Source organism: Humitalea rosea, from assembly GCF_003253705.1.
Taxonomy (GTDB): Bacteria; Pseudomonadota; Alphaproteobacteria; order Acetobacterales; family Acetobacteraceae; genus Humitalea; species Humitalea rosea.
Genome location: NZ_QKYU01000019.1, coordinates 1 through 55,629, shown reverse-complemented (window position 1 = coordinate 55,629; position 55,629 = coordinate 1). Strand labels below are relative to the sequence as shown.

General features: G+C 70.6%; 52 protein-coding genes (1 of these 52 only partly in view). 26 read left to right on the top strand and 26 right to left on the bottom strand.

All coding sequences use genetic code 11. From position 1 onward, the window contains the following. Nucleotides 1-392 carry the 3' portion of a RidA family protein gene (locus C8P66_RS24135; protein ID WP_111399342.1) on the top strand. Its footprint begins 4 nt before the window's first position, so the window shows 392 of its 396 coding nt (coding positions 5-396); the start codon falls outside the window, past its left edge; its stop codon occupies nt 390-392. Nucleotides 393-404: 12 nt separating this feature from the next. On the opposite strand, the gene C8P66_RS16295 is transcribed toward C8P66_RS24135, so the two are convergent. Then, nucleotides 405-599, bottom strand: coding sequence for a hypothetical protein (locus C8P66_RS16295; RefSeq protein ID WP_111399341.1), 195 nt, complete (start codon nt 597-599; stop codon nt 405-407). 75 nt (nt 600-674) lie between these two features. Further along, the gene (locus tag C8P66_RS16290) at nt 675-1,523 is read right to left on the bottom strand and encodes an MBL fold metallo-hydrolase (RefSeq protein ID WP_111399340.1); all 849 of its coding nucleotides are present in this window, start codon (nt 1,521-1,523) and stop codon (nt 675-677) included. Between the two features lie 133 nt (nt 1,524-1,656). Between C8P66_RS16290 and C8P66_RS16285 the strand changes: the two genes are divergently transcribed. The 5 genes from C8P66_RS16285 to C8P66_RS16265 all read left to right on the top strand — a co-directional run bounded on the left by C8P66_RS16285 (nt 1,657) and on the right by C8P66_RS16265 (nt 6,790). Further along, the gene (locus C8P66_RS16285; protein ID WP_111399339.1) at nt 1,657-2,868 is read left to right on the top strand and encodes an NADP-dependent isocitrate dehydrogenase; all 1,212 of its coding nucleotides are present in this window, start codon (nt 1,657-1,659) and stop codon (nt 2,866-2,868) included. A gap of 41 nt (nt 2,869-2,909) precedes the next feature. Further along, nucleotides 2,910-3,587 carry a DUF599 domain-containing protein gene (locus C8P66_RS16280; protein ID WP_111399338.1) on the top strand — a complete coding sequence of 226 codons (678 nt, stop codon included), beginning with the start codon at nt 2,910-2,912 and terminating at the stop codon, nt 3,585-3,587. Nucleotides 3,588-3,629: 42 nt separating this feature from the next. Continuing rightward, nucleotides 3,630-4,580 (top strand): D-2-hydroxyacid dehydrogenase family protein, encoded by a 951-nt coding sequence (locus C8P66_RS16275; protein ID WP_111399337.1) that lies wholly within the window; start codon nt 3,630-3,632, stop codon nt 4,578-4,580. A gap of 28 nt (nt 4,581-4,608) precedes the next feature. Further along, nucleotides 4,609-6,312 (top strand): allophanate hydrolase, encoded by a 1,704-nt coding sequence (gene atzF, locus C8P66_RS16270; RefSeq protein WP_111399336.1) that lies wholly within the window; start codon nt 4,609-4,611, stop codon nt 6,310-6,312. A 121-nt stretch (nt 6,313-6,433) separates the two neighbouring features. Beyond that, nucleotides 6,434-6,790, top strand: a complete 357-nt coding sequence (locus tag C8P66_RS16265) for a DoxX family protein (RefSeq protein WP_245903602.1) — start codon at nt 6,434-6,436, stop codon at nt 6,788-6,790. A 41-nt stretch (nt 6,791-6,831) separates the two neighbouring features. Here C8P66_RS16265 and C8P66_RS16260 read toward each other — a convergent pair whose 3' ends face one another. Continuing rightward, nucleotides 6,832-8,031 (bottom strand): Zn-dependent hydrolase, encoded by a 1,200-nt coding sequence (locus C8P66_RS16260; RefSeq protein WP_111399334.1) that lies wholly within the window; start codon nt 8,029-8,031, stop codon nt 6,832-6,834. 133 nt (nt 8,032-8,164) lie between these two features. Here C8P66_RS16260 and C8P66_RS16255 point away from each other — a divergent pair, with 133 nt between their 5' ends. Then, complete coding sequence (locus C8P66_RS16255) at nt 8,165-8,590, top strand: RidA family protein (RefSeq protein WP_146422907.1); 426 nt, start codon at nt 8,165-8,167, stop codon at nt 8,588-8,590. 42 nt (nt 8,591-8,632) lie between these two features. On the opposite strand, the gene C8P66_RS16250 is transcribed toward C8P66_RS16255, so the two are convergent. From C8P66_RS16250 to C8P66_RS16225, 6 genes are all read right to left on the bottom strand, one after another. Next, entirely contained in the window at nt 8,633-9,802 is a 1,170-nt protein-coding gene (locus C8P66_RS16250) for a hypothetical protein (RefSeq protein WP_146422904.1), read from the bottom strand. Nucleotides 9,803-9,948: 146 nt separating this feature from the next. Further along, a complete protein-coding gene (locus C8P66_RS16245; protein ID WP_111399331.1) occupies nt 9,949-10,722 on the bottom strand; it encodes an SDR family NAD(P)-dependent oxidoreductase in 774 nt (257 codons plus the stop codon). Then, nucleotides 10,719-11,681 carry a 3-hydroxyacyl-CoA dehydrogenase family protein gene (locus C8P66_RS16240; RefSeq protein WP_111399330.1) on the bottom strand — a complete coding sequence of 321 codons (963 nt, stop codon included), beginning with the start codon at nt 11,679-11,681 and terminating at the stop codon, nt 10,719-10,721. The genes C8P66_RS16245 and C8P66_RS16240 overlap by 4 nt, the downstream gene beginning before the upstream one ends. A gap of 42 nt (nt 11,682-11,723) precedes the next feature. After that, nucleotides 11,724-13,373: a hydantoinase B/oxoprolinase family protein gene (locus tag C8P66_RS16235; protein WP_111399329.1), complete on the bottom strand. Its 1,650-nt coding sequence runs from the start codon at nt 13,371-13,373 to the stop codon at nt 11,724-11,726. After that, nucleotides 13,370-15,409, bottom strand: a complete 2,040-nt coding sequence (locus tag C8P66_RS16230) for a hydantoinase/oxoprolinase family protein (RefSeq protein WP_111399387.1) — start codon at nt 15,407-15,409, stop codon at nt 13,370-13,372. The genes C8P66_RS16235 and C8P66_RS16230 overlap by 4 nt, the downstream gene beginning before the upstream one ends. Nucleotides 15,410-15,596: 187 nt before the next feature. Beyond that, entirely contained in the window at nt 15,597-16,598 is a 1,002-nt protein-coding gene (locus tag C8P66_RS16225; RefSeq protein ID WP_211314171.1) for a hypothetical protein, read from the bottom strand. A gap of 58 nt (nt 16,599-16,656) precedes the next feature. Here C8P66_RS16225 and queA point away from each other — a divergent pair, with 58 nt between their 5' ends. The 6 genes from queA to C8P66_RS16195 are packed head-to-tail and all read left to right on the top strand — an operon-like array spanning nt 16,657 to nt 21,573. Then, nucleotides 16,657-17,730, top strand: a complete 1,074-nt coding sequence (gene queA / locus C8P66_RS16220; protein WP_111399328.1) for a tRNA preQ1(34) S-adenosylmethionine ribosyltransferase-isomerase QueA — start codon at nt 16,657-16,659, stop codon at nt 17,728-17,730. Beyond that, on the top strand, nt 17,727-18,848 hold the full coding sequence (gene tgt / locus C8P66_RS16215) for a tRNA guanosine(34) transglycosylase Tgt (RefSeq protein ID WP_111399386.1): 1,122 nt from the start codon (nt 17,727-17,729) through the stop codon (nt 18,846-18,848). Before queA ends, tgt begins: the two co-directional genes overlap by 4 nt. Continuing rightward, nucleotides 18,845-19,312: a preQ(1) synthase gene (gene queF, locus C8P66_RS16210; RefSeq protein WP_111399327.1), complete on the top strand. Its 468-nt coding sequence runs from the start codon at nt 18,845-18,847 to the stop codon at nt 19,310-19,312. The genes tgt and queF overlap by 4 nt, the downstream gene beginning before the upstream one ends. Then, complete coding sequence (gene queG / locus C8P66_RS16205) at nt 19,299-20,351, top strand: tRNA epoxyqueuosine(34) reductase QueG (RefSeq protein WP_245903600.1); 1,053 nt, start codon at nt 19,299-19,301, stop codon at nt 20,349-20,351. Before queF ends, queG begins: the two co-directional genes overlap by 14 nt. After that, entirely contained in the window at nt 20,348-21,031 is a 684-nt protein-coding gene (gene queC, locus C8P66_RS16200; RefSeq protein WP_111399325.1) for a 7-cyano-7-deazaguanine synthase QueC, read from the top strand. The genes queG and queC overlap by 4 nt, the downstream gene beginning before the upstream one ends. Beyond that, entirely contained in the window at nt 21,028-21,573 is a 546-nt protein-coding gene (locus tag C8P66_RS16195; RefSeq protein WP_111399324.1) for a VUT family protein, read from the top strand. The genes queC and C8P66_RS16195 overlap by 4 nt, the downstream gene beginning before the upstream one ends. A gap of 7 nt (nt 21,574-21,580) precedes the next feature. On the opposite strand, the gene C8P66_RS23910 is transcribed toward C8P66_RS16195, so the two are convergent. From C8P66_RS23910 to C8P66_RS16175, 4 genes are all read right to left on the bottom strand, one after another. Further along, nucleotides 21,581-22,015 carry an EF-hand domain-containing protein gene (locus C8P66_RS23910; RefSeq protein WP_158537277.1) on the bottom strand — a complete coding sequence of 145 codons (435 nt, stop codon included), beginning with the start codon at nt 22,013-22,015 and terminating at the stop codon, nt 21,581-21,583. A gap of 75 nt (nt 22,016-22,090) precedes the next feature. Further along, nucleotides 22,091-22,984, bottom strand: coding sequence for an alpha/beta hydrolase (locus C8P66_RS16185; protein WP_111399323.1), 894 nt, complete (start codon nt 22,982-22,984; stop codon nt 22,091-22,093). Beyond that, complete coding sequence (locus tag C8P66_RS16180) at nt 22,939-23,910, bottom strand: Bug family tripartite tricarboxylate transporter substrate binding protein (RefSeq protein WP_245903598.1); 972 nt, start codon at nt 23,908-23,910, stop codon at nt 22,939-22,941. The genes C8P66_RS16185 and C8P66_RS16180 overlap by 46 nt, the downstream gene beginning before the upstream one ends. 65 nt (nt 23,911-23,975) lie before the next feature. After that, a complete protein-coding gene (locus C8P66_RS16175; RefSeq protein ID WP_158537276.1) occupies nt 23,976-25,142 on the bottom strand; it encodes a cupin domain-containing protein in 1,167 nt (388 codons plus the stop codon). Between the two features lie 143 nt (nt 25,143-25,285). On the opposite strand from C8P66_RS16175, the gene C8P66_RS16170 reads away from it, so the two are divergent. The 6 genes from C8P66_RS16170 (at nt 25,286) to C8P66_RS16145 (ending at nt 30,025) form a co-directional block, all read left to right on the top strand. Next, nucleotides 25,286-26,119: an FAS1-like dehydratase domain-containing protein gene (locus C8P66_RS16170; protein ID WP_111399321.1), complete on the top strand. Its 834-nt coding sequence runs from the start codon at nt 25,286-25,288 to the stop codon at nt 26,117-26,119. Further along, nucleotides 26,116-27,318 carry a CaiB/BaiF CoA transferase family protein gene (locus C8P66_RS16165; RefSeq protein WP_111399320.1) on the top strand — a complete coding sequence of 401 codons (1,203 nt, stop codon included), beginning with the start codon at nt 26,116-26,118 and terminating at the stop codon, nt 27,316-27,318. Before C8P66_RS16170 ends, C8P66_RS16165 begins: the two co-directional genes overlap by 4 nt. A 49-nt stretch (nt 27,319-27,367) precedes the next feature. Further along, nucleotides 27,368-27,742, top strand: coding sequence for a hypothetical protein (locus C8P66_RS16160; protein WP_158537275.1), 375 nt, complete (start codon nt 27,368-27,370; stop codon nt 27,740-27,742). Between the two features lie 42 nt (nt 27,743-27,784). Continuing rightward, a complete protein-coding gene (locus C8P66_RS16155) occupies nt 27,785-28,246 on the top strand; it encodes a copper chaperone PCu(A)C (RefSeq protein WP_111399318.1) in 462 nt (153 codons plus the stop codon). A 136-nt stretch (nt 28,247-28,382) separates the two neighbouring features. After that, entirely contained in the window at nt 28,383-29,129 is a 747-nt protein-coding gene (radC, locus tag C8P66_RS16150) for a RadC family protein (protein WP_111399317.1), read from the top strand. An 86-nt stretch (nt 29,130-29,215) separates the two neighbouring features. After that, complete coding sequence (locus tag C8P66_RS16145; RefSeq protein ID WP_111399316.1) at nt 29,216-30,025, top strand: S1C family serine protease; 810 nt, start codon at nt 29,216-29,218, stop codon at nt 30,023-30,025. A 3-nt stretch (nt 30,026-30,028) separates the two neighbouring features. Here the strand turns inward: C8P66_RS16145 and ltnD are convergent, their stop codons facing one another. Further along, the gene (ltnD, locus tag C8P66_RS16140; RefSeq protein WP_111399315.1) at nt 30,029-30,925 is read right to left on the bottom strand and encodes an L-threonate dehydrogenase; all 897 of its coding nucleotides are present in this window, start codon (nt 30,923-30,925) and stop codon (nt 30,029-30,031) included. Between the two features lie 196 nt (nt 30,926-31,121). Between ltnD and C8P66_RS16135 the strand changes: the two genes are divergently transcribed. Further along, nucleotides 31,122-32,804: a methyl-accepting chemotaxis protein gene (locus C8P66_RS16135; RefSeq protein ID WP_111399314.1), complete on the top strand. Its 1,683-nt coding sequence runs from the start codon at nt 31,122-31,124 to the stop codon at nt 32,802-32,804. Nucleotides 32,805-32,806: 2 nt separating this feature from the next. Here C8P66_RS16135 and C8P66_RS23905 read toward each other — a convergent pair whose 3' ends face one another. The 3 genes from C8P66_RS23905 to C8P66_RS16120 are packed head-to-tail and all read right to left on the bottom strand — an operon-like array spanning nt 32,807 to nt 35,744. Next, the gene (locus tag C8P66_RS23905) at nt 32,807-33,787 is read right to left on the bottom strand and encodes a peptidoglycan-binding domain-containing protein (protein WP_211314170.1); all 981 of its coding nucleotides are present in this window, start codon (nt 33,785-33,787) and stop codon (nt 32,807-32,809) included. Then, a complete protein-coding gene (locus tag C8P66_RS16125) occupies nt 33,784-34,365 on the bottom strand; it encodes a hypothetical protein (protein ID WP_146422902.1) in 582 nt (193 codons plus the stop codon). Before C8P66_RS16125 ends, C8P66_RS23905 begins: the two co-directional genes overlap by 4 nt. Continuing rightward, entirely contained in the window at nt 34,362-35,744 is a 1,383-nt protein-coding gene (locus C8P66_RS16120; RefSeq protein ID WP_111399312.1) for a hypothetical protein, read from the bottom strand. The genes C8P66_RS16125 and C8P66_RS16120 overlap by 4 nt, the downstream gene beginning before the upstream one ends. Nucleotides 35,745-35,991: 247 nt before the next feature. Between C8P66_RS16120 and putA the strand changes: the two genes are divergently transcribed. Then, on the top strand, nt 35,992-39,537 hold the full coding sequence (gene putA, locus C8P66_RS16115; protein WP_245903596.1) for a bifunctional proline dehydrogenase/L-glutamate gamma-semialdehyde dehydrogenase PutA: 3,546 nt from the start codon (nt 35,992-35,994) through the stop codon (nt 39,535-39,537). Nucleotides 39,538-39,542: 5 nt separating this feature from the next. On the opposite strand, the gene C8P66_RS16110 is transcribed toward putA, so the two are convergent. From C8P66_RS16110 to C8P66_RS16085, 6 genes are read right to left on the bottom strand one after another with little or no spacing between them, the layout of a single operon-like run. Continuing rightward, on the bottom strand, nt 39,543-40,322 hold the full coding sequence (locus tag C8P66_RS16110; RefSeq protein ID WP_111399310.1) for an SDR family NAD(P)-dependent oxidoreductase: 780 nt from the start codon (nt 40,320-40,322) through the stop codon (nt 39,543-39,545). Continuing rightward, on the bottom strand, nt 40,319-41,185 hold the full coding sequence (locus C8P66_RS16105) for an alpha/beta fold hydrolase (protein ID WP_111399309.1): 867 nt from the start codon (nt 41,183-41,185) through the stop codon (nt 40,319-40,321). The genes C8P66_RS16110 and C8P66_RS16105 overlap by 4 nt, the downstream gene beginning before the upstream one ends. Next, entirely contained in the window at nt 41,182-41,553 is a 372-nt protein-coding gene (locus C8P66_RS16100; RefSeq protein ID WP_111399308.1) for a hypothetical protein, read from the bottom strand. Before C8P66_RS16100 ends, C8P66_RS16105 begins: the two co-directional genes overlap by 4 nt. Next, the gene (locus tag C8P66_RS16095; protein ID WP_111399307.1) at nt 41,550-42,794 is read right to left on the bottom strand and encodes an ABC transporter substrate-binding protein; all 1,245 of its coding nucleotides are present in this window, start codon (nt 42,792-42,794) and stop codon (nt 41,550-41,552) included. Before C8P66_RS16095 ends, C8P66_RS16100 begins: the two co-directional genes overlap by 4 nt. Before the next feature lie 44 nt (nt 42,795-42,838). Continuing rightward, nucleotides 42,839-44,941: an acetate--CoA ligase family protein gene (locus C8P66_RS16090; protein WP_111399306.1), complete on the bottom strand. Its 2,103-nt coding sequence runs from the start codon at nt 44,939-44,941 to the stop codon at nt 42,839-42,841. Then, nucleotides 44,941-46,116: an acyl-CoA dehydrogenase family protein gene (locus tag C8P66_RS16085; RefSeq protein ID WP_111399305.1), complete on the bottom strand. Its 1,176-nt coding sequence runs from the start codon at nt 46,114-46,116 to the stop codon at nt 44,941-44,943. Before C8P66_RS16085 ends, C8P66_RS16090 begins: the two co-directional genes overlap by 1 nt. Before the next feature lie 283 nt (nt 46,117-46,399). On the opposite strand from C8P66_RS16085, the gene C8P66_RS16080 reads away from it, so the two are divergent. Both C8P66_RS16080 and C8P66_RS16075 read left to right on the top strand, forming a co-directional pair. After that, entirely contained in the window at nt 46,400-47,395 is a 996-nt protein-coding gene (locus C8P66_RS16080; RefSeq protein WP_111399304.1) for a Bug family tripartite tricarboxylate transporter substrate binding protein, read from the top strand. Between the two features lie 6 nt (nt 47,396-47,401). Next, the gene (locus tag C8P66_RS16075; protein WP_245903594.1) at nt 47,402-48,766 is read left to right on the top strand and encodes an MmgE/PrpD family protein; all 1,365 of its coding nucleotides are present in this window, start codon (nt 47,402-47,404) and stop codon (nt 48,764-48,766) included. Here the strand turns inward: C8P66_RS16075 and C8P66_RS16070 are convergent. Next, complete coding sequence (locus C8P66_RS16070; protein WP_111399303.1) at nt 48,763-49,647, bottom strand: LysR substrate-binding domain-containing protein; 885 nt, start codon at nt 49,645-49,647, stop codon at nt 48,763-48,765. The two genes, C8P66_RS16075 and C8P66_RS16070, sit on opposite strands and share 4 nt — an antisense overlap. Before the next feature lie 112 nt (nt 49,648-49,759). Here C8P66_RS16070 and C8P66_RS16065 point away from each other — a divergent pair, with 112 nt between their 5' ends. After that, the gene (locus tag C8P66_RS16065; RefSeq protein WP_211314169.1) at nt 49,760-50,938 is read left to right on the top strand and encodes an amidohydrolase; all 1,179 of its coding nucleotides are present in this window, start codon (nt 49,760-49,762) and stop codon (nt 50,936-50,938) included. Nucleotides 50,939-51,005: 67 nt separating this feature from the next. Here C8P66_RS16065 and C8P66_RS16060 read toward each other — a convergent pair whose 3' ends face one another. Further along, nucleotides 51,006-51,734 carry an aspartate/glutamate racemase family protein gene (locus tag C8P66_RS16060; protein WP_158537273.1) on the bottom strand — a complete coding sequence of 243 codons (729 nt, stop codon included), beginning with the start codon at nt 51,732-51,734 and terminating at the stop codon, nt 51,006-51,008. A 130-nt stretch (nt 51,735-51,864) separates the two neighbouring features. On the opposite strand from C8P66_RS16060, the gene C8P66_RS16055 reads away from it, so the two are divergent. Both C8P66_RS16055 and C8P66_RS16050 read left to right on the top strand, forming a co-directional pair. Continuing rightward, nucleotides 51,865-52,890 carry a questin oxidase family protein gene (locus tag C8P66_RS16055; RefSeq protein ID WP_111399300.1) on the top strand — a complete coding sequence of 342 codons (1,026 nt, stop codon included), beginning with the start codon at nt 51,865-51,867 and terminating at the stop codon, nt 52,888-52,890. Between the two features lie 82 nt (nt 52,891-52,972). Further along, on the top strand, nt 52,973-54,517 hold the full coding sequence (locus C8P66_RS16050) for an ABC transporter substrate-binding protein (protein WP_158537272.1): 1,545 nt from the start codon (nt 52,973-52,975) through the stop codon (nt 54,515-54,517). A gap of 42 nt (nt 54,518-54,559) precedes the next feature. Here the strand turns inward: C8P66_RS16050 and C8P66_RS16045 are convergent, their stop codons facing one another. Then, nucleotides 54,560-55,534, bottom strand: a complete 975-nt coding sequence (locus tag C8P66_RS16045) for an ABC transporter ATP-binding protein (protein WP_111399298.1) — start codon at nt 55,532-55,534, stop codon at nt 54,560-54,562. Nucleotides 55,535-55,629 lie beyond the last annotated feature (95 nt).

The window sequence follows — 55,629 nt, the reverse complement described above, 5'->3', positions numbered from 1 at the left end:
GCCTCACAGCCCTGCAACCGCCCGGCTGGCCGGCCCCGCGCGGCTATTCCAATGGCATGGCCGGCACCGGGCGCGTCGTGCTGGTCGGCGGCCAGATCGGCTGGGACGCGGCCGGGGCCTTCGCCGCCGGCTTCGTGCCCCAGGTCGCCCAGGCCTTGCGCAACATCCTGGCGGTGCTGGCCGAGGCCGGGGGCGGGCCGGAACACATCGCGCGGCTGACCTGGTTCGTCGTGGACATGGATGAATACCGCGGCAGCCTCGCCAGCCTCGGGCCGGCCTATCGCGCCGTGATGGGGCGGAATTTCCCGGCCATGAGCCTGGTCGCCGTCACCGCTTTGGTGGAGCCGGCGGCCCGGGTGGAGATCGAGGCGACGGCGATCCTGCCCGCCTGACCTGTTCCGGCCTCAGGGCCCGGGATCGGAGGCCTGGGCCAGCCCGGCCGGGGGATGCGCGGGCGCGTTGCGCTTCGCCTCGGCGGCGCGGCACAGCGCCATCGCGCCGAGCGCGCCCGCGGTTCCGGCCAGCGCGCCAAGCGCGAAGGCGCCTGCCATGGCGGTCTTGGCCAGCACGAGTTGGGTCAGGATAAGTTTGCCGATCATGGTCTGATCTCCTTGCCCCCTGGAATATGGACCCCTGGAATCTGGGGCGGCGGCGGCCAGGGGCAATGGCCCGGGTCAGTCCTCGATCGGCACGAAGCGGAAGGCCTCGCCCGCCACCTCCACCCGGCCACGGCTCGGCAGATGCATGCCGATGATGGTCTCGCCCGAGTCCGCAAGCTCGGCCATCACCTTCTGGCGCATGGCGGTGCCGGCCACCGGATCGGCGTCGAAGCCATTGGTCCAGTCCGGCCGGGCGAATTGGAAGGCCGCGACATGGACGATGTCGGTCCAGAGGAACAGGCTCCCCGCCCCCTCGCCGAAGCGGTAGCCGGTGTGGCCGGGGGTGTGCCCCGGCAGCGGCACGGCGGTGATGCCCGGCACCGGCAGCGCCTCGGGCTCGAAGGGGATGATGCGGTCGGCGAGCAGGCTCAGCGCCCGCTCGGCCATGGCGATGGTGCCGGCCATATAGGCGGGCAGCCGCGCGGTCCGGGTCGAATCGGACCAGAAGGCGACCTCGGCCGCCGGCACCAGGATGCGCGCCTTGGCGAAGACCGGCGCCAGCGCCGCATCCAGCAGGCCGCCGGCGTGGTCGCCGTGCAGATGGGTCATGAGGATGGTCTCCACCTCCTCAGGCGCCATCCCGGCCGCGCGCAGGTTGCGTGGCACATGGCCCAGCGCCTCGCCCCGGTGCGGGCCGGTGCCGGCGTCGATCAGCACGATTCCGCCGCCTGGCCCGCGCAAGGCGAAGGTATTCACCGGGGTCGGCATCGGATCGCCGGGGGTGATGCCCGCGGCCCGCTGCATCGCGGCGGTCGCCTCGGGCTCGGCGGCGGCATTGGGAAAGAGGGTGGTCGGCAGGCCGATGACGCCGTCGCTGATCCGCAGGATGTCGAAGGGGCCGACGCGCCAGGGTTTCGGATCCATGGGGGAATGCTCCAGGAAGGGGCTGATGTCCCATAGTGTTCATGCACAACCTTGCCGCAAGGCGGCACGGGTGCTTTCTTCCGGCCAGCCCGCCGCCCGGCGGGGCAATGGGCGCCCATCCCCGAGGATCAGCATGGCCAAGATCGTTGTAAAGACCCCCCTCGTCGAGCTCGACGGCGATGAAATGACCCGGATCATCTGGGGCTTCATCAAGGACAAGCTGATCCTTCCGTATCTGGATGTGGATCTGAAGTATTACGATCTCGGGATCGAGTATCGCGACCAGACGGACGACCAGGTCACTGTCGATGCCGCCAATGCCATCAAGCAGTATGGCGTCGGCGTGAAATGCGCCACCATCACCCCCGATGAGGCCCGCGTCGCCGAATTCGGCCTGAAGAAGATGTGGCGGTCGCCGAACGGCACCATCCGCAACATCCTGGACGGCACCATCTTCCGCGAGCCGATCATCTGCCAGAACGTGCCGCGCCTGGTGCCGCATTGGTCCAAGCCGATCGTGGTCGGCCGCCATGCCTATGGCGACATCTACCGCGCGATCGAGATGAAGATCCCCGGTGCCGGCAAGGTCAGCATGACCTACACGCCCGAGGGCGGCGCCGCGGTCGATATCGGCAGCTTCGACTTCAAGGGCCCCGGCGTCGCGATGGGGATGCACAACCTCAACGCCTCGATCGAGGGCTTTGCCCGGGCCTCGCTGAACTACGGCCTGGCGCGCGGCTATTCGGTGTACTTCAGCCACAAGAACACCATCCTCAAGGCCTATGACGGCACCTTCAAGGACATCTTCAAGGCCGTCTACGACGCGGAATTCGCGGAAAAATTCAAGGCCGCCGGCATCACCTACGAGGACCGCCTGATCGACGACATGGTCGCCTCCGCCCTGAAATGGGACGGCGGCTACGTCTGGGCCTGCAAGAACTACGACGGCGACGTGCAGTCCGACATCGTGGCGCAGGGCTTCGGCAGCCTCGGGCTGATGACCTCGGTGCTGCTCTCCCCGGATGGCAACACGGTCGAGTCGGAAGCGGCGCATGGCACCGTCACCCGCCACTACCGCGAGCACCAGAAGGGGAAGGCGACCTCCACCAACCCGATCGCCTCGATCTTCGCCTGGACCCGCGGGCTCGCCTATCGCGGCAAGTTCGACGGCACCCCGGACGTGACCGGCTTCGCCGAGACGCTGGAGAAGGTCTGCATCGACACGGTCGAGAGCGGCTTCATGACGAAGGACCTGGCCGTGCTGATCGGCAAGGACCAGCCCTTCCTGACCACCCAGGATTTCCTCGCCAAGCTCGACGAAAACCTGAAAAAAGCGATGGCCTAAAAAAGCGGGGGCCTGAGCGCTACACGGGGTAGAGTGCGGCGATGTTCCTCTCCGCACTCGACCTCGTGGCGTTTGCCGTCTTCATCGGCTGCTGGGCCGGCTACGCGTTCATCGTGGATCGCGTGCCCTCGGTGCGCGCCCGCAGCGTGATCGCGGCGATGGATGAGCACCGGCGGCGCTGGATGCTCGCCTCGCTCTCGCGGGAAAACCGGATCTCGGACGCCGCCATCATCGGCAATCTGATGTCCTCCACCGCCTTCCTGGCCAATACCAGCATCTTCGTCCTCGGCGGGCTGATCGCCCTGCTCGCGGCACCGGATCTCGGGCGGCGGGTATTGGGCGCGATCCCCTTCCTGGCCTTACCGCCCACCGATGGCGCCTGGGAATTGCGCATCGTGCTGATGGTGGTGATCTTCATCCGCGCCTTCTTCGAACTGACCTGGGCGCTGCGGCAGTTCAACTACGGCAGCATCCTGCTGGGTGGCCTCGGCCTCGGGCCCCGGCATGAGGCGGCGGCGGAGGTCGCGGCCCGCGTCGTCAACCGCGCGGCACGGCATTTCAACACCGGGCTGCGGGCCTATTACTTCGGGCTGGCGGCGCTGGGCTGGGTGCTGCACCCGATCGCGCTGATCCTCGCCAGCCTGTTCGTGGTCTGGGAACTGCACCGGCGCGAATTCCGTTCGATCGTGCGCGAGGCCCTGATCGACCCGGCCCGGTGAAGGATGTAAGGCGGCTGCAACGTCTTTCCTTGGGGAAATATCATGCGGCTCGCGATTCTTGACGATTACCAGGGCGTTGCCCTCTCCCTCGGCCCGTGGGACCGCCTGGCCGGCAAGGCCGAGATCACCGTCTTCCGTGACCACATCCACGACGAGGTGGCGCTGGCCGAACGGCTGCTGCCCTTCGATGCGATCCTTGCCGTCCGCGAGCGCACCCCCTTCCCGGCCAGCCTGTTGCAGCGCCTGCCGAACCTGCGGCTGCTGATCTCGACCGGCGAGCGCAACAAATCCTTCGACGTCCCGGCCGCCAAGGCGGCGGGCATCACCGTCTGCGGCACGCCCTCCTTCGGCGCGCCCACGGTGGACATCACCTGGGGCCTCATCCTCGCGCTGCTGCGCGGCATCACGCACCAGCAGACGGCGCTGCGGGCCGGCCAGTGGCAGACCTTCGTCGGCGGCGCGCTGGAGGGCCGGACCCTCGGCGTCGTCGGCCTCGGCAAGCTCGGGCGCCGGGTTGCCCAGGTCGGCCAGGCCTTCGGCATGCGGGTCGTGGCCTGGAGCCAGAATCTGACCGCCGAAGCCGCCGCCGCGGTGGGCGCGGAGCGGGTGGAGAAGGCCGATCTGCTGGCGCAGAGCGACGTCGTCACCATGCATCTCGTGCTGTCCGAGCGCTCGCGCGGGATCATCGGTGCGGCCGACCTCGCCCAGATGAAGCCCACCGCCTATATCGTGAACACCAGCCGCGGGCCGCTGATCGACCAGCCGGCGCTGATCGCGGCCCTTGTGGCCGGAACCATCGCCGGCGCCGGGCTGGATGTCTTCGACATCGAACCGCTGCCCTCCGACCACCCCATCCTCTCGGCGCCGAACACCGTGCTGACGCCGCATCTGGGCTATGTGACCCAGGAGAACTACAGCGCCTACTACAAGGGCGGGGTCGAGGTGGTCGAAGCCTATTTGGCCGGCAGCCCGATCCGCCTGTTGCAGGGCTGACGGCACGGCGGTTGCCTGCCGGACCGTCATGAACCTCACCCTCCCCGCCATCACGGCCTTCCTCGACCAGGGCGGCTCCCCCGTTGACGTGGCGGAGGAGGCGCTGTCGCGCCTCGCCGCCTGGGCTGATCCGGCCATGCTCATCACCGCGGTGCCGGCGGAGGCCGTGCTGGCGCGTGCCGCGGCGCTGATGGAGGAGGGGCGGCGGGGCCGCAGGCTCTGGGGCGTGCCCTTCGTCGTGAAGGACAATATCGCGGCGGCGGGCCTGCCGATGACCGCGGCCTGCCCGGATTTCGAGCATGTGCCGCAGGAGGACGCGCCGGCGGTCGCCCGGTTGCTGGCGGCGGGGGCGATCTTGCTGGGCAAGGCCAACCTCGACCAGTTCGCCACCGGGCTGAACGGCACGCGCAGCCCCTATGGCACGCCGCGCAATGCCTTCCGCCCCGATCTGGTGCCGGGGGGCTCCTCCTCGGGTTCGGCCAGCGCGGTGGCGGCGGGGATCTGCGCCTTCTCGCTCGGGACCGATACGGCCGGCTCGGGCCGGGTGCCGGCCATGGCGCAGCAGATCGTGGGGTTGAAGCCGACCCTGGGGCTGGTGCCGACGCGGGGGGTGGTGCCGGCCTGCCGCTCGCTCGATTGCGTCTCGATCTTCGCCCATTCGGCCGCCGAGGCGGCCGCCGTGCTGGCGGTGATCGCCGGGCCGGATGCGGCCGATCCCTATTCCCGCACGGCACCGCCGGGCTGGTCCGCCGCACCGGCCCCGCGCGCGGGCTGGCGCATCGCCGTGCCGCTCGATGAGGAACTGGTCTTCGACACCGAGGCCAATGCCGTGCTGTTCGAGGCCATGGTGGCGCGGGCGAAGACGCTGGGCGCCACGGTGGAACCCGTCTCCATCGCTCCGCTGATCGAGGTGGCGAAAAAGCTCTACGATGGCGCCTGGGTCGCCGAGCGCACCGCCGCCCTGCGGGAGCGGGTGCGCGACCAGCCCGAGACGCTGCACCCCGTCACCCGCACGATCCTGGAGGGCGGCTTCGGGCGCAGCGCCGTCGATGCCTTCGATGATTTCCACGCCGTCGCTTTGGCCCGGCTGGTCGCGCGCGACATCTTCGCCGAGGCCGATGCGATCCTGCTGCCGACCGCGCCCGGCATCCCGAGCCTGGAGGCGATGGCCGCGGCGCCGATCGCCGCCAACAGCCGCCTCGGCACCTACACCAACTTCGTGAACCTGCTGGATATGGCGGGGCTCGCGGTGCCGGCGGGGGTGGGGCCGGATGGGCTGCCCTTCGGCGTCACCTTGCTCGGCCCGGCCTTTTCGGACGGGGCGCTGGCCGCGTTGGGCACGGCGTTGTCGGCACATGAATCGCTGCTGTTCTGCATCGGCGCGCATATGTCGGGGCTGCCGCTCAATGGGCAGGTCACGGCGCTCGGCGGGCGGCTGGTCGGGGCCGCGGCGACCGCGCCCTGCTACCGGCTGTTCGACCTGGGCTCGCGCCCGGGGCTGCTGCGCGATCCGGGCGGGGCTGCGATCGAGGGCGAGATCTGGGCGCTGCCGACCAGCGCGATCGGCGCGCTGCTGGTGCAGGTCCCGTCCCCGCTCGGCTTCGGCCGGGTCGAGATGGCCGATGGCGCCGCGGTGCTGGGCTTCCTGGCCGAGGCCGCCGGGGTCGCCGGCGCGCCGGAGATCACGGCCCTCGGCGGCTGGCGAAGGCTGTTGGCATCCCGTATCGGATGATGCTTGCTTGGGGGTGTCGCGGCGACCAGCTATGCAGCCTTGCATAGCCTCTGGAATGCCAACCCATCTCCAATGACCCCTTCGCCAAGGCCCTCGCCCCCTGGCCCCCCGGCTGCTCTCCGTGTTGCGGATCGTCGCCGGGCTGCTGTTCCTGGCCCATGGCACGCAAAAGCTGCTCGGCTTCCCCATGATGGCCGGTGGCGGTGCGGGCCCCGCCCTCTTCACCCTGTTCTGGTTCGCCGGGGCGATCGAGCTGGTCGTCGGGCTGATGCTGGTGCTGGGCCTTGCGACCCGTCCGGCGGCGCTCATCGCCTCGGGCGAGATGGCCTTCGCCTATTGGATGGCGCACGGGCCGCGCAGCCCCTTCCCGGTGCTGAACGGCAGCGATGCGGCCGTGCTGTTCTGCTTCGTCTTCCTGTATCTGGCCGCCGCCGGTGCCGGACCCTGGAGCATCGATGCGGCGCGGCGTTCAGCCTGACCCACGGCCAAAGGGCGAGGGGCGGTCAGCCCCTCGCCCCTTCACTGCGCCAGGATACGCGCAGCGCCCCCCGCCAGGACGCGGAGGCCCATCGCCAGATCCTCATCCTTGGTATCCTCGGCCCAGTGATGGCTGATCCCGCTGATCGAGGGCACGAAGAGCATCGCCGCCGGCATCACCTGCGCCAGATACTGCGCGTCATGCCCGGCGCCGGAGGGCATATGGGTCCAGCGGCCCGGCGCGAACTCCTCCGCCGCCGCGGCCAGGGCGGCCTGGAAACCAGGGTCGCAGGGTGCCGGGATGGAGAGGGTGACCGGCTCCAGCCGCACCGTGCAGCGCTCGCGCCGGTTGGCCTCCTGCACCAGCGCGGCCAGGGCTGCCTCCATCCGCGCGATCACCGCCATATCCACGTCGCGTAGCTGGAACAGCACCTCGGCACGGCCGGGGATGATGCTGGGGGCACCGGGTTCGAGGGTGATGCGCCCCGTGGTCCAGGTGCTGCGCGGGCCGCAGACGCGGGGGAATTCCGCGTCGATCGCGGCCAGCAGCCGCACCGCGGTCAGGCCCGCATCGCGGCGCTCGGCCATGGTCGTGCCGCCGGCGTGGTCCTGCATCCCCTCGACCACCAGGCGGAACTGGCGGATCGCGACGATGCCGGTGACGACGCCGATCTGCCGGTCGGCGGCCTCAAGCTGGGTGCCCTGCTCGATGTGCATCTCCAGGAAGCCGCGATAGCGCCCCGGCTCGACCTGGATGCGCGGCAGCCCGGTGAGGCCCGCTTCGGCCAGCGCCTGCCGCAGCGGCTTGCCATGGGTGCGATTGGTCAGGCGGTCGATCTCCGCCTCCTCCAATTGCCCGATGAAGGAGCGGCTGCCGATGAAGCCGCCGTAGTGGCCTTCCTCATCCGCGAAGGCCATGACATCGACCGCGAGGCCGGAGCGGGCCAGCGCGAGGGCCGAGATCACGCCGAGCGCGCCATCCAGCCAGCCGGCCTCGTTCTGCGATTCGATGTGGCTGCCGGCCAGCAGATGCGGCCCGGGCCCGGGATGGCGGCCGAAGACATTGCCGATGCCGTCGATGGTCGCGGTCAGCCCGCATTCCTCCAGCCGGGCGCAGAGCCAGCGGCGGCTCTCCATATCCTCGGGCGTGAAGGTCGGGCGATGCACGCCGGTCTTGAAGCGGCCGATTTCACGCAGCGTGTACAGATCGGCGAGGAAGCGTGCGGTGTCCACAGAAGGCATGGTCGGATCGGGTCCCTGGCGTGAAGCCGCCACCCTCGCCCCTCGGCGCCGGGCTCGCAAGCCGGCCGGATGGGCGACCGCTTAGGATTGCGTTAGAGTCACATTCGGGAGGGCGTCATTGAAGGATCTGCTGATGACCGGCACCACGCCGCTTGAATTTTTCCCCGCCGAAGGAACCCGGATTCCGAGCGGCGCATTGAGCCACGCGGTGCGTTTCGGCGACCTGATCATGCTCTCGGCGACGACGCCCTTCACGTCGGACCGCGATATCGTGCTGAATGATTTCCCGGCGCAGATGCGGCAATGCATGGAGAATTTGCGCGCGGTGCTGACCAACGCCGGCTCCGACTTCGCGCATGTCCTGAAGCTTGAGGTGCAGATGCTCCACCTCTCCGACTTCACGGACATGAACAGGATCTTCGCCGAGTATTTCGAGCCCGGGCACTATCCGGCCCGCGCGACGGTGGTCGTGAAGGCCTTGGTGGTGCCGGAATTCCTGGTGCAGATCCATGGCATCGCGGTGGTGGCGCGCCCGGCGGGGACGCGCGATCCCGCTTAGAGCATTTTCAAGTCGGGTGACTCCACCTGACTTGAAAATGCTTTAGCCCCAGACGCCATCGCCGAAGGCGTCGCGGCCCTCGGCATAGCCGAATTGCAGGAAATGCCGCAGCGGATCGATGTCGGCGGCGGCCACATCCGGATTGGCCGACAGATAGGCGATGGTGTCGAAGGCCTGGCTGGGATCGCGGCCCTCGCGCCAGCCGAATTCGGCGTAATGCGCCATCGGATCGATGCCCGCCGCCGCGACATCGGAATAGGTCGCCAGATAGCCGGGGGCATCGAAGAAGGCATTGGGGCTGCGGCCCTCATGCCAGCCGAAGCTCTGGTAGTGCTGCAGCGGATCGACCCCCGCCGCGGCGACGTCCGGGCTGGTCATCAGGTAGTATTGCGCGTCGAAATCGCCCCGCAGGGCCTGGCCGACCGCCGGGGACGCGCTGCGCCCCTCGCCGCGGCCGAATTCCAGGAAATGCTCCAGCGCGGGCATGCCGCTCGCCGCCACATCCGGGTTCAGCGCGAGGTAGCGCTGCACGTCGAAATTCAGGCCGGGATCGCGGCCCTCGGCGGCGCCGATCGACCGGTATTGCTCCAGCGGATCGGTGCCGGCGGCAGCAACATCCGCATTGGCGGCGAGATAGGCGGAGGTGTCGAACCAGGGATTCGGGTCGCGCCCTTCCTGCCAGCCGAATTCCGCGTAGTGGTCGGCCGGGTGGTCCTTGAACACATAGGTGTCGCTGGCGACGGTGAACTCGTTCCAGATGTCGAGGTTCTGGCTGAGATACCAGAGCGGGTCGAACAACGGGTCGCCATCGGCCAGCAGCACCGGCTGGTTGCTCCGCTGGCCGATCGAGGAACTGCCGGCAAAGCGCTGCGGCGCCCAGAAGGTGACGGTCTCGACATTCACCAGATGATCGGTGCCGAGCGGCGCGGTGACGATCACGCCATAGGCACCAAGCTCTGAGACCGAGACATCATCCAGCCGCTGGTGCCAGGCGGCCAGGTCCTGGCCGGGGCCGCCATCGATCAGGTCGTTTCCATCCACCGCACTCGGTGCCGGCGGCGTACCGGGAAAGCTCTGCGAGGGCTCGGCGCCGAACAAATAATCGTCGCCCTCCATGCCGCGCAGCGTGTCGTCGCCGCCGCCGCCGATCAGCGTGTCATTGCCCATCCCCCCATCGAGGGGATCGGGTCCAGGGCCGCCAGTGAGCATCATGCGATTGACCTGAGGGCGATGGGTTGCGGGGAAAGCGGCCTCCGCTGGGAGACAGCATGACCCAACGCAGGCCAGGCCCCGATGGTTTCCAGGGTGGTCGGGACCAAGCCACCCGCTGCAACCGGAGGAGCCAAGGGATCAGGACACTAGCGGCTCTCCAGCGTCAGCCCGCCATCCACGACGATAACCTGCCCGGTCACCATCGCCGCCCCCGCGAGCAGGAACAGGATCACCTCGGCGATATCCTCGGGCGTGCAGCGGCGCTTCAGCAGCGCCTTCTCGGCGGAAACCTGCCGCCGCGCCTCGGTCCATTCGACCATCCAGGTGCTGTCCACCGCCCCCGGCGCCACGCCATTGACCCGCACATCGGGACCGAGGGCGCGCGCGAAATTCTGCGTCAGCGAAACGACCCCCGCCTTGGTCGCGCCATAGGCCAAGGAGGAACCAGCACTGCCCAGCCCCGCGATCGAGGCGACATTGACGATGGCGCCATGCGCGGCCGTCAGCGCGGGTGCGGCCGCCTTGCCGCAGCGGAACACGCCGAGCAGGTTCACCCCGATCACCGTCTGCCACATCTCCTCGGTGATGCGCTCCAGCTCCTTGGGCGGGATGGCGGTGCGGGTGCCGGGCGTGCCGGCATTGTTCACGAGGTAGTCGAGCCGCCCGAGATCGGCGATCGCCGCCGTCACCATGCGCTCGGCATCGTCCGGATCGGCGACATTGCCCGGTGCCGAGATCACCCGCGCCCCGGTCGCCGCCGCCAGCGCCTCGACCGCCTCCGGCCCGCGCGCATCATCATGCAGATGGTTGATGGCGACGGCGCAGCCGTTGTTGGCGAGCATGGTGGCGGTGGCGAGGCCGATGCCGGAGGCACCGCCCGTCACCAGCGCCGTCTTGCCCGAGAGGTCGTAGCGGATCATGTCGTCTCTCCTGTGCGGGGCCCGGCGAGGGTCCCGATCTCGCGCAGCGCGCGCTTCAGTGCCAGCAGCCGGGCGTCGCGGTCCTGGAACCACTCTTCCGGCGTGTGGGCGGACCAGTCGTACCAGCCGCCGCCGGCGCGCACCCCGCTGCGGCCTTCGGCCAGGCGCGCATCGAGCGGGGTCGAGTGGTCGCGGCGCGGCGCCGGCGGCACCATCTGGTTGCGCAGCGCGTCGCGGGCCAGTTCGAGCCCGGTGAAATCGGCCTTGGCCAGATGCCCCAGGATCGGCAGGCGCAGCGCCAGCCCATGCACGATCGCGGCGTCGATCTCCTCGGGGCTGGCGACGTCCTCCTCCAGCAGATGGAAGACCTCGGCCGAGATCGCCGACTGGATGCGGTTGGCGATGTAGCCGGGCAGGAATTTCCGCAGCACCACCGGCTGCTTGCCCATGGCCGCGATCATCGCGCAGGCCTGTTGGATCAACGCCGGGTCGCAGTCCGGCCCCGGCACCACATCGACGAGGTCCACCAGATACGGCGGCGTGTACCAATGCAGGATCATCGCATGGCCTTGGCGGCGCGCGGGGATCAGCGGGAACGGGTCGAGGTAGGAGGTGTTGGAGGCGATCACCGCCCCCATCGGCGCCACCGCATCCAGCGCCTCGAACAGCACGCGCTTGGCCTCGGGCTGCTCGATGATCGCCTCGATGATCCATTCGGCATCGGCGACGGTCTCGGCCAGATCGGCATGGCAGGTGACGGCCGCGGCCAGCCCCTCGGTGGTGAGGTCGGTCTCGCCGGCCGCGTTCAGGGTTTTCCGCGCGGCCTCCATCAGCGCGGGCGCGCGGGCGAGGGTTGGGGCGAAGCTGTCGGTCAGGCGGACCCGATGGCCCCCGATCGCGAACACGAGGGCCAGCGCGTGGCCCATGGTTCCGGCGCCGATGACGGCGATCTTGGCCATGAATTTCCTCCCGAAAAAGACCGGCGGAGGGTGGCCCCTGGGTCAGCCGCCGTAAACCCCGGGGGCGGTCACCACACCCTCCCGCAGGTCGCGCGCCAGCGCGCCGGGCTCGCGGGCGCGGGGGTCGCCGAAGCCGCCGCCGCCGCTGGTTTCCAGCCGCACCACATCGCCACGCCGCAGCCGGTTGCCGTCGGATTTGGGCGGCAGCGGGGTTTCCACCCCGTCACGGATCAGGGTCAGCCGCCCCAGGCTGCCGGCGCCGCCGCCCGCGAGGCCGAAGGGCGCGAAGCGGAACCGCTCCATATTCGCGCCGAAACTTGCCGTCGGGGAGTCCACCCGCCATTCGCGCAGCAGCCCGAGGCCGCCGCGAAACCGCCCCGCCCCGCCCGAATCGGGCAGCAGCGCATAGCGGGTGATCGAGAGCGGCATCGTCGCCTCGATCATCTCCACCGGGATATTGGCGTTGTTGTGCATCCCCGCCGAGAAGGCCGAGGCGCCATCGGCCCGCGGCGAGGCGCCGACGCCGCCGATCTCGATCTCGACCAGCACCTCGCGATGGTGGCCCGCATCCACGGTCTGGATCGAGGCGACATAGGAGCCGCCGTAATAGGCCGCCGGAATCCGGTCCGGCACCGCCTGGTGCAGCGCGCCGAACAGCACATTGGCCAGGCGATGGGTGATCGAGACGCGATGCGCGACCGGTGCCGGGAAGCGGCAATTCACCACGCTGCCGAGCGGGGCCACGATGCTCACCGGGCGGTAGCAGCCGGCATTGGGGAACAGGTCGGTGTCGGTCGCGGCCATCAGCGCGTAGAACACGGCGCAGGCGCTCATCCCGATGGTGCAGTTCACCGGCCCCGCCTGCTGCGGCGCGCAGCCGGAGAGATCGACGGTGGCGGTATCCCCCGCGATGGTCAGCGCCGCATGCAGCCGCACCGGCGTGCCGGAGACGCCATCCTCATCGAGGAAATCCTCGAATTCATAGGTGCCATCGGGCATGGCCGCGAGGGCCGCGCGCATCTGCGCCTCGCTCATGTCCAGCAGCCGGGTCTGGGCGGCGATCAACGCCTCGGCGCCGAAGCGGGTGGCGAGGCGGATGATCGCGGCCGCCCCCACATTCAAGCTGGCCAGCTGCGATTGCAGATCGCCGAGCATGAGGTCGGGCTTGCGCACATTGGCGCCGAGCATGGCCCAGACCTGCTTGTTGAGCCGGCCGCCCTCGATCAGCTTCATCGGCGGGATGCGGCAGCCTTCCTGGAACAGCTCCGTCGCCGTCGCGGCATAGGAGCCGGGCGCCATGCCGCCGACGTCGATGTGATGCGCAAGTGCCCCGACATAGGCGACGCGCCGCCCCTCGAAGAACACCGGGCGGAACACCAGGATGTCGTTGAGGTGCTGCGCCCCGGAATAGGGATCGTTGGTGCAGACCACATCATCCTCGGCCCAGTCCTCGGCCGTGACATGGTGTTCCAGCAGCGCCCGCAGCGCGTGGCCCATGCTGTTCAGATGCTGCGGGATGCGCGCGGATTGGGCGACATTGTAGCCCTCCGCATCGAAGACCGCCGTCGAGTAGTCGAGCAGTTCCCGCACGATGGTGCTGCGGCTGGTGCGCCAGATGGTGACGTCCATCTCCGCCGCGGCGGCCGAAAGCGCGTTGCGGATGATCTCGATGTCGATCGGGTTCAAGGTCATGCGCTTTCTCCCTTGCGGGCGATCAGCGCGCCGGCGGGGCCGGTGCGCGCGGTCCAGCCGGGGCCGATCCAATGGGTGGAGAAGGCTTCCTCCAGGATGGCCGGGCCGGTGATGGTGTCGGCGGCGGTCAGCGCATCGCGCTGCCAGACCGGCACATCGGCCCAGGCGCCGGCGGTGAAGCAGCGCCGCGTCGCCTTCTGGGGGGTCCCGCCGGCGGGGGCGGCGGCGCGTTCCTCGGGTTTTTGGAGCCGGCCCGTCGCGGTGGCGCGCAGGGTGACGATATCCACCGCATCGCCCTCATTGGCATAGGAAAAACGCTGGCGGTGCATGGTGTGGAAGCCCTCGACCAGCCCGGCGAGGTCGGTGCCCTCGGGCCAGGGGATCAGCAGCTCGAAGGCTTGGCCGCGATAACGCATGTCGGCCGCGAAGGTGATGCCGCGATCCTCCGGCGGGATGCGGTCGGCGGCGAGCGCCGCATCGGCCTGGGCGCGAAGGCCGGCCAGCGCCTCCTCGATCGCAGGCTCGCTGGCCGGGATGGCGGGCAGCAGCCGGGCGCGGGAAAAATCCTGCATCAGATCGCTGTAGAGGATGCCGAAGGCGGAGAGCGTGCCGGGTTCGGCCGGGAACACCACCTCGGTGATGCCCATCTCCTCGGCGACCTCGATCGCATGCAGCCCGCCGGCGCCGCCGAAGGTCAGCAAGGTGAAGGCGCGCGGGTCCAGCCCCTTCTCGAACAGCGAGAGCCGCACGGCGGCGGCGAGCGTCGCATTGACCACCGCCAGCACCCCGGCCGCCGCCTGTTCCGCGCCGAGCCCGAGCGGGGCGCCGACGCGATCGGTCATCGCCGCCCGCGCGGCCGCCATGTCCAGCGCCATGGCCCCGCCCAGGAAGAACTCCGGATCGAGCCGGCCGAGCACCAGATTGGCGTCGGTCACCGTGGGCTCGGTGCCGCCGCGGCCATAGGCCACTGGCCCTGGCCGGCTGCCGGCGCTGCGCGGCCCCACGGTGAGCCTACCCCCGGCATCGACCGAGGCGATGGAGCCGCCACCGGCGCCGATGCTGCGCATCTCCACCATCGGCAGGCGCACGGGCAGGCGGTCGATCTCGCCCTGCGTCACCATGCCGACGCGACCGCCCTGCACCACCGAGACGTCATAGGAGGTGCCGCCCATATCGACGGCGACCATGTCCGGCCGGTCCAGCAATCCCGCGAGCCGCCCCGCCGCCAGCGCCCCGCCCGAGGGGCCGGAGAGCAGCAGCCGCGCCGGCTGCGCCGCGGCCACCGCCAGCGAACAGACGCCGCCATTGGACTGCACCATGAAGACGGAGGGGGTGAAGCCCGCCTCGGCCAGCCGCGCCGCCAGCCGGTCCAGATAGGATTTCACCACCGGCACCAGCAGCGCGTTCAGCACCGTGGTGCTGGTGCGCTCGTATTCGCGCATCTCCGGCGAGACGTCGCAGGAGAGGGAAAGCGCCAGATCCGGCCGCATCCGGGCAATCAGCGCGGCCAGCCGCCGTTCATGCGCGGGATTGGCATAGGCATGGAGCAGGCAGATCGCCACCGCCTCCACCCCGTCGAGCGCGGCCAGGATGGCGGGCAGCCCGGCCTCGTTCAGCGGCAGTTCCACGCTGCCATCGGCGCGCAGCCGCTCCCTGATGCCGAAGCGGCGGTCGCGCGGGATCAGCGTCGGGAAGGCGGCGGGGGACAGGCCGTAGATGTCACGCCGGGCATGGCGGCCGATCTCCAGCACATCGGAAAACCCCGCCGTGGTGATCAGCGCGCCATAGGCGAGCTTGCGCTCCAGCACCGCATTGGTCGCGATGGTGGTGCCATGCAGCAGCAGCCCGATATCGGAGAGGGCAAAGCCGAAGCGCTCGGCGGCCTCGCCGATGCCGCGCAGCAGGCCGATGGAAGGGTCCTCCGGCGTGGTCGGCGTCTTCCAGGCGCGGGGGACCGGGTCCCGCGCGTCCAGCAGCATCAGATCCGTGAACGTCCCGCCGATGTCGATGGCAATGCGGACGGGTCGTTGAGTCATAAGCGGCACATCCGTCCAAATCGGGGGCGACGGATCGATCGGCTTGAGACGGATCGGCCTGCTGGTCACCCCATGTCACGTCACGCTCATCCTGGAGGGGATGGGCAGGCGGGGAAAGGGGTGACCTGGCCGGTCTGACGGGCGGGCGACCGGGTCTGCCGCTTGCTTGTGCAGAAGACCCGGCGGCTCAGCAACTCGGCGGGGCCACGTGGTCGGGCACGCCGATCGGCAGGAAGCTGAAGGGATCGGCGGCCTCGGTATCGACCGAGACCCGCACGGCGCGGACATCCTGCTCGCCGGGCACCATCATGCGGTGCAGCTTCGGCGCCTCGGGGATCGGGTGATCCTCCAGGAAGAAGTGGCTGTCGCCGTTCAGCAGCAGCACCGGGCGGTCGAAGCGGTTGGTGCGCTCCCGCAGCAAGGTGATGGTGTCCTCGAAGCCGGTGCGGGTGCCGCGGCCGCAGCGCTGCGGGTAGAACATGTCGGCCTGGATGCCGAGCACCAAGGCGCGGGCATTGGCCGCCTCGGCGCGGTCGAAGGCGGCGCCGATCCAGGCGAGGTTGGCGGCATTGCGCGCCGCGTATTCGGCCCGCGCCCCCGGCGGCGGGATGATGCGCGACCCCGGGCGCGGATCGTCCTGGAGGTTGTTGTTGCTGCCCGGGATATGCGCGGTGACGAAGACGACGCCGCCATGCTCCCAGCGCGCGTTCTCGACATAGATCGGGTGGGCGGGGTCCACATCCGCCTGGCGCGTCAAGGTCATGGTGCGGCGGCCGAGGCTCTGGTCGTCGGGGAAGAAGCGGTCCCGCACCAGGGCCAGGCGCTCCATCTGGTCGTAGCGCCCGGCGCGGTTCTGCCAGCAATCGGTCCATTCATTGTCGCCGACAGTATAGACCAGGGGCGCCTGCAACAGCCCCATCCAGGAGATGGCGCGCAGCAGCCGCTCATCGGTGCAGATCTCCGAGCCCCCCTTGGTATCGCCCAGGAATAGGGAGAAATCCGGCACCGCCGTGTTGATGATGCCCATCAGCCGGGCGACGCGGCCGATCTCGGCATCGCACCGATCGGGGGCGGAGGGGATGCAATAGGGCATGTCGCCAAAGGCGACGAAATTGAAGCGCTCGGCCTGGGCCGGCAGCGGGGCGAGTTGGGGGGCGAGCAAGACAAGCAGCAGCAGCAGGCGTCGCATGGAGGGCCCCTTCCTTTCGAAAACCGTATGACACTAGCGCATCGCCACGGGGCTGTGCATGACGGGATGGTTGCAGGGGGGGCCGGACCCGGCTACCCGCCCCCGGGTGCATACCTCCGATTTCGATTTTTGCCTGCCCGAGGCCCTTATCGCCCAGGAACCCGCCCGGCCGCGCGACATGGCGCGGCTGCTCGTGCTGCGTGACGGCGCGATCGCCGACCACCGGATGCTGGACCTGCCCGATCTGCTGGAACCTGGCGATGTGCTGGTGGTGAACGACACGCAGGTGATCCCCGCGCGCCTCACCGCCCGCCGGGGCGAGGCCCGGGTCGGGCTGCTGCTGAACCGCAACGAGGGCGGCGGCATCTGGCATGCGCTGGTGCGCAATGCCCGCCGGCTGCATGCCGAGGACATCATCGCCATCGAGGGCGCCGAGAACTGCACCGCCCGGGTGCTGGAGGCGCCCGAGGATGGCGCCGTGCGGCTGGATTTCGGCCCCGACCAGGGCGCCCTTGCGCGCGCGCTGGAGGTCGCCGGCGAAATCCCGCTGCCGCCCTATATCCCCCGCCCCGATGGCCCCCGGCCGGAGGATGCGACCGACTACCAGACCATCTTCGCCCGCACCCCCGGCGCGGTCGCCGCCCCCACCGCCAGCCTGCATTTTTCGGAACGGCTGCTGGCGGCGCTGGATGCGCGCGGGGTCACGCGCGCCACGGTGACGCTGCATGTCGGCGCCGGCACCTTCCTGCCCATGCGGGCCGAGGACCCGCGCGAGCACCGCATCCACGCCGAATGGGGCGAGATCACCGAGGCGGCGGCCGCCACCATCAACGCCGCCAAACGGGTGATCGCGGTCGGCACCACCGCGCTGCGGCTGCTGGAATCCGCCGCGCGCGAGGATGGCACCGTGGCGCCCTTCCGCGGGCTGACCGATATCTTCATCCTGCCGGGGTTCCGGTTCCGTGTGACGGATGGGCTGGTGACCAATTTCCATTTGCCGAAATCGACGCTGTTCATGCTGGTCTGCGCCTTTGCCGGCACCGAGGCGGTGAAGTCGGCCTATGCCCATGCCATCGCCGAGGGATACCGCTTCTATTCCTATGGCGACGGCAGCCTGATGTGGCGGGCATGAGCGCGCTGCGCTGGACCGCCGCCGGCACGGATGGCGGTGCCCGCGCGGGGGTTTTACGCACAGCCCATGGGACGGTGCCGACGCCGGTGTTCATGCCGGTCGGCACCGCCGGCACGGTGAAGGCGATGACGGCCGATTCCGTGCGCGCGACCGGCGCGCGGATGATCCTCGGCAATACCTATCATCTCATGCTGCGGCCGGGGGCGGAGCGGGTCGCGCGCCTTGGCGGGCTGCATCGCATGGCCGATTGGCATGGGCCGATCCTGACCGATTCCGGCGGCTTCCAGGTGATGTCGCTGTCCGGCCTGCGGAAGATGGATGCCGATGGCGTCACCTTCCGCAGCCATATCGATGGCAGCGCCCATCGGCTGACGCCGGAACGCAGCATCGAGATCCAGCATCTGCTGGGCGCCGACGTCACCATGTGCTTCGACGAATGCACCCCCTTCCCTGCCACCGAGGCGCAGACGGCGACCTCCATGCGCCTCTCCATGGCCTGGGCGGCGCGTTGCCGCGCGGCCTTTGTCCCGCGTGACGGCTACGGGCTGTTCGGCATCGTGCAGGGCGGCGTCTTCAACGCGTTGCGGGCCGAGAGCGTCGCGGCGCTGACGGAGATCGGCTTCGAGGGCTATGCCATCGGCGGCCTCGCGGTCGGTGAGGGCCAGGCCGAGATGTACCGGGTGCTGGAGGCGACCGTGCCGCTGCTGCCCGCCGACCGGCCGCGCTATCTGATGGGCGTCGGCACGCCGGATGACCTGATCGGGGCGGTCGCGCGCGGCATCGACATGTTCGACTGCGTGCTGCCGACGCGGTCGGGGCGCACCGCGCGCGCCTATACCAGCCGGGGCGTGCTCAACATGCGCAATGCGCGGCATGCCGAGGACCTGTCCCCGCTCGACCCCGACTGCCCTTGCCCCGCGTGTCAAAAACACAGCCGGGCCTATATCCATCACCTGATCCGCGCCGATGAAATCCTGGGGCCGATGCTGCTCACCTGGCACAATATCCAGTATTATCAGACGCTGATGGGGCGGCTGCGCGCCGCCATCCTGGACGGGCGCTTCACAGAGGAAGCCGCGGCGATCCGCGCGGGCTGGCAGGAGAGAGCGATCGCATGAGCACGCCGACCGATATCCGCGGCCTGACCCAGCTTGGACACATGTCCGGCCTGCCGGCCAATCCCGATGTGCCGGTGCTGGAACGCGTCCCCAACCCGCATCCCGGCATGCATTACGTCGTGCGCTTCGTCGCACCCGAATTCACCAGCCTCTGCCCGCTGACCGGCCAGCCGGATTTCGCGCATATCGTGCTCGACTACATCCCGCGCGACTGGCTGGTGGAGAGCAAGAGCCTCAAGCTCCACCTCTCCTCCTTCCGCAACCATGGCTCCTTCCACGAGGCCTGCACGCTCGACATCGCCCGCCGGGTGGGGGCGCTGCTGACGCCGGTCTGGCTGCGGATCGGGGCCTATTGGTATCCGCGCGGCGGCATGCCGATCGATGTCTTCTGGCAATCGGGCGCGCCGCCCGAGGGCGCCTGGATCCCCGACCAGGGCGTTGCCCCCTACCGTGGCCGCGGCTGACCCGGGCGGCGTCGCCGCCCAGCGGGATATTATCCGCGCCGAGGCTTTTCGCCTCGGCTTCGACGCGGTCGGCTTCTGCCGCGCCGCGCTGGGGCCTGAGGTGCGGGCGCGCATGGCGGATTTCCTGGCCGCCGGGATGCATGGGCAGATGGGCTGGCTGGAGGATCGCGCCGAACAGCGCGCCCATCCCCAGGCGCTGTGGCCGGAGGCGGTGTCGGTGGTCAGCCTCGGCCTCAACTACGGGCCGGAGCATGATCCGCTGGAGGTGCTCCAGGCCCGCGACCGTGCCGCGATCAGCGTCTATGCCCAGGGCCGCGACTACCATGACCTGCTCAAGCGCCGGCTGAAGGCGCTGGCGCGCTGGATGATCGCCGCCTTCCCGCAGGATCTGAAGGTGTTCGTCGATACCGCCCCGGTCGCCGAGAAGCCGCTGGCCCAGACCGCCGGCATCGGCTGGCAGGGCAAGCACACCAACCTCGTCAGCCGCGAGCACGGCTCCTGGCTGTTCCTCGGCGAGATCTTCACCACGCTCGACCTCGGCGCCGATGCGGCGGAGGTGGATCATTGCGGCTCCTGCTCGCGCTGCCTCGACATCTGCCCGACACACGCCTTCCCCGCGCCCTACCGGCTCGATGCGCGGCGCTGCATCTCCTATTTGACCATCGAGCATCGCGGGCCGATTCCCGAGGAGTTCCGGGCGGCGATGGGCAACAGGATCTATGGCTGCGACGATTGCCTCGCGGTCTGCCCCTGGAACAAATTCGCCTCTGCCCATTCAGAGCCCGAATTCGCCCCGCGCGCGGCGCTTACGGCGCCGAAGCTTGCCGAATTCGCTACTCTGGATGATGCGGGGTTCCGCGCATTGTTCAGTGGTAGCCCCATCAAGCGCATCGGCAGGGACAGATTCATCCGTAATCTCTGCATCGCCATCGGCAATAGCGACATCGCCGCTCTTTTGCCCCAGGTACAATCGCTCTGCGAGGATGCCGACCCGGTGGTGGCGGAGGCTGCGCGCTGGGCGGTGGAACGGTTACGATGAAGGCTGCGCTTGTCCTCTTCAGCGGCGGCCAGGATTCCGCCACCTGCCTGGCCTGGGCGCTCGACCGGTTCGAGCATGTCGAGACGCTGGGCTTCGACTACGGCCAGCGCCATGTGGTGGAACTGGCCTGCCGCGACGCGCTGCGCGCCGGCATGGCCGGCCCCGGCCTTGGCCCCGACCACACGCTGGCGGTGCCGACCCTGGCCGATATCGGCGGCTCCGCGTTGACCGAGGATGCCGCGATCGCCATGCGCGCGGATGGGCTGCCCAATACCTTCGTCCCCGGCCGCAACATCCTGTTCCTCACCCTCGCCGCCGCTTTGGCCGCGCGCCGGGGCATCCGCCACCTCGTCACCGGCGTCTGCGAGACGGATTATTCCGGCTACCCCGACTGCCGCGACGACACCATCAAATCGGTGCAGGTCACGCTGAACCTCGGGATGCAGGCGCGGTTCGTGATCCACACGCCGCTGATGTGGCGGGACAAGGCGGCGACCTGGATGCTCGCGGAGGAACTTGGCGGCGCGCCGCTGGTCGCGCTGATCAATACCGAGAGCCATTCCTGCTACCTCGGCGACCGCACCCACCGGCATCCCTGGGGCTTCGGTTGCGGCACATGCCCGGCTTGCGACCTTCGGGCTCGCGGCTGGGCGCAATATGTGGCATCCGCGCCTGTATGATCACACGCCGCACCGAGGGGCTGCTGTTCCTCGCCGCCTTCGCCCTGACCATCCCCGCCGCCAACTGGCTGATCGGCAATGCCGGCACCGTCTGCGTGCCGCAGGGGCCCTGCCTGATCCCGGTCGCCCCGGGTCTGATGGCGCCTTCGGGCGTGCTGATGGTGGGCCTGGCGCTGGTGCTGCGGGATATGGTGCAGCGCCGGCTGGGGCTCTGGGCCGGCGCCTTCGCGGTGCTGGTGGGGGCCGCGATCTCCGCGACCCTGGCGCCGCCGGCGCTGGTGATGGCCTCGGCGCTGGCCTTCCTGTTCAGCGAGGCCGCCGACATGGCGGTGTTCACGCCCCTCCAAAAACGCGGGCTGATCCTCGCGGTCGTCGCCAGCAGCGCGGTCGGGCTGGTGGTGGACAGCGTCATCTTCCTGACCGTCGCCTTCGGCAGCCTGGATTTCCTCGCCGGGCAGATCGTCGGCAAGGCGCTGATGGTCGCGCTGTCCCTGCCGCTGGTGGCGATGATCCGGCGGCGGGATCTGGCGCGCGGCTGGTAGGACGCGGTCAGGCCGAGAGCGGCGCGGACGCCGCCGCCGACCGGCCGCCATTCTGCTGCAAGCTTCGCAGCAACTGCTGCATCAGCGCCTGAACCTGACCGCCACCGGTCGCGGCCTGGCTGCTCTCCTGCTGCCCGAACAGCGCCGCCAGCACATCCGGCCCGAGCCCGCCGCCTTCGGGGGGGCGTCGCACGTCCATCTCGGCTTCGGTCAGGGAGCCATCGCCGTCCGTGTCCCGCCGCGAGAACATGGCCTGGGCGGCATCGGTTGCCGAGGTCCCGGCCGTTGCTGCCGGGCCGCCCGGCAGGCTCTGCCCCAAAGCGGTGAACTCGCTGAGGGTGAGGCCGCCGCTCTGGTCGGCATCGGCCTTCTTGAACAACTGGGCCCGAATCTCGCGGATCTGGGCCATATCCATGCCCGCCCCGCCGGCGCTTGCGATCATCATGTGCCTCCTTCGCCATCGCGCCGCGATCCGGCGCAAGGCAGGCAGTGCGACCGGCGTGCCGGCCTGCCCGGCTCAGCCCGCTCCCAGCAGCGGGGCCAGCGCCTCGGCCATGCTGCTATTGGAATGCCCGACGCCGGGCACCATCCGCACCTGCCAGGCGAAGGGGGCGCCCATCTCCAGCGCGGTCCGCCGCGCCACTTCCAGAAAATTCAGCCCGCGGGCGAGGCGATAGGGGCCCTGCGCCATGGCCCAGGGCTGTTGCGGCAGGGCCGGGTGGTGGGGGTCGATGTCCCGCTCGCCAAGCGCCACGGTCACCGGCCGGGCGAAGGCCAAACGCAGCCCCTCCGGCGTGGCCGCGGTCCCCTCCAGCCCCTCGGGGTAGGGGCGGTCGAAGACCGGCAGCGTGTAGGAGCCGGCATTGGCGATCACCAGCCGTTGCACCTGCGGCGCCCCGGTCATCAGCAGATAGCGATGGACGAATTGCGCCCCGGCCGAATGGCCGTAGAGCGCGAAGCCGCCACCCGGCGAGGACAGCTCGGCCCGCAGCGAGGCGATGGCGCGGTCCAGCGCGAAGAAGGACCACGCCTCCCGCGGCTGGCCATCGCCGGCCCCGCCGAGATTGTACCAGGCCCCGCCGGGGAATTTTGTCGCGGAGAACTCCGGCACCACGAGAAGCAGCTCCTGCGCCTCGGCCAGCGGCGCCCAGGCGTCGCGATAGGCATCGGCATCGCGGCGCAGCCCGTGCATCACCACCAGGATGCGCCCGCCCGGGCGCCAGCCCGCGGGCCGGTGCAGCCAGAGCGGCAGCGGCGCGTCGGTGACGCCGCTCGGCTCGGGCACCTCGATGCGGTAGGAGCCGGTGGCGGCTCGCGCGCCCAGCGCCGGCGCGGCGAGGGCCGCGCCGAGCAGCGCGCGGCGTTTCAGCTGTCGAGCTTGATGCCCAGCTCCCGGATCAATGGCCGCCACAGCGCATTCTCCCCTGCCACAAAGGCGTTGAACTCGGCCGGCGACAGCGGGGTGGCCTCGATCCCCAGGTCGCGCATCCGCTTGGCGATGTCCTCGGAGGCGACGGCGTTGCGCAGTTCCAGGTTCAGCCGGGCGATGACGGCGGGCGGCGTCGCGGCACTGACGCTGATGCCCTGCCAGCCATAGGCGACGGCGTCGTGGCCCAGTTCCTTCAAGGTCGGCACCTGGTCGGCCAGCGGGCTGCGCGCGTCGGACATCACGGCCAGCGCCCGCACCTTGCCCTCACGGATGAAGGGCAGGCCGGTCGCGGTGTCGATCACCACGGATTCCAGACTGCCGGCCAGCAGATCCTGCATCGCCGCCGGCCCGCCGCGATAGGGGACGTGCTCGGCCAGGAGGCCGGTGCGGCGCTTGACCAGCTCCATCGCCAGATGATGCGGCGAGGCGACGGCGGGGGAGCCATAGGTCACCGGCCGCACCCGCCCCTGCGCCACCAGCCCGGCGAAATCCTGGATCGCACTGTCCGGCCGCACCACGATGTAGAGCGGGAAGCGCCCGATGAAGCCAACGCCGGTAAAGTCCCGGTCGGGGTTGTAGGGCAGGCGCGAATACAGCGCCGGGTTATAGACGAGGATGCCATTGTCCACGTGCAGCCAGGTGTTCCCGTCGCCCGGCGCCCGGGCCACGGTGTCCGAGGCCAGCACGGCCCCGCCGCCCGGCCGGTTCTCCACCACGACATTCTGCCCGAGCCGTGGCGACATCTGCGCCGCGATCAGCCGCGCGAAAGCATCCGAGGCGCCGCCCGGCGGGTAGCCCACGATCCAGCGCAGCGGCCGGTCGGGCCAGTTGCCTTGGGCCGCCGCCTGCCGCCCCACCGCGAAGGCCAGGGCCGCGCCGCCCAAAACCCGCCGACCGATCTGCATCATCCGCACCTTCTCGCCTGCCGCACCGCAACAGCATGGGCGGATTCCGGCCGGATCGGAAAGGGGCGTCAGCCCGGTTCCAGCAGCCCGAGGGCGTGAAGCTGGCAGAGAAATGGCCAGGCATCGCCCGGCAGGTCCACGGATGAGGCAGTCGCCTCCAACCCCTGCAACCAGCCGAGCTGCTCGGCCGTGAGCGGCAGCGCGCCGCCGCCATAGCGCAGCGAGGCGCCGCCATCCGGCAGCGGCACGACCGTGGTGTGCATCGCATCCGACAACCGCATCCGCTGCTCCCGCAAGGGCGGGGGCGCCAGCAGCCCACGATGCGGCATCTGCAACCGCTCCGCCGCCAGACGGTCGAGCAGGGCGACCGAGAGCGCCTCCATCAATTCGGGGCTGGCAAGCTTCTGGACCAGCCCCGCGACGCCGGCCGCAAAACCCTGCTCGCCGATGCGCCAGGTCGGGATCGCGGCGCGGAACGCGGGGTCCTGTTCCTCGGCGATGTCGAGGATGCGGCGGATGCCCTCGGCCCAGCAGGGTTCCAGCAGGCCGATGGTGATGTGCAGGCTGGGCTCGCCCCCCGGCTGGGTGGCGGCGTCATGCATGATGCCGCGCGGGATATAGAGCACATCGCCCGGATGCAGCGGGATCGGCAGCGGCTCGCCCTCCGGCACCGCCTGGTTGCGCCAGGGGGTGCGACGGGTCGGGTCGGGCACCGGCTGGCCGTCCCAGACGCGCCAGTCCTTGTGCCCGGCGACCTGGAGCACCAGCACGTCATGCGTGTCGAAATGCGGCCGAAAGCCCTGCGCGCCGGGCGGGGTCAGATAGATGTTCGCCTGGGCGCCATGCAGGAACAGCCGCTCCAGCCCCCGGCAGAACCGGGCCAGCGGCTCGTTCAACTCGTGGAACTGGCTGACCACCAGGGTCGCGCCGGCGTCGAACAGGGCGAAGAACCGCACCAGATCCACCCGGCCATCCTCGAAGGCCCAATCCTCCTCCGGCACCCCGGCGCTGCCCTTGCGGCCATTGTCGGCCATGGCGATGCGGGGGGCGCGGGCGGCCTCGGTGCGCAGGAAGGCGTCCAGATCCGGGATCGAGAGCAGGCCTGCGAATCGGGCAGGATCGCCATGGGCGGCGAAAAAGCGCCAGCGCCGCGCCTCGCGCAGGTCCAGGATCTCCTCCTCCGACAGGCCGGGGAAGGCGAGTTCCGCGGCCTCGGCCGCGAGTGTGCCGCTCATGCGCTTGGGCCTCTGGCCATCGGCGTTCCCCATCCTTGCCTTCGTCGCGGATGGTCGATGCGAAGGGCGGTGCTACGCAAGCCCACGGCGATTGCCTAAAGACAATTCCCCCAGCGGGGTTTGGCGCAGGAGAGAAATTCTTGATGAACGACATGCAGGGCTGGATCGGCCGCAGCCGCGTGGTGACCGACAGCTTCACCGCCCCCGCCGTGCGGCGCATCCGCGCCCTGCTGGACCTGCCCCCCGATCCCGTGCCGGACAGCCTGCCGGCGCATTGGCAGGCGATGTTCTTCCCCGACATCGCGCCGCAATCCGGCCTCGGCCCCGACGGGCATCCGCGGAAGGGCGAGTTCCTGCCACCGATCCCTTTGCCCCGCCGCATGTTCGCCGGCCGCCGCGCGCGCTTCCTGGCCCCCCTGCCGCTGGGCGCCGAGGCCACGCGAACAACCACCATCGCCGCCATCACCGAAAAGACCGGCCGCACCGGCCCCATGGTCTTCGTGACCCTGCGCCATGACATCGCCGCCGAGGGCGTGCTGCTGGTCTCGGAGGAGCAGGATGTGGTGTATCGCGAGGCCGTCGCCCCCGGCGCCGCCTCCGCGACCGCCGCCGCCCAGGCCCCGCCCGCCTCTGCCGCCTGGAGCGACGTGGCGACCCCGGACCAGGTGATGCTGTTCCGCTACTCCGCCATCACCTTCAACGGCCACCGCATCCACTACGACGCCGATTACGTGCGCGGCGAGGAAGGCTATCCCGCGCTGGTCGTGAACGGGGGCTTGACCCATCTGCTGCTGGCCGAGGCGGCGGCGCGGCGCGGCGGCCCGCTCGCCGCCTTCGGCGCGCGCAACATGCGCCCGCTGTTCTGCGGCCGGGCGGTGACCCTGGCGGGCGATGGCGATACCGGGGCGATCCGGCTCTGGGCGGTGGATGACGCCGGGGGCCTCGCCGTCGATGCGACGGCGGAGTTCGCGGCATGAGCGGGGCCAACAACGGCCCGCTGGCGGGGGTGCGCGTGGTCGATCTGACCAGCGTCGTGGTCGGGCCGATCTGCACCCGGACCCTGGCGGACCAGGGGGCGGAGGTCATCAAGATCGAGGCGCCGGAGGGCGACCTGCTCCGCACCCTTGGCGGGCGCGGGCGCAATCCGGGGATGAACGGCAAGTTCATCAACTTCAACCGCAACAAGCGTTCGGTCTGCCTGGACCTCAAGCGCCCCGAGGCGCGGGCCGCGATGCTGCGGCTGATCGAGGGCGCGGATGTCTTCGTCACCAACATCCGCCCCGCGGCGCTGGACCGCCTCGGCTTCGGCTTCGAGGCGCTGCACGCGCGGGCGCCAAAACTGATCCATTGCACCATCCTCGGCTTCGGCCGTGGCGGGCGGTATTGCGACAAGCCGGCCTATGACACGGTGATCCAGGGCGTCTCCGGCGTCGCCGGCACCTTCACCCAGTCCAATGGCACGCCGCGCTATGTGCCCATGGTGATGGCCGACCACATCTGCGGGCTGACCGCGGCCCAATGCATCGGCTTCGCGCTCTACCGCCGGGAGAAGACCGGCGTCGGCGAGGCGATCGAGGTGCCGATGTTCGAGAACATGGCCGGTTTCGTCATGGCCGAGCACATGGGCGCCATGAGCTACGACCCGCCGCTCGGGGCCCCTGGCGACCAGCGCCTGCTCTCCCCGGATGCGCGGCCGCTGCCGACCAAGGACGGCTACATCTCGATCAGCGCCAATACCAATGCCCAGGCCTTCGGCCTCTTCGCCGCGATCGGGCGGCCGGAGCTGAAGGACGATCCGCGCTTCGTCTCCGTCACCACCCGCACCGCCCATACCCCGGAATACTTCGCCATCCGCGCCGAGGCGCTGCGCCAGAAGACCACGGCGGAATGGCTGGAGATCCTGAGCAAGGCGGATGTGCCGGCGATGCCCTGCTCGACCCTGGAGGGGCTGCCGGACGACCCGCATCTGAACGACGTCGGCTTCTTCACCGAGGAGAACCACCCGACCGAGGGCAAGCTCAAGCGGTTCCGGCCCGCCAACCAGTTCGGCGGTGGGATGCGGGAGGGGTCGCTGCCCAGCCCCACCCTCGGCCAGCACACCGCAGAAGTGCTGCGCGAGGCCGGCTGCGATCCGGCCGAGATCGAGGCGATGCTGGCCAGCGGCGCCGCGCGGTAGGCCAGCCCGCATGGCCAAGGCGGGGGGGCTGGGCTACATCCGCCCCGCAATGCCTCGTCTTCCCGCCCCTCTGAACGCGCGCCTGGCCTGGGTCCTGGCGGCGCTGCTGCTGTGGCACTCGGGGCTCGCGGCCTCGCATTGCCTGCGCGCCGGGCATGGGTTCGGTCAGGGGCTGACGATCGAGATCTGCAGCGCCGACGGGCTGCGGCTGCTGCACCTCGATACGGATGAGGCACCGGTCACGGATGCCGTCTGCGCCGTCTGCCACGCGCTGCCGGATGTGCCGCTGCTGGTGCCGGTCCGGCTGCCGAGCCTGGCCTGGGGCGTGCTGCTCGACCCGCCGCATCCGGTCGCCGAGGCCGGGCTGCGGCCCGGCGCCCGCGCACCGCCCTATGCCCCCACGGGACCACCCTTCCTCGTCTGACGCGCCACTGGACCCCACGCATCACGACGAGGATTTCCCACCATGTTCGCACGCCGACAGTTCCTGACCGCCGCCATCACCTTGGCGGCGCTGCCCGCCTTCGCCCACAGCTACACCGCGGGTGAGGTCGAGATCGGCCACCCCTGGTCCCGCGCCGCCCCCGCCGGGCGGACGGGCGCCGGCTACATGACCCTGCGCACCACCGGGGCGGCCGACCGCCTGCTCTCCGCCAGCAGCCCCGCCGCCGAGCGGGTGGAACTGCACACCCATATCCATGAGGGCGCGGTGATGCGGATGCGCCCCGTCACCGATATCCCGGTGACCCCCGGCGAGACGGTGGAGCTGAAGCCCGGCGGGCTGCACCTCATGCTGGTCAACCTGACGGCGGCGCTGCAGCCGGGCGCACGCGTGCCGATCACCCTGCATTTCGAGCGCGGCGGTGATGTCACCGTGGAACTCGCGGTGGAACGCGCCGGCGCCGCCGCCCCGGCGCATGCCCATTAACCCCGGCCCGGCTTGACGCGGCGGGGCGCAGGGCTTTCGCTTTCGGAATGACCTGCGCCCCGCATGCCCCGATCCGCCCGGCCCCGATCTGCTCGGCCCCGATCTGCTCGGCCCCGATCTGCTCGGCCCCGGCCGGATGAAGCCACCGCGCGGCATGGCCGAGGCGAATGCCCATCTTCTGGACCTCATCGCCGCCCCCCTCGCCTCCCCCGCGCCGGGGCCCGAGGGGCATCGCGCGCGGATGCGCCAGCGCCTGCTGACCTCGGGGCCGGATGCACTCCAGGACTATGAGATGCTGGAGATGCTGCTCTTCCTCGCGACCCCGCGCCGCGACACCAAGCCCGCGGCCAAGGCGCTCATGGCGCGCTTCGGCTCCTTCGCCGCGGTGATCGCGGCCAGCCCGATGCATCTGCGGCAGGTCGAGGATGTGGGCGATGGCGTGGTCGCGGCGCTGAAGCTGGTGCAGGGCGCCGCCCTGCGCCTGATGCGGGAGGAGGTGCGCGAGCAGCCGGTGCTGAACAACTGGCAGCGGCTGATCGACTACCTGACCGCCGCCCTGGCGCGGGAGGAGGTGGAGCAGTTCCGCATCCTGTTCCTCGACAGCAAGAACCGGCTGCTGGCCGATGAGGCCCAGGCCCGCGGCACGGTGAACCACACCCCGGTCTATCCGCGTGAGGTCGTCAAACGCGCGCTGGAGGTGCAGGCGACGGCGCTGATCCTGGTGCACAACCACCCTTCGGGCGATCCCACGCCCTCGCGCGCCGATATCGAGATGACGGCGGAGATCAAGGCGGCGGCGACGATGCTGGGCATCACGCTGCATGACCATCTGATCATCGGCAACGGGCGGCATCTGTCCTTCCGGCGGGAAGGGCTGCTGTAGGCGGTGACCCGGCCGCCGCCGCTGTGACGTGCTTGTGCGCTATTGCGCAATTGACCGCCGGGCAAAGGCACGCCCACCCTGCCGCCATGCGCTCCACACCCATCCTGGCAGCCTTGCTCTGCCTCGCCACCGCCGCTCCCGCCCTGAGCCAGAGCAAGCAGCAGGAGGGCGGCCAGCGCCCCGGCAAGGGCGGCGCCCGGGCCGAGCAGGCCGCGCTGCCCCCCAAGCCGGAGGTGCTGCCCCCCGGCGTGATCCCGCCGCAGGCGCAGCAGATCGGCAGCGGCAGCGGCTTCGTCGTCGGCGAGCATCGGGTGATGACCAACCATCACGTGGTCGAGGCCTGCACCTACCTCCGCCTGCGCCGGAATGGCGGGCAGGAGGTCGATGCCCGGCTGATCCGCGCCGATCGGGAACGCGACCTGGCCCTGATCGCGACCGAGGAGGATGTCGGCCCCACCCTCGCCTTCCGCAGCGGCCCCGAGGTGCGGCGCGGCGAGGATGTGATCACCTATGGCTACCCCCTCGCCGGGCTGCTCTCGGCGGGGCCGACGCTGACGGCGGGCTCCATCTCGGCACTGACCGGCATCGGCGACAATGCGCGGCAGTATCAGATCTCGGTGCCGGTGCAGCCGGGCAATTCCGGCGGCCCGCTGCTGGACCTGGGCGGGCATGTGGTCGGCATCGTGGTGTCCAAGCTCAACGCCCAGCGCGTCGCGCAGCGCACCGGCGACATCCCCCAGAACGTGAACTTCGCGGTCAAGAGCAGCGAGGCGGTGGCGTTCCTGCAGGGGCTGAGCGTGCCGCCGGCGATGGCCGAGACCACCACCGTGCATTCGGCGGCCGAGGCCGGCGAGATCGCCGATGCCTCGACCGTGCTGGTGCGCTGCCTGCGCTGATCCTTAAGGGGCCTTCGGCAGGGTGATCCCTGCCAGGGCCTCCCAGACCCGGATCACGAAGGCGTCGTCCTTGGCGCCCTGACCCAGCCCGCGCGCGGCGGTAAACAGTTGCTGCGCCTGCGCCGCCAGCGGCACCGGCAGGGATTCGGCGCGGGCGAGGTCCGTCACCAGCCCCAGATCCTTGACGAAGATATCCACGGCCGAGGTCGGGGTGTCGTTCCCGTCGAGCACATGCTGCATCCGGTTCTCGAACATCCAGGAATTGCCGGCGGCGCTGACGACGACGTCGTAGAGCGTCTGCGCCTCGATCCCCGCCTTCAGCCCGAGCGCCATGGCCTCGGCCGCGGCGGCGATGTGCACGCCGGCCAATAGCTGGTGCACGACCTTCATGGTGGTGCCGAGCCCCGGCTCGCGGCCCATGTCGAAGACCCGCTTGGCCACCGCGTCCAGCACCGGGCGGGCGGCATCGAAGGCCGCCTGCGAGCCGCTGGCCATCACCGTCATCGTCCCCGCCGTCGCGGCCGTGGCGCCGCCGGAGACGGGCGCGTCCAGATAAAGCAGCCCGCGCCTCGCCGCCTCCTCGGCCAGCGCCCGCGCATCGACGGGCGCCATGGTGGAGGAGACGATGCAGACGCAGCCCGGCGCCAGGGAGCCGGCCGCGCCCTCCGGCCCGAACAGCGCGGCGCGGGCCTGGGCGGCGTTCACCACCAGCACCAGCACCGCCTGCTGCCCCGCCGGCAGGTCGGCGGCGCGACCGACCGCCTTGCCGCCCGCGGCGATGAAGGCATCCTGCGCGATCTGGCGCGGGTCCACCCCGGTCACCTCCAGCCCCGGCGCGCGCAGCAGATTCAGCGCGGCCCCCATTCCCATGCTGCCGAGCCCGATCACGCCAACCTGCATCGCTGCCTCCCCGGAGGTGTTTTTCTGGGCCGACGGTTGGCTGGGGGGCCGCGGGGCGTCAAGGCATGATGATGCGCCCCGCCCTTTGCGTTTGCTCAATCAGCGGCGCGGCACACTCCCGTGAAACGGATAGGGCCCCGCGCAGGGCATCGCCTGCCGAGCGACCCGATTCGGAACTCACGAAAGGGAGACCGCCGTGTTCGACCGCCTGTCCATTCGCCACAAGCTGATCGCCGCCTTCGCCGCGCTGCTTTGCCTCACCCTTATCCTGGGCGCCGTGGCGCTGAACCGCGTGGGCGCTGTCCGAACCGTCGCTGTGGATATGCAGACCCGCTGGATGCCGAGCGCCTATCGCCTCGGGCTGCTCAACACCGCCGCGAGCGATCATCGCTTCGCCGTCGCCCTGCATGTGGCGAATACCGAGGCGGCGGCGATCCCCGACCTCGATGCGCGGCTGGCGCGGGCCTTGCAGCAGGTGGCGGCGGCCCGCGCCGCCTATGAGCCGATGATCGACACGGCCGAGGAGCGGCAGCTCTACCCCGAATTCATGCGCCTCTGGGGCGCCTACCAGCGGGAGGCGGATGCGGTCGTCGCCCTCTCCCGCCGCAATGAGAACCAGGCCGCGACCACGCGGATGCTGGCGCAGATGATGCCGGCCTATCACGCGGTACGGCCGGTCATCGACCGGCTGCAGCAGGCGAACGTCGATGGCGCCGCGACCGAGGAGGAGGACGGCAACCACGCCTATCGGCAGACCTTCGCCTTCGTCACCGGCTTGCTGGCGGCGATCGTGCTGCTGGGCGCCGGGCTTGCCTGGCTGATCATCCGCAGCATCGGCAAGGGCATCGCCTCCGTCGTCACGCCGATGCGGGCGATGGCGGTGGGCGATCTGTCGGCCGAGGTGCCGAAGCTGCCGGAGACGACCGAACTCGGGAGCATCGCCACGGCCCTCGGCGCCTTCCATGGCGCGCTGCTGGCAAAGCGGCAGGCCGATGACGCCTTGGCCGTCGAGGCCCGCGTGAAATCCGCCCGGGCCGAGCGGGTGGAGGCGCTGATCGGCGGTTTCGAGGCGGATTCGGCCGAGGCGCTGCGCATCGTCGCCGCCGCCTCCGTCGAGCTGGATGCGACGGCGGGCGCGATGCAGGCCGCGGCGCATGCCAGCACGGAACAGGCGGCCTCGCTGGCCGCGGCCTCCGAGCAGGCCAATGCCAATGTGCAGACGGTCGCCGCCTCCTCCGAGGAAATGGCCGCCTCGATCGGCGAGGTCGCGCGCCAGGTTGCCGAAAGTGCGCGGGTGGCGCAGCAGGCGGCGCAGGATGCGCGGGCGACCGATGCGGCGGTGGGGCGGCTGTCGGACTCCGCGACCCGCATCGGCGAGGTGATCCGGCTGATCTCCGGCATCGCGGGCCAGACCAATTTGCTGGCGCTGAACGCGACCATCGAGGCGGCGCGGGCCGGCGAGCACGGCAAGGGCTTCGCGGTCGTCGCCTCCGAGGTCAAGGCGCTGGCGCAGCAGACCGCCAAGGCGACGGAGGAGATCGGCGCCCAGATCGCCGCCATGCAAAGTGCGACGGGCGAGGCCGTGGAGGCGATCCGCGGCATCGGCCGCACCATCGAGGGCATGGATGCGCTGACCGCCCAGGTCGCCGCCGCGACCGAGGAGCAGGCGGCGGCAACGCGGGAAATCGGCCGCGCCGTGGCCGAGGCCGCGACCGGCACCCGCGACGTCAGCCGCCACGCCAGCGGCCTGACCGAAGGGGCGCAGCAGACCGGCGCCGCGGCGGCGCAGGTCCGCGCCGCCTCGGGCGAGCTGGCGCAGCGGGCGGAAAGCCTGCGCGGGCAGGTGGATGGCTTCCTGAGCGGCATCCGCGCCGCCTGAGGTCAGCGCAGCAGTGCCGCGAAACTGGGGGCGGTGCCGGCCAGGGCCGGCTCCGCCCCCAGCAGTGCCATGGTGGCGTTGAAGAAGGCGCAGAACCGGTCGGCGTGCTGCCCGGTGCCGAGCGGATATTGCCGCATCCGCCAGCGGTTCGCGGCCCCCTCCTCCAGGTACACGCCGCCGGCATTGTAGGCGCAGGCGACCACCGGCGGGTCGAGCAGGGTCCGTGGCCCCTGGGCGGCGATATAGGCGGCACCGGCGGCGATGGAGACCGCCGGGTCGCGCAGCTCCTCGGGCGTCACGGGCCGGCCGAGGGCCTCCCGCGCCGTCGTCACCAGGGTCTGCATGCAGCCGATGGAAACGCGATGGGGCGTCGCCTCATAGGAGCGGAAGCCGGGTTCATGCCGTTCGGCCTGGGCGCATTCGGCGGCGGTGGCGGCGCCCCCGGCGGATTCGGTGGCAAGGCAGGCGACCAGCAGCTCGACCGGCACACCGGTCCGCGACGCCGCGGCCTGGAGCGGCTGGGCGAACCAGTCGGCGAGCAGGCCGCGGACGGTCCGCGCATGGGCGGGGGTGACGACAAGCCCGCCGCTGGCCAGCGTGACCCCGAGCGGCCCCAGCGACCAGCGGGTGCCGCCGCCGAAGCGGGCATGCGGCGCGCGCAACGCCTCCAGCCCGGCCAGCACCGCCCGCGGCGCGATGGCGCCGACCAGATCGGCGGCGGCCCGCGCCAGGGTCTCGGGCGGCGCATCCGCCGGCAGCGCGAGCCGCGCCCAGGTGGCCGGGCCGATGATACCATCCGCCACCAGCCCAGAGGCGGTCTGGAAGCCGAGCACCGCGCGCTGCGTCGCCGGGCCGAACAGCCCATCCACCGCGCGCAGCGCGCCACCGCCGCCGCGCGCCAGCAGCCAGCGCTGCGCGGCCTGCACATCCGCCCCACGCTGCATCGGGCGGGCGAGGCGCAGGGTGCGGGAGAAGGCGGTCATCGGCCGGGCTCCTGGGGGCATGAGGCTGCGGTCAGGGCCGCGATCTCGCGGTCCAGCGCCGGCGTGGCGCGGCAGGCGGGGGCGGCGCGCAGCTCGGCGCAGCGGGGCATGCCAGGCGGACCCAGCAGCGCCCGCGCCAGCCGGGCGGAGCGCGCATGGGCGCAGCCGATGGCATCGCCCGGATCGAGCTTGAGCAAGGCGAGCCCGGCGCCGAGCTGGGCATCGGGGGTGGCCTCGCCGGCATCGCGCCGGTCCATGGCGGCGGCGGCAAGGCCCGCGAGCAAGGTGCGGCGCTCCGTGCCTCCGGGTGGCAGGGCGGCCAAAGCGGCGGCATAGCCACTGGCGGCACAGGCGCGGCGGGCGGGGGCCGCGGCGTCGCGCGGCGCCTGCCGCGCCAGGGCCAGACAGGCTTCCGCCCGTAGGGTCTGGACCTGGACGCAGAGGGGGTCCGGGCCGGTGCAATCGACCCGCTCGGCGGCCAAAGCGATGGTCTGGCCGGCGGCGGCCTGGTCCTTCATCCGGTCAAGCTGCTGCGCGAGGCAGCCGGGCAGCAGCAGCAGAAGCAGCATGGCCCTCATGCGCCCGCCTCCGCGACGGTGGTGGCGGCGGGCAGCAGCCCGGCCAGCAGCCCCGCCATCCGGCCGGGGGTGGCCTCGGGCTGGCCGGCGACGTCGATCAGCGCCAGCACGGCGGCATCGACCCCGGCACCACCCGGCGCGGCGCGGGCCATGGCCAGCGCATCGGCGAGCTGCGCCCCGGCCAGGCGCGGTGCCCCGGCGCCGAGCACGGGCGCCAGATCCACCACCAGATCCGGCCCCGGCAGCGCATCGAGCAGACGGCGGCGATAGGCTTGCAGCGCCTCGGCCAGATCATCGGGGCTCTCGAAATCGCCGCGCGGGGTGAGCGCCTGGATCGCGGCCAGGGCGGCCGCATCCTCCAGCCGGGCCGCATCGGCGACGGCGCGGGCGCGCGGCAGCTTCGCCTCGGGCGGCAGCGGCTCCAGCAGCAGCCGGGCGAAGGTGCCCGAGGCGGCCAGCGCCGAGAGCAGCACCGCGCCATCCATCTCCCCGGGCGGAAACAGCCGCGGCGAGAAGGGGCGGTCGAGGATGCGGGCCTTCCAGCGGTCATAGGCGTCCGATCCCGCGCCCAGCGCCTGGATCGCCCCCAGCCCGACCGCGGCCATCAGCCCCGCCGGGCCGCCCAGCAGCGCCCCCACGCCCACCCCCGCGCGCAGGCCGCCGATGGCATCGCCAAGGACGGTGGCCAGCGGGTGGTCGGGGCCGAGTGCCGCATCCAGCGCGCGCTCCGCCGCCCCCGCCGCCGTGGCGATGGCCGCGAGGTCCCCGCCCGCAGCCCCTTCGGCTGCGGCAAGCCCGTCCTCGATCGCTGAGATGACCCGCCCGGCGGCCGGGCCGATCATCGGTGCCGCGGCCTGGGCGCCGAGCCGGGCCATGGCCAGCGCCTCCGCCGCGCGGGCCAGCGTGCCGGTGGCGGCGGGGGGCGGCGGCGCGGCAGGGGGCGCGGCAGGGGGCACGATCGGCGCCGCCTCCGCGCTGCCGCCGCTCTGGCGGGCGCCGAAGTAGAAGCCGAGCACGCTGCCGATGATGGTGCCGATCTCGCCATTGCCGTTCAGGTTCAGCCAGGGCGCCGCGAGCAAGGTGAGCATCCCGATCACGACGATGAAGATCGACAGCGCGGCGCGGATCGTGCCCTCCGGCAACCCCGCCGGCATCTCCCGCCAGGCGGCGATGCGATCGGCGGTCAGCTCCGGCTGGCGGACCAGGGCGGCGCTGTCATCCTGCAAGCGCCGGATGAAGAGCGCGATGCCCGCCAGCAGCAGCGCCGCCGCGCCGATCACCCCGAGCAGGGCGATCCAGTTCAGCGGCCCGGTGCCCCCGTCCTGGCCCGCCCGGGCGACGCCGGGCACGAGCAGGAGAAGGAGGGCGGGGGCACCCATTCGGGCACGGGGCGGGGGGGATGGGTCGGGCTGCGGCATGAAAGAACATTATAGGAACATGATCGCCGCCGTCAAGGAATATATGCCCTCCCCTTCTCCTTATCGGCACCGATTATCTCCGATATCAAGGATTATCGATCCCATTGCCCGATTTTCAGGTGGATTTCACCGTTGAAATAGGCACGCCTTCCTCCCCCCATTCAACCGCACAGCCATGCTAGCCTCGCCCCCAACCGAGAAGGTGCCGATGCCCGTGACCGACGCCGCGCTGCAAGCCACCCGCGCCGCCATCATCCGCATGGAGCGGCCGCCGGAACCCGGCTGCGTGCCGCCGCTGATCGAAGCGGCGCGGCAGCCGGAGCCGCTGGCCGCCCCGGTCCAGGCGCTGGCGATGCGCCTGGTCACGCAGCTTCGGGCGGAACGGTCACGGGCCTCCGGCGTCGATGCGCTGATGCGGGAGTTCTCGCTCTCCAGCCAGGAGGGCGTGGCGCTGATGTGCCTGGCCGAGGCGCTGCTGCGCATCCCCGACCGCGACACCCGCGACCGGCTGATCCGCGACAAGCTCGGCGGCGGCGACTGGCGCGCGCATCTGGGGGCCAGCCCCTCGCTCTTCGTCAATGCGGCAAGCTGGGGGCTGGTGATCACCGGCGAGCTGGTCGGGACCAGCAACGAGACCGGGCTCTCGGCGGCCCTGCGCCGCCTGGTCTCGCGCGGCGGCGAGCCGTTGATCCGCGCCGGGCTGGATCTGGCGATGCGTATGCTGGGGCGGCAATTCGTGCTCGGCCAGACCATCGCCGAGGCGCTGGAGCACGCCCGCCCGATGGAGGCCAAGGGCTTCGCCTATTCCTACGACATGCTGGGCGAGGCCGCGCTGACCGCCGCCGACGCCGACCGCTACACGGCGCAGTACCGCACGGCGATCGCCGCCATCGGCGCCGCGCATCGCGGCCGCGGCGTGCATCGCGGCGCGGGGATATCCATCAAGCTGTCGGCGCTGCATCCGCGCTACGGCTACAGCCAGCCGGGGCGGCTGATGCGCGAACTGCTGCCGCGCGTGCGGACCCTGGCCCTGCTCGCCGCCGAGCATGACATCGGGCTGAACATCGATGCCGAGGAAGCCGAGCGGCTGGAACCCTCGCTCGATCTGCTGGATGCGCTGGCGGGCGATGAAGCGCTTGGTGGCTGGCAGGGCCTCGGCTTTGTTGTCCAGGCCTATCAGAAGCGCGCGCCGGCGGTGATCCGCCACACCATCGCGCTGGCCGCCCGGCATCGGCGGCGTCTGATGCTGCGGCTCGTCAAAGGGGCTTACTGGGACAGCGAAATCAAGCGTGCCCAAATGGATGGGCTGTCTGGCTATCCGGTGTTCACGCGCAAGGCCTATACGGATGTGTCCTACCTCGCCTGCGCCAAGCTGCTGCTGGCGGCGCGGGACCAGGTCTTCCCGCAATTCGCCACCCATAACGCGCAGACCTTGAGCGCCGTGTTCCATCTGGCCGGGCCCGCATTCCGCCCCGGCGACTGGGAGTTCCAATGCCTGCATGGCATGGGCGAGGCGCTGTATGCCCAGGTGGTCGGGCCGAAGCATCTGGACCGCCCGGCCCGCATCTACGCCCCCGTGGGCAGTCACGAGACGTTGCTCGCCTATCTGGTGCGGCGCCTGCTGGAGAACGGCGCGAACTCCTCCTTCGTGCATCAGCTTGTCGATGAGGCGACACCCATCGCCAGCCTGGCCGCCGATCCGGTCGCGCAGGCGGCGCGGCATGGTGGGGCGCCGCATCCAAGGATCGTGATGCCATCGGCACTCTTCGCGCCGGAGCGGGAGAATTCGGCCGGCACCGACCTCGCCTCCCCGCCCGTGCGGCTGGCGCTGGAGGCCGCCATTCGCGCCGGCCGCGCGAGGGCGCCGCAGCCGCTGCCCGGGGCGCGGGCGGTGACCAACCCGGCCGACCGGCGCGAGTTGGTCGGATGGGTGCGTGACACCCCGCCCGAGGCGGTGCCCGCCGCCATGGCGCGCGCAGAGGCGGCCGCCGCCGGTTGGGCGCTGGTTCCAGCCGCCGAACGCGCCGCGATGCTGGAACGCGCCGCCGCATTGTTCGAGGCAGCGCGCGACACGCTGCTGCCGCTCGCCATCCGCGAGGCCGGGAAAACCATGGGCAATGCGGTGGGCGAATTGCGCGAGGCCGTGGATTTCCTGCGCTACTACGCCGCTTGCGCCCGCCGCGAGCTTGCCGCGCACCGGCATGTGCCGTTGGGACCGGTGGTCTGCATCAGCCCGTGGAACTTCCCGCTGGCGATCTTCACCGGACAGGTCGCGGCCGCGCTGGCGGCCGGCAATCCGGTGCTGGCCAAGCCCGCCGAGCAGACATCGTTGATGGCCATCGAAGCGGTGCGCCTGTTGCATGCGGCGGGTATCCCGGAGGATGTTCTGCAATGCCTGCCCGGCGGCGGTGAGACCATCGGCGCGGCGCTGGTCGCCGATGCGCGCTGCCGGGGCGTGGTCTTCACCGGATCGACCGCTGTCGCGCGCTCGATCCAGCGCAGCCTGGCCCGGCGCGGCGACATCCCGCTGATCGCCGAGACCGGCGGCCAGAACGCGATGATCGTGGACTCCTCGGCGCTGGCTGAACAGGTGGTGACGGATGTTCTCGCCTCCGCCTTCGACTCCGCCGGCCAACGCTGCTCCGCGCTGCGGGTGCTGTGCCTGCAAAGCGATATCGCGGCGCGGGTGGTGACGATGCTGCAAGGCGCGATGCGGGAGCTCGCCGTCGGCGATCCCGCGCGCATCGAGACGGATATCGGCCCCGTCATCGATGCCGAGGCGGAGACGTCCCTGCGCGCCTATCTTGCGGGGCAGCGCGTGCTGGCCTCGGTGCCGCTCGGCCCGGCCTGCATGCACGGCAGCTTCGTGCCGCCCAGCCTGATCGCGATCGATCACATCGCCGATCTGCGCGGCGAAGTCTTCGGGCCGGTGCTGCATGTTCTGCGCTTCGAGCGCGCGGGGCTGGATGCGCTGGTCGATGCGCTGAATGCGACAGGCTATGGGCTGACGCTTGGGGTGCAGTCCCGCATCGACGAGACCATCGATGCCGTGCTGTCCCGCGCCCATGTCGGCAATGCCTATGTGAACCGCAACATCATCGGCGCCGTGGTGGGGGCGCAACCCTTTGGTGGCGAGGGGCTGTCGGGCACCGGCCCCAAGGCGGGGGGGCCGCTCTATCTGCACCGGCTGCTGCGGCGGGCGCCGGCGCCGGTGTTGGCCGGCGAGCGGGACGAAGCCTGCCTGCAGCCCTTCGACCAGTTCATGGCGATGGCCGCCGACCCGGAGGCCCTGGCGGCGCTGCGGCAGGCAACGCCACTGCCGCTGATCCTGACGTTGCCGGCGCCGGTCGGGGAGACGAACACGCAGCGCTTCGCCGGCCGCGGACCGGTGCTGACCCTCGCCGAGGACCGCACGCGGCTGGAGCTGGGCTTCGGCGCCGCCTTGGCCAGCGGCAATGCGATGCTGGCGCCCGACAGCGCGGCGGCGCGCGACTTCCATGCCGCGCTGCCCGAACCGCTACGCCGTCATGTGACGCTGGTCCCGCGCTGGCAGGATGCGGCCTATGCCGCGATCCTGGTGGCGCCGCCCTATGACGCCGACGCGGTGCGGCAAGAGGTCGCCGCCGGAGAGGGACCGCTGGTGCCGGTGATCGAAAGCATCGATGCCACCACGCTGCTGCGCCTCGTCGTCGAACGCACCCGTTCGGTGAACGAGGCCGCTGCGGGCGGCAATGCCCAGCTCATGACGATCTGAGACGATCAGGCCGTCGTGCCGCCATCCACCGGCAGCACCGCGCCAGTGATGAAGGAGGCTTCGTCCGACAGGAGGAACAGCGCCGCATTGGCGATCTCCTCCGGCCTGGCGGGGCGGCCCATCGGGTTCACGGCACCGCGCTTGCGGACCAGTTCCTCGACATCGACCTGACGCGTCGATTCCTGGTCTGGCCGCGCGACGAAGACGCGCAGCATCGGCGTATCCACCGACCCCGGGCAGACGACATTCGCGCGGATGCCGTCCTTGGCATAGCGCTTGGCCAGGGCACGGACGTAGCCGATGACACCGAACTTCATCGCCGAATAGACCGGGCTGAACACCGAACCCTGCATGCCCGAGGTCGAGGCCGTATAGAGCAGCGCGCCGCCGCCACGCGCCCGCAGCGCGCCGATGGCGGCATCGGTCGTCGCCATGATGGTGCGCAGGTTCAGGTCGAAGGCGAGATCGAGCTCCGCCATCCCGAGCCCCTCGACCACCGAAGGGCCGGGATGCCCGACATGGTTCCACACGAAGTCGAGCCCGCCGAAAGCCTTGACGGCATCGGCAACGATGCCGCGCGAGAAATCGGGATCGCGCAGGTCGCCGCTGACGCCGATGGCGCGGCCGCCGGCATCGGTGATCTCCTTGACCACCGCATCCAGCCTGACGGCATCGACATCGACGAGCGCCACCGTGGCGCCTTCCTTGGCGAAGCGCAGCGCGCCGGCGCGGCCCATGCCGGACGCGGCGGCGGTGATCAGCCCGATCTTGTTGGCGAGTCTCATTGTTCGTTTCCCCCCTTGGATACCCGTGCGTCGAGAATCCGCGCCAGCAGTGGGCGCAGGAATTCGGCGAAATGCGCGTAATGCTCGCTCATTGGAAAATGGCCGAGCTTGCTCATGATCTCGACCTCGCTGCCGGCGATCGCGGCGGCGGTTTCCAGCGTCGCCTCGGGCGAGCAGGAATAGTCGTACTCGCCGGTCAGCAGCCAGACCGGGCAGAGCGTGGTGTCGATCTGTGCGAGACGGGGGCGCAGATCGCCCTCCGCCTTGTAGAAATGCAGGTCACCGCGAAAGATCCCAGGCCCGCCCTGCATGTAATGCCACAGGGTCTCCCAGCGCTCATCCTCCGGCGACTGCGGCGCCATCAGGCCGGAGACGACGCCGGCGCAGACTTCCCCGCCATGCACATCGGCGCGGTGGGTCCAGCTGGTGTCGTAGTAGGGATCGACATGCGAGGAGGATTGCAGGCCGATCACCCCGCCCAGCCGCGCGCCCTGGGATGCCGCCAGTTCCAGCACCACGCGGCCGCCGATCGAGCAGCCCATGACGATCGGGCGTTCGAGCGACAGGCCCTCCACGACCGCCATGATCGCCGCGACATAGGCGGCGGTGGTGAGCTTGTATTCCTCCTGCCACCACCCCTCGGGCGGCGAGGATTTTCCGTGCCAGGGCAGGTCGAAGGTGATGCAGCGAAAGTTCTGTGTCACCGCCGCGTCGTTCATCAGCCCGCGCCACTGGCGGGTATCCGAGCCCGCGGTGTGCAGGCAAAGCAAGGGCACCCCCTGCCCGGCTTCCTCGACATAGACGCGATGCGGCTTGCCCTCGATCTGCAGATGCAGATAGCGGCCGATGATGGGCTCGATCATGCCGCGATCTCCGTCCGACGCAGCGCCGCGAAAGCGGATTTGAACCAGAGCAGATGGCTCATGAAGGGATGCAGATCCCCCTCCACATGCAGCTTGCCGTGGCGGATCAGCGCGAAGAGGTCATGCCGGCCCGGTGGCGGTTCGGGCTGGACGAATTCCGCCCAGGCCGCGGGATCGGCACGCAGCGCGAAGATCCAGCTTGGCATCACGAAGGGGCCGCCGCGGACCTCCGCCATGACACCGTCATGGATGCGCAGCAGCCAGCTTTGCGAACCGACTTCCAGCAACAGCGTGGTGGTCAGGTTCCGACCCCAGCGCCGCAGCACGGGGTCGGCATTCACCACGGCCGGCAGCGCCTCCGGCCTCATGGCCGCACGAGGGGGCAGCCCCCTTCGGACATCGGGCGGAAGGCATCGGCCGCGGGCAGCGAACGCACGAGCTTGTAGTAGTCCCAAGGATGCTTGCTCTCGCCCGGCGCCTTCACCTGGAACAGATGCATCTCATGGATCTTGCGGCCATCGGCGCGGACCTGGCCCTGGCCGAACAGCGCATCATCGGTCGGCGTCGCCTTCATCCAATCGACCACGGCACGCCCGCTGGCCTTGGACGCGTCATAGCCGAGCCCGGCGACGCCCTTGAGGTAATGCGCCACCGCCGAATAGCCGCCGGCATGGATCATCGAGGGCTTCTGGCCATTCAACTGCGGCGCCACGCGGGCGGAGAAGGCGCGCGTGCCCTCATTCATGTCCCAGTAGAAGGCTTCTGTCAGCGTGAGGCCCTGTGCCGCCTCAAGCCCCACCGCATGCACGTCGGACAGCTGGAACAGCAACCCCGCGAGACGCACGCCGCGCCGGGTGATGCCGAACTCGGCGGCCTGCTTGATGCAGTTCACGGTATCGGTGCCGGCATTGGCGAGGCCGATGATCTTGGCGCCGCTGGACTTCGCCTGTTGCAGGAAGGAGGAGAAATCCGTGGTGCCCGGGAAGGGCGTCCGCACCGTGCCGAGCACGCGCCCGCCGGCCTGGCGCACGAAATTCGCGGTATCGCCTTCCAGCGCGTGGCCGAAGGCGTAGTCGGCGGTGATGAAGAACCAGCTGTCGCCGCCATCCGCGACCAATGCGCGGCCGGTGCCGGCGGCCAGGGACCAGGTGTCATAGGTCCAGTGGACATGATTGGGGCCGCAGGCCGTGCCCGTGAGGGTGGCCGTGGCCGGGCCCGTGAACAGCGCGACCTTGTCCTTGTCCGTCACGAGCCCCGCCACCGCGAGCGCCACCGAAGACACCGGCACATCGACGATGGCGTCGATCCCTTGCCGGTCGATCCAGTCGCGCGCCATGGCGAGGCCGACATCGGGCTTGTTCTGGAAATCGCCCTGGATGACCTCAACCTGGATGTCCGGGTGGGCCTTCATGAAATCCTCGGCCGCGAGCCGCGTGCCGACGACGGAACCCTTGCCGGTATTGCCGGCATAGGGGCCGTTCAGATCGGTCAGCACGCCAAGCCGGATCACCTTGGCGGCCTGCGCCCGGGCGGGGCCGATCGCGGGCACCGCGAGGGCCGCGGCGGCGCCGGCGATGAGCGTCTGCCGGCGGTTCAGAAACTGGGTCATTGTTGTGTTCTCTCCCTGGATATCTTGTGACGTGGTCTACTGCGTCAGCCGTCTCCGGTCACGCGCGCGAGGGCATCCACCGCCATCACACCCTCGCCTTCGGCGCGGACGAGCAGCGGATTGACCTCGCATTCCAGCACCACCGCCCCCGCCCCCGCCCCCGGCAGATCGCCGAGATGCGAGACGGCGACAATGGCTTTCGCAAGGGCCGCCATGTCGCCCCTGGGGCGGCCACGGAAGCCCTCCAATGCGCGCAGGGCGCGCACCTCGGCGATCATCGCCTGCGCGGTGTCCAGATCGACCGGGGCCAGACGCACGCTGCGGTCGCGATAGATCTCGGTCAGCACGCCACCGGCGGCCAGCAGCACGATCGGGCCAAGCTGCGCGTCGAGCCGGTAGCCGACCAGCACCTCGCCCAGCGACGGCGCCATGGCCTGCACCAGCAGGCGGTCGGGCGCCATGTCGGGCAGGTGTGCCGCGACCGAGGCGGTGATCCGCGCCGCCGCCGCCCGCAGCTCCTCGGCCGAGCGGATGCCGAGCACGACACCGCCGACATCGCTCTTGTGCAGGATACGCGCGTCCAGAACTTTCGCGACCACAGGCCAATCAAATGGCAGCGCCACATCCCCCGCCGTCGCGGCCGGCACGGCGATGGCCGGCGCATGCGGCACGCCGGCACGGTCGAGCAGCGCATAGGCCTCCGCCTCATCCAGCAGCCGCGACGGGCCGCTGGCGACCGGGGCCGTGGCCTGCGCCGCGCGGGGTTCGCGGCGGGCGAAGGCGGCGGCGATGGCGTCCGCACAGGCTTCGGGGCTGCGGAAGGCGGGAATGCCGGCCTCGGCGAGCATCGCCAGCGCCTCGGGTGCCTCGGGCACGCAGAAGGCGGCAAGCGGGGTGCCGGCCTCGGCCGCCGCATCCACCATCGGGCGCACCACCAGCCCCGGCTGGAAGCGCGAGGACGATCCCGCGACCGCCACCACCAGGTCGAACTCCGGCCCGGCGCGCAGCGCATCCAGCGCCGCCTTCATGATCTCGTATTTCGTCCCCGCCAGGGTCAGGTCGAGGATGCGCCCACTGCCGGCCGCGATGCCCGCCTGCGCCAGCCTTTCCCGGGTCGCGGGCGAAGGCCCCTCCACCGCGATGCCACGGATACCGAGCTGGTCCACCACCATGGCGGCCCCGCCGCCCGTGGTCGTCACCACCCCCACCACCGGGGCGCGGGCGCCGCGCGCACGGATCGGCAAGGCCGCGAGCAGCGCCGGCGCCTCCAGGAAACCATCCAGCGTCTCGACGCGGGCGATACCGCAATCGCGCAGGAAGGCGTCGGCCAGATCATCCTCGCCGGCGAGCGCGCCGGTATGCGATTCCGCAAGCTCCGCCGCCGCCGCCGAACGGCCAAGCTTGTAGGCCACGACTGGCTTTCCGCGTTGCGCGGCCCCCAGCGCGAAGCGCCGCAGCGCCGCAGCCCCGCGCAGGGTTTCGAGGAACAGCAGGTAGCTCGTCACCTCGGGATCATCGAGGGTGCGTTCGCAGATCTCGCCCATGGTGAGATCGACCTCCGAGCCGACCGAGACCAGCCCCGCGAAGCCCAGCCCCTTGAGCCGCCCGCGCGACAGGATCGCGCCGATCATGCTGCCGCTCTGGGATGCGACAAAGGTGCCGCCGCGCGGCAGGTTCGGCTCGGCAAAAGCGGCGTTCGCGGTCAGCACCAGCCGGTGGTTGAGGTTGGCGAGGCCGATGCTGTTCGGCCCCAGCATGCGGGTGCTGCTGCCACGCAGCATCTGGCGCAGCTTTTCTTCGCGCGCATGGCCTTCCGGCCCGGTCTCGGAGAAACCGCTGGCCAGCACGCTGACGGCGGGGATGCCGAGCCGCACGCAGTCCTCGACGGCGGCCATCGCGCCCTCGGTCGGCAGCAGCACGAAGGCGTGGTCGGGGCGCTCGGGCAGCGCCTCCAGCCCCGGCCAGGCGCGTTCGCCGAGCACGGTCGCGCGCCGCGCGATGGGATAGACCGCGCCCGGAAACCCCGCCTCGCGCAGATAGCGCAAGGGGCGGGCGGCGGTCTTGGTCACATCATCGGAGGCACCGATGATCGCGATGCTGCGCGGCGACAGCAGCGCATCGACGGGCGGGGTCACGCGCTGGTCCATCACTCCGCGGCCGCCGGCATCGGCGTGCGGGGCGCCCGCTGGCTGAAGCGGCGACCGAAGACCTCCTCGGCAACCTTGTTCTTCAGCATTTCCGTCGAGCCGCCAGCGATCATCCAGCCACGGCAACGGCGCATGCAGTATTCGACCAAAGCTTCCTCGCTGAAGCCCATGCCGCCCATGATCTGGATGGCCTCGTTGGCGGCCTCGAACCCCGCCTGGTTGCAGGCGAGCTTGGCCACCGCCGTCTCATAGGCGGAGGGCAGGCCGTGATCGGCATTCACCGCCGCGCGGTAGAGCAGCAGTTGCGCCGCCTCCATCTTCACCGCCAGCTCCGCGAACTTCCATTGGATGCCCTGGAACTCGCTGAGCGTGCGCCCGAACTGTTTTCGCAGCGCGGCGTGCTCCCGTGCGCGTTCGAAGGCATAGCGCCCGACCGCAAGCGAGCGCGCGGTATTGCCGATCCGTTCGGCGTTGAACGCGGAAATCTGCTTCTTGAACCCGCCCGGCCCGAGCAGCAGGTTTTCGGCGGGGATGCGGCAGTCCTCGAAATAGAGCTGGCTCCATTCCTCGCCATTCAGGAAGCGCGAGGGCTTGCCGATGGAAAACCCCGGCGTGCCACGTTCCAGCAGGATCGAGCCGATGCCCTCCAACCCGGGTCCGAAGCGGCAGTAGATCAGATACAGCGAGGCCTCGGCGCTATGCGTGCCGAACACCTTGCTGCCGTTCAGGATGTAGTGGTCGCCCTGCAAGGTGGCGCTGGTCTTCAATTCGGTGACGGCGGAGCCCGCCTCCGGCTCGGTCATGCCGAGGGAGATCGAATTGCGCCCGGCCAGCAGGTCCGGCAGCCAGCGCGCCTTCTGCGCCGGCGTCGCATATTCGGCGAAGGTGCGGATGGGACCGAAATTGCCCGACTGGACCACATCGGCGCTGCGCGGACAGACCGCGGCAACCTGCTCGATGGCGATGACCGCATCCATCAAGGTGCCGCCCTGGCCGCCGTCGGCCTCCTTGATGGTGATACCGAGCAGGCCCTGCGCCGCCGCCAACTGCGCCACATCATAGGGGAAGCCGGGCTGGTGCGCCCGGGCCAGGGCGCCCGCCGCCAGATGGCTCTCGGCGAAGCGTCGCACCGAGGTCGCGAACATCTGCTGCTCTTCGGTCAGGCTAAAATGCATAAGGAATCCTCAGGGGTTGCGCCGCCGCGCACGGCACCGGTTGCGGGCAAGCTAGTCGCAGCCAGCACCTCCGGGAGACTTCCGATTTGGAAGACCAGCATTCCACTTGCGAAGCAGCCCCTCGCGCGGCACCCGCTTCATATGATCGCGCGGCACCTGTATGAGCATTAGGTGGATATTAGGCTCGGTAAGGCAGTCTTCACCGACGTGGGGCCCAGGTGGCCCGCTCTCGTCGGCGTCAGGCCCCCGGGCTGCGAAGTGGCGTCCAGGAAGGTAACAACCGATGATTTCTCGCCGTTCAACCGTCAAGGCCGCGCTGGGCCTGCTCCCCGCCGCCAGCATGGGCCGGGCCGCTCTGGCCCAGGCGCCGGCCGCCGCCTGGGTGCCGGACCGCCCGATCCGCATGATCGTCCCCTTCGTGCCAGGCGGCTCCACCGATATCGCGGGCCGGGTCCTGGCCGAAGCCATGGGCCGCATCCTGCACCAGAGCGTTCTGGTCGAGAATCGTGGCGGCGCCGGCGGCAATATCGGCGGTGAGATCGTCGCCCATGCGCCGCCTGACGGCTACACGCTGCTGCTCGGCACCACGGGGCTGCTGACCACCAACCGCTTCATGTACCGCAACATGGGCTTCGATCCGGTCAAGGATCTGACGCCGATCTCGATGATCTACACCTCGGACCTCGTCATGGTCGTGCACCCGAGCGTGCAGGCCAATACACTGCAGGAGCTGGTGGCGCTGGCCAAGGCCAATCCGGGCAAGATGAACTTCGGCTCCAGCGGCTCGGGCGCCTCCACCCATACCGCCATGGAGCTGTTCAAGATCGTCGCCGGCATCGATGTGCAGCATGTGCCCTATCGCGGCAGCGGCGCGGCCTTGAACGATCTGGTCGGCGGCGCGCTGCAGATGATGATGGTGCAGGTGCCGACCGTGCTCGGCGTGATCGGGGACCGCATGATCAAGCCCCTGGCCGTGACCGGCGCGACCCGCAACGCAGCGCTGCCCAACGTCCCGACCATCGGCGAAGCCGGTTTCCCGGCCGCCGAGGCGACCTCCTGGGGCGCGCTGATGGCGCCCTCCGGCACGCCGCCTTTGGTCATCAGCACCCTCGCCGCCGCGACCCAGGAGGCCCTGGGCTCCCCCGCGATGAAGGACCGGCTGGCCAATCTCGGCCTGGACGGCTTCGGCATGACGCCTGATCGGACCGCCGAGTTCCTGCGCACCGAGTCCACGAAATGGGCCCGGGTGGTGCGCGAAGCGAATCTCCAGGTGGACTGACCCGATATGATGCTCCAGCTGGACAATCCCCTGCTCGCCCTGGCCGGCCATGCCGCAAGCTGGCGCGACCGGCCGCTCGATGCGGATCTGGAGCATCATGCCCGGCGGGCCCTGGTCGATTGGTTCGCCGCCTTGCTGCCCGGCTGCCAGCGCGCCCCCGCGACCTTGCTGGCCGGCGCCTTGGCCAGCGAGCGCGGGGCCGGGACCGCGATCTGCTACGTGGACGGCAGGCCAGGCACGCTGCGCCATGCAGCCCTGCTGAACGCCATGGCGAGCCATACCGTCGAGTTCGACGATATCTACCGCGATGCCGGCTACCACCCCGGCTGCCCGACGATCGGCGCGGCCCTCGCCGCGGCGCAGGGGCGCGGCGCCAGCCTCGGCGCGCTGCTGCGCGCCATCGTCGCGGGCTATGAGGTCTCCTGCCGCATCGGCGTGGCGGTGCAGCCGAGCCATTACCGCTTCTGGCACACCACCGGCACCGTCGGCACCTTCGGCGCCGCGGCGGCGGTCTCCGTGCTGCTGGGCAGTTCCGCCGACCAGACCGCGCATGCGCTGGCAAGTGCGGCGACCATGGCCAGCGGGCTGCAACAGGCCTTCCGCGGCGCGGGCATGAGCAAGCCGCTGCATGCGGGCCATGCCGCCGATGCCGGGGCGCTGGCCGCCCTCGCGGGGCGGGCGGATGTGACCGGGGCGCTGGATGTGCTGCATGGCCCGGTCGGCTTCGCCGCCGCGACCAGCGAGGATGCCGGCAAATGGGGCAAGGCGCTGGCGGGGCTGGACGAGCGCTTCGCCATCAGCGCCATGACCTTCAAGAATCACGGCTGCTGCGGCCATATCTTCGCCGCCCTGGACGCCATCAACGACTTGCAGGCCGAGGCCGGGTTCGGCGCCGATGACATCGCCGATGTGCATGTCGCGGGCTATGGCCCGACCAAGGACATCTGCGACCGCCCGGTGGTCACCACCGAGCAGGAAGCCCGCTTCAGCGTGCAATATTGCGTGGCGGCGCTGCTGCGCCTGGGCGGCGTGCGGATCGCGGCCTTCGTGCCGGAGCGCCTGGCCGATCCCGAGATCCACCGCCTGATGGCGCTGGTCAGCGTCAGCCTGGACCCGGCCCTGGCCTCCGCCTATCCCGGCCAGCGGGCGGCGAATGTGACCGTCCGGCTCAAGGACGGGCGCGTGCTCCACCGCTTCCAGCCGACGCGGAAGGGCGACCCGGATGCGCCCCTCTCCGATGCCGAGCTATCGCAAAAATTCATGGAACTGACCGTCCCCGCGGTCGGGGACGCCGCCGCCGCCCGGCTGCTGGAGGCGTTGTGGCATGGCGACGCCTTGCCGGGCGTCGTTCCGGTGCTGCCGCTGGCCTAGGCTGCTTCCCGCGTCGCCTGCTGCAACCAGGCGAGGAACAGCCGCCCCTTGCGGTTCGGCGTGCGATCCGCCGGCCAGACGATGTAATGCGCGAGCGCGCGGGTGACCGGGGTGAACAGCGGCACCAGCAGCCCGGCCCGCACATCCTGGTCCAGCAGCCGCATCTGGCCGACGGCGATCCCGAGCCCATCGATCGCGGCCTGGTAGGTCAGCACCGAGCTTGGGAATTCCATCCCCGGCTGCAACAGGTCGCAACGCCCGGCGGCGCCGAGCCAATCCTTCCAGTCCAGCCGGCGGTAATGCGAGACCAGCAGCCGGTGCTTCGCCAGATCGTCCAGGCTCTCGATCTTCTGGCGGTGCAGCAGCCGCGGGCTGCACACCGGCTGGATGACGTCGGGCAACAATTCCCGAACCTCCATCCCCGGCCAATCGCCGCTGCCGAACTGGATCGCGAGGTCGATCTCATCCCGTTTGAAATCGACCGGGGCGACGGTGTTGGACAGGCTCAGCTCGATCTCGGGGTGGCGCGCGTTGAACTCCGGCAGCCGGGCGAAGAGCCATTTCACCGCGAAGGTCGAATAGACCCGCACCCGCAGCGGCTCATCCTGCTCGGCCTGGCGCATCTGCGCGGTGGCGCGGTGGATGCGCTCGAAGGCAGGGGCGATCTCGCGCCGGTAGGATTCCCCCGCCTCGGTGAGCACGATGCCATGCCGCTCGCGGCGAAAGAGCTTGGCGCCGACGAAGCGTTCCAGCACGGCGATCTGCCGGCTGACCGCCGATTGGGTGACGTTCAACTCCTCGGCCGCACGCGTGAAACTGCCTTGGCGGCTGGCAACCTCGAAGAAAAACAGCGGGTTCAGCGGCGGGATCAAACGCGACATGAGGCGGGTGGCCGTTAGATATGAGAATATCTCATGCCATTAGGCCAGTCGCCGAAACCCGTCCAGCACCCGCGCCTTGACCCCTGCCATGGCGCCGCGCCATGACCGCGCCATGGCTGACCTCGATCTCGTGCTCGCCGGCGTGACGCTGGACGGGGTGCCCGCCGACCTTGGGATCGGCGGCGGCCGCATCCGGCGGGTGGCGCCGGCGGGCAGCCTCACCGCCGCGCGGATCGAGACCTGCGGGGGGCTGCTGGCCCTGCCCGGGTTGATCGACGGGCATATCCACCTCGACAAGAGCTTCATCGGCCTGCCCTGGGTGCCGCATCGCCCGGATGCGACCGTCGCCGGGCGCATCGCGGCGGAAAAGGTGCTGCTCGCCGCCATCGCCGAGCCCATGGCCTGCCGCGCCCGCCGCCTGGTCGAGCAGGTCGCCGCCCGCGGCACCACCGGGCTGCGCACCCATGTCGATGTGGATGGCGAGATCGGGCTGCGGGGGCTGGAGGCGCTGCTGGCCTTGCGGGCGGAGGTCGCGGGGCTGGTGTCCATGCAGATCGTCGCCTTCCCGCAATCGGGCGTCGTCAGCCAGCCACGCGGGGTGCTGGAGGATGCGATCCGCGCCGGGGCGGATGTGGTCGGCGGCCTCGACCCCGCCGGGATCGACGAGGATGTGGAGGGCCAGCTTGCCGTCGTCTTCGGCATCGCCGAGCGGCATGGCGTGCCGATCGACATCCATCTGCATGACCCGGGCGAGCTGGGCGCCTGGGAACTCCGCCGCATCGCCGCCCGCGCCAAGGCCGCGGGGATGCGGGGCCGCGTCGCCGTCAGCCATGCCTTCGCCCTGGGCGCGGTGCCGGAGGCGGTGCTGGCGCGCACGGCGGCCGCGCTGGCCGAGGCCGGGGTCGCGATCATGACCAATGCACCCGGCCCCGAACCCATCCCGCCGGTGAAGCGGCTGGTCGCCGAGGGCGTCGAGGTCTTCGCCGGCTCCGACAATATCCGCGACGCCTGGTCGCCCTATGGCAATGGCGACATGCTCGAACGCGCGCGGCTGGTCGGCTATCGCGCCGGGCTGCTGACCGATGCCGAGCTGCGCCTGGCCCTGGATCTCGTCACCGCCGCACCCGCCCGCGTCATCGGCTTGGCACCTGCTGTCCTGGCCGAGGGCGCCTGCGCCGATCTGGTCCTCGTCGCCGCACAGCATGTGCCGGAGGCCGTCGCCACCGCCCCCATACGCAGCCTGGTGATGAAGGCCGGGCGGATCGTCGCCCGGCAGGGCGTGCTGGTCTGAAGCATGTTCAAGTCAGGCGGACTCGCCTGACGGCTCGGAAAATGCGCCAAGCCGCTCCAAGGGCGCCTCAGCCGGCGAAGAGTGCCGTCAGCCCCGGTTCGAACCCGGTCAGCCCACGGGCCCGGCGCGGCCGGGGCTGGCCGGGTGGCGCCAGCCCGACCAGCGCCTCCGCCATCCGCACCGCCGCGACGGTGCCATCCACCAGCGGCACCGCCACCGAGGGCGCGATCGCCGGCGCCAGCCCGGCCAGCGGGCCGCCGCCCAGGATCACCACCTCGGCGCCATCCTCCTCGACCGCGGCGCGGCAGAGCGCCACGATCATCTCCCTCCGCTCCTCGGCGACCCGCCCGGGGTCGCCGGCGAAGGCGGGCCCCATGCGAAAGCCGCTGCAACGCGAGGCCAGCCCGTTGCGCGCCAGGCACTCCTCGAACATCGGCCGCAGCGCGGCGGTGAAGGACACCACGCCGAACCGCCGCCCAAGCATGGCCGCGGCGTGGAAGGCGGCCTCGCTGATGCCGACCACCGGCACGTCGAACAGTTCCTTGGCGGCCTCCACCCCCGGATCGCCGAAGCAGGCGACGACGGCCGCGTCATAGGAGCCCTTCGCCGCCGCGAGGGCCGCCAGCGTCGCCGGCCCCGCCACCAGCCAATCGGCGCGGGAGACGATCAGCGGCAGGCCGAAGGGCGCGCTGACCGCCGCCACCTCGGTGCCCGGGCGGGCGGCGTCCCGCGCGGTGGTGGCGATGCGCGCGGTCACGCTGTCCGACGTGTTGCTGTTGACGACGAGCAGCCGCATCGGGGCCTCCTGCCAAGGGTGACGCCCGAGACTCCGCGCGCGGCGAAAACCGTAGCACGCAGCGCGCCACCTGGCGGGTTCCCCGGCTGGCGCGGCGTTTGCTAAGCTCCGGTGCGGAGGAACGCCACCCATGAGCCCTCAGGATGCGTTGACGGAGGCGCGGGACCTCAGCGCCGAATTCGGCGAGACGCTGGCCAACCACGCCGCCATGGTGCTCCAGGCGCAGGCGCTGCTGGGGGGCAGCGAGGCGGATGCGCGCCGCTTCCTCGATGCCTATGTCGCGGCCAACGGGCTTGGGCCCATCGCGCCCTCGACCGTGACGATCCGGCGCGAGGACTGGACGGCGCGGCTCGGCGACCGCGCGGCGGAGGGCGCCTACCGCGCCTTCTTCCGCGCCGAACTGGCCCGGCTGGGCTCGGCCGCCGCCTTGCAGCGCGCCTATCTGCCGTCCCTGCTGCCCGGCATCGCGGCCAGCGCGCTGCATGCGCTGATGCGCCTCGCCTATGCCAATGACGCGGGCAATGCGGGCGAGGTCGCCGAGAGCCTCGGCTATTGGGCCGCGACCTTCCTGCCGCTCGGCGCTGGTGTCGGCGCCCCGCCGGTCACGGATGAGCCGGCCGGGGTGCTGCTGCGGGTCGCGGCGGAACCGAGCCTGGCCGGGATGGTGTTCGATGAGGAGGGCCTGCTCTGGCACGCGATGCGCCGCACCGCCGCGATGCCCGCCTTCGCCCCCGCCTATGATTGGCTCGCGGTCGGGCCGGACACGCTGCGCCGCATGGCGCGCGACGCGCTGGCCGTCTTCGCCGCGACCATGGAATTCTGCGCGCTGCATGCGCTGACCGGCACGCATTGGCTGCGGCTGATCCTGCCGGTGCTGGAGCCTGCCGACCAGGAGCGCGCCATCCGCTTCTTCTGGCAGGCGATCGCCGCCGTCTATCCGAAGATGGGCTGCCCGCTGCCGCTGTCGGAGCAGGCGGCCGCACGCCAGCGCGCCCTGCCCGCCCCCGACTGGACCACCATCGCCGCCGCCGCCTGCGCCTCCAACGAGGAGCATGACATCTCGCTCGTCTATTCCGCGCGCTGCGAGGAGGCGGTGTGGAACGACCCGCTTTATCGCGTCGTCGCGGCACGGCGCATGGGTCTGCTCGGCGCTTGAGGCACGAGGCCAGCCAAGCGTCGCTTGCGGCCCAGCCCCGCCGTTCCTAGGCTTGCCCAATCCAACGAGAAAGAGACAGCACATGACCATCGGCCGCAGGACATTCGGGCAGGGCATCGTGGCAGCGGGGGGGCTGGCGCTACCGGGCCTGTTCTCGCACCCGGCGGAAGCGCAGCGCAGCGCCGACACGCTGCGCCTCGTGTTTCGCGACGCGGTGCCGAATGTGGATCCCTATTTCAACAATCAGCGCACCGGGCTGATCCTCGGGCATCAGGCCTGGGATGGTCTCGTCCATCGTGACCCGGACACCTTCAACATCGTGCCGGCGCTGGCCACCGAGTGGAAATGGGTGACTCCCATGATCCTCGAATTCACGCTTCGCCAGGGCGTGAAGTTCCACGACGGCAGCCCGTTCACCGCCGAGGACGCCGCCTATACCATCAACACCGTGTGCAACCCCGACACGCATGTGGCGACGCCCAGCAACTACACCTGGATCGACAATGCCGAGGTGATGGGCACGCACAGCCTGCGCCTGAATCTGAAGCGGCCGACGCCGGCGGCGCTCGACTATCTCGCGCTGGTCCTGCCGATCTGGCCCAAGGCCTATCGCGAACGCGTGGGCGTCGAGGGCTATTCCCGCGCCCCGGTCGGCACCGGGCCTTACAAGATCACCCATGTCGATGTCGCCGCCGGGCTCCGCTACGAGCGCTTCGACGAGTATTATGAGGGCGGGCCGAAGGGCAAGCCGGCGATCAAGAACATCACCGTGCGCTTCGTCACCGATGCGGCGACGGAGTTGACCGAGCTTCTGGCCCAGCGCGTCGACTGGATCTGGAACATGAACCCGGACCAGGCGGCGAATGTGGACCGGCTGCCGTTCTTGCAGACACTGCGCCAGGAATCGATGCGCGTCGGCTACCTCACCATGGATGCGGCCGGGCGCAGCGGCGCCGACAATCCGATGACCAAGGTCAAGGTGCGCCAGGCGGTGTTCCACGCGATCGACCGCACGACGATCGCCGAGAGGCTCGTCTCCGGCGGGTCGCGCGTTCCCCCTGCGCCCTGCTACCCGACGCAGTTCGGCTGCAACGCCGATGCCGCGGTGCAGTACGACTACAACCCGACCAAGGCCAAGGCACTGCTGGCCGAAGCCGGCTTCCCGAATGGCTTTGATGTCGAGCTGACCAGCTACGTGCAGCCGCGCCAATGGTCGGAAGCGGTGCAGAGCTATCTGCAGGCCGTCGGCATCCGCGCGCGCCTCAATTTGTTGCAGGTGGCGGCACAGACGGCGCGGGCGTTGAAGGGTGAGCTTGCGATGTCGATGGGCAGCTGGGGCAGCTACTCGATCAACGACGTCTCCGCGATCATGCCGAACTTCTTCGATGGCGGGAACAACGACTACGCAAAGGACGCCGAGGTCACGCGCCTGCTGGTCGAGGGTGGGTCGAGCGCCGATCCGGCGGTACGCAGCACGGCCTATGACGCGGCGATCAAGCGCATCACGGAGCAGGCGTATTGGGTGCCGCTGCACACCTACGTCAACACCTACGCCTTCTCCAGGCAGCTCGACTTCAAGGCCTTCCCGGATGAGCTGCCGCGCTTCTACCTCGCGAAGTGGAAGTAGGCTGAAACGGCGCTCCGGGCTGGCGACAGCCCGGAGCGCGCTTTACGCCGCCGCCTGTTCGGCCAGATGGCATTCCACGAGGCCGGTCGGCAGCGGCGTCTGCTTCGGCGCCTCCACGCCGCATCGCGCGAAGGCGACCGGGCAGCGCGGATGGAAGCGGCAGCCGGGTGGGATATTCGCCGGGTCCGGCATGATGTCGCCCAAGCCCACATCCGGCACGCCGAGCCCCGGTTCCGGCGTCAGCACGCTGGCAAGCAGCGCCTTGGTATAGGGGTGGCGCGGGTCGTGGAACAGCGCCTCGCCCTCGCTGCGCTCGACGATGCGGCCGAGGTACATGACCGCGACCTCGCTCGCGACATGCTCGACCACGGCGAGGTTGTGGCTGATGAACAGATAGGTCAGCCCGAGGTCGCGCCGCAGATCCGACAGCAGGTTCAGGATCTGCGCCTGCACCGACACATCGAGCGCGCTGGTCGGCTCATCGCAGACCACGATGCGCGGCCGCAGCACCAGCGCGCGCGCGATCGCGACCCGCTGCCGCTGCCCGCCCGACATCTGCGACGGGAAGCGCCCGCCCTGCTCGGCCGAAAGCCCGACCCGTTCCAGCGCCTCCCCCACGCGGCGCGTGACCTCGCTGCCCGAAATGTCGCCCTGCGCGACCAGCGGCATGGCGACGATGTCGCGCACGCGCCGGCGCGGGTTCAGCGAGGAGAAGGGGTCCTGGAACACCGGCTGGATCAGCCGGGCCCGTGCCTTGCGGCCCATATCGCCCAGGCGCTGCCCATCCACCAGCACATCGCCGGAGCTTGGCGGCAACAGGCCGAGGATCATGCGCGCCAGCGTCGATTTGCCGCAGCCGCTCTCCCCCACCACGCCAAGCACGCTGCCGGCCGGCACGGCGAAGGAGACGCCGTCCACCGCGACAACCTCCCGCGCCGGCGCGAACAGCCCCTGGCGGACGTGGAAGACGCGGCGGAGGTTGCGGACCTCGATCGCCGGGGTATCGCCGCCGCTCACGCTGCCCTACCGTTCAGATGCTGCTTCTGCAGTGCCTGACGCCGTGATCCTGGCATGCCAGGATCACGGCGCGGCGGCGGTGTCGGGATGGTTTT

Excerpts from the sequence above, each read along its gene's own strand:
- C8P66_RS16180 (WP_245903598.1), bottom strand. The coding sequence starts at position 23,910 with ATGATGCAGATCGGTCGGCGGGTTTTGGGCGGCGCGGCCCTGGCCTTC.
- C8P66_RS16075 (WP_245903594.1), top strand. The coding sequence starts at position 47,402 with ATGATGCTCCAGCTGGACAATCCCCTGCTCGCCCTGGCCGGCCATGCC.
- C8P66_RS16055 (WP_111399300.1), top strand. The coding sequence starts at position 51,865 with ATGAGCCCTCAGGATGCGTTGACGGAGGCGCGGGACCTCAGCGCCGAA.
- atzF (WP_111399336.1), top strand. The coding sequence starts at position 4,609 with ATGAACCTCACCCTCCCCGCCATCACGGCCTTCCTCGACCAGGGCGGC.
- C8P66_RS16090 (WP_111399306.1), bottom strand. The coding sequence starts at position 44,941 with ATGGACCAGCGCGTGACCCCGCCCGTCGATGCGCTGCTGTCGCCGCGC.
- C8P66_RS16120 (WP_111399312.1), bottom strand. The coding sequence starts at position 35,744 with ATGGGTGCCCCCGCCCTCCTTCTCCTGCTCGTGCCCGGCGTCGCCCGG.
- C8P66_RS16255 (WP_146422907.1), top strand. The coding sequence starts at position 8,165 with ATGACCGGCACCACGCCGCTTGAATTTTTCCCCGCCGAAGGAACCCGG.
- C8P66_RS16100 (WP_111399308.1), bottom strand. The coding sequence starts at position 41,553 with ATGAGGCCGGAGGCGCTGCCGGCCGTGGTGAATGCCGACCCCGTGCTG.
- C8P66_RS16225 (WP_211314171.1), bottom strand. The coding sequence starts at position 16,598 with ATGCGACGCCTGCTGCTGCTGCTTGTCTTGCTCGCCCCCCAACTCGCC.
- C8P66_RS16260 (WP_111399334.1), bottom strand. The coding sequence starts at position 8,031 with ATGCCTTCTGTGGACACCGCACGCTTCCTCGCCGATCTGTACACGCTG.
- tgt (WP_111399386.1), top strand. The coding sequence starts at position 17,727 with ATGAGCGCGCTGCGCTGGACCGCCGCCGGCACGGATGGCGGTGCCCGC.
- C8P66_RS16250 (WP_146422904.1), bottom strand. The coding sequence starts at position 9,802 with ATGATGCTCACTGGCGGCCCTGGACCCGATCCCCTCGATGGGGGGATG.
- C8P66_RS16080 (WP_111399304.1), top strand. The coding sequence starts at position 46,400 with ATGATTTCTCGCCGTTCAACCGTCAAGGCCGCGCTGGGCCTGCTCCCC.
- C8P66_RS16195 (WP_111399324.1), top strand. The coding sequence starts at position 21,028 with ATGATCACACGCCGCACCGAGGGGCTGCTGTTCCTCGCCGCCTTCGCC.
- C8P66_RS16145 (WP_111399316.1), top strand. The coding sequence starts at position 29,216 with ATGCGCTCCACACCCATCCTGGCAGCCTTGCTCTGCCTCGCCACCGCC.
- C8P66_RS16295 (WP_111399341.1), bottom strand. The coding sequence starts at position 599 with ATGATCGGCAAACTTATCCTGACCCAACTCGTGCTGGCCAAGACCGCC.
- C8P66_RS16085 (WP_111399305.1), bottom strand. The coding sequence starts at position 46,116 with ATGCATTTTAGCCTGACCGAAGAGCAGCAGATGTTCGCGACCTCGGTG.
- queF (WP_111399327.1), top strand. The coding sequence starts at position 18,845 with ATGAGCACGCCGACCGATATCCGCGGCCTGACCCAGCTTGGACACATG.
- C8P66_RS16275 (WP_111399337.1), top strand. The coding sequence starts at position 3,630 with ATGCGGCTCGCGATTCTTGACGATTACCAGGGCGTTGCCCTCTCCCTC.
- C8P66_RS16285 (WP_111399339.1), top strand. The coding sequence starts at position 1,657 with ATGGCCAAGATCGTTGTAAAGACCCCCCTCGTCGAGCTCGACGGCGAT.
- C8P66_RS16170 (WP_111399321.1), top strand. The coding sequence starts at position 25,286 with ATGAACGACATGCAGGGCTGGATCGGCCGCAGCCGCGTGGTGACCGAC.
- C8P66_RS16155 (WP_111399318.1), top strand. The coding sequence starts at position 27,785 with ATGTTCGCACGCCGACAGTTCCTGACCGCCGCCATCACCTTGGCGGCG.
- C8P66_RS16105 (WP_111399309.1), bottom strand. The coding sequence starts at position 41,185 with ATGATCGAGCCCATCATCGGCCGCTATCTGCATCTGCAGATCGAGGGC.
- C8P66_RS16160 (WP_158537275.1), top strand. The coding sequence starts at position 27,368 with ATGCCTCGTCTTCCCGCCCCTCTGAACGCGCGCCTGGCCTGGGTCCTG.
- queC (WP_111399325.1), top strand. The coding sequence starts at position 20,348 with ATGAAGGCTGCGCTTGTCCTCTTCAGCGGCGGCCAGGATTCCGCCACC.
- C8P66_RS16245 (WP_111399331.1), bottom strand. The coding sequence starts at position 10,722 with ATGATCCGCTACGACCTCTCGGGCAAGACGGCGCTGGTGACGGGCGGT.
- C8P66_RS16280 (WP_111399338.1), top strand. The coding sequence starts at position 2,910 with ATGTTCCTCTCCGCACTCGACCTCGTGGCGTTTGCCGTCTTCATCGGC.
- C8P66_RS16095 (WP_111399307.1), bottom strand. The coding sequence starts at position 42,794 with ATGACCCAGTTTCTGAACCGCCGGCAGACGCTCATCGCCGGCGCCGCC.
- C8P66_RS16175 (WP_158537276.1), bottom strand. The coding sequence starts at position 25,142 with ATGAGCGGCACACTCGCGGCCGAGGCCGCGGAACTCGCCTTCCCCGGC.
- C8P66_RS16070 (WP_111399303.1), bottom strand. The coding sequence starts at position 49,647 with ATGTCGCGTTTGATCCCGCCGCTGAACCCGCTGTTTTTCTTCGAGGTT.
- C8P66_RS16165 (WP_111399320.1), top strand. The coding sequence starts at position 26,116 with ATGAGCGGGGCCAACAACGGCCCGCTGGCGGGGGTGCGCGTGGTCGAT.
- C8P66_RS16060 (WP_158537273.1), bottom strand. The coding sequence starts at position 51,734 with ATGCGGCTGCTCGTCGTCAACAGCAACACGTCGGACAGCGTGACCGCG.
- queA (WP_111399328.1), top strand. The coding sequence starts at position 16,657 with ATGACGGGATGGTTGCAGGGGGGGCCGGACCCGGCTACCCGCCCCCGG.
- C8P66_RS23910 (WP_158537277.1), bottom strand. The coding sequence starts at position 22,015 with ATGATCGCAAGCGCCGGCGGGGCGGGCATGGATATGGCCCAGATCCGC.
- C8P66_RS16235 (WP_111399329.1), bottom strand. The coding sequence starts at position 13,373 with ATGACCTTGAACCCGATCGACATCGAGATCATCCGCAACGCGCTTTCG.
- C8P66_RS16065 (WP_211314169.1), top strand. The coding sequence starts at position 49,760 with ATGGCTGACCTCGATCTCGTGCTCGCCGGCGTGACGCTGGACGGGGTG.
- C8P66_RS16110 (WP_111399310.1), bottom strand. The coding sequence starts at position 40,322 with ATGAGACTCGCCAACAAGATCGGGCTGATCACCGCCGCCGCGTCCGGC.
- C8P66_RS16290 (WP_111399340.1), bottom strand. The coding sequence starts at position 1,523 with ATGGATCCGAAACCCTGGCGCGTCGGCCCCTTCGACATCCTGCGGATC.
- C8P66_RS16125 (WP_146422902.1), bottom strand. The coding sequence starts at position 34,365 with ATGAGGGCCATGCTGCTTCTGCTGCTGCTGCCCGGCTGCCTCGCGCAG.
- C8P66_RS16050 (WP_158537272.1), top strand. The coding sequence starts at position 52,973 with ATGACCATCGGCCGCAGGACATTCGGGCAGGGCATCGTGGCAGCGGGG.
- C8P66_RS23905 (WP_211314170.1), bottom strand. The coding sequence starts at position 33,787 with ATGACCGCCTTCTCCCGCACCCTGCGCCTCGCCCGCCCGATGCAGCGT.
- C8P66_RS16240 (WP_111399330.1), bottom strand. The coding sequence starts at position 11,681 with ATGGCCAAGATCGCCGTCATCGGCGCCGGAACCATGGGCCACGCGCTG.
- ltnD (WP_111399315.1), bottom strand. The coding sequence starts at position 30,925 with ATGCAGGTTGGCGTGATCGGGCTCGGCAGCATGGGAATGGGGGCCGCG.
- C8P66_RS16230 (WP_111399387.1), bottom strand. The coding sequence starts at position 15,409 with ATGACTCAACGACCCGTCCGCATTGCCATCGACATCGGCGGGACGTTC.
- putA (WP_245903596.1), top strand. The coding sequence starts at position 35,992 with ATGCCCGTGACCGACGCCGCGCTGCAAGCCACCCGCGCCGCCATCATC.
- radC (WP_111399317.1), top strand. The coding sequence starts at position 28,383 with ATGAAGCCACCGCGCGGCATGGCCGAGGCGAATGCCCATCTTCTGGAC.